The organism is Nocardioidaceae bacterium SCSIO 66511 (assembly GCA_023100825.1).
Classification (GTDB): domain Bacteria; phylum Actinomycetota; class Actinomycetes; order Propionibacteriales; family Nocardioidaceae; genus Solicola.
Window position 1 is genome coordinate 402,365 of sequence record CP095846.1, and the last position, 56,651, is coordinate 459,015.

Sequence of the window (56,651 nt, forward strand, 5' to 3'; positions counted from 1 at the left end):
ATCACCGCACGGTTCTTCAAGTCCATCGCCGATGCCGGCGTCAACATCGAGATGATCTCCACCTCGGAGATCCGCATCTCGGTCGTCGTGAACGAAGACGGTGTCGACGACGCCGTCGCGGCCGCACATGCGGCGTTCGACCTCGACTCCGACGAGGTCGAGGCTGTTGTCTATGGAGGTACGGGCCGATGAGCGGCTTGAATGTAGGAGTCGTCGGTGCCACCGGTCAGGTCGGCGCCGTCATGCGCAAGCTGTTGGACGAGCGCGACTTCCCGGTGGCGTCCATCCGCTACTTCGCCTCGGCCCGCTCTGCCGGGCGTACGCTCCCGTGGCGCGACGAACAGATCACCGTCGAGGACGCCGCTACTGCGGATCTGACCGGGCTCGACGTCGCGTTGTTCTCTGCGGGCGGGGCGACGTCTCGCGAGCAGGCGCCGCGTTTCGCCGCTGCCGGGGCAACGGTCGTCGACAACTCGTCCGCATGGCGGCGTGACCCCGAGGTGCCGTTGATCGTCAGCGAGGTCAACCCCGGCGCTGTCGCCGACGCCGGCAAGGGCATCATCGCCAACCCCAACTGCACGACCATGGCCGCGATGCCCGTGCTCAAGCCGTTGCACGACGAGGCGGGGCTCGTACGCATCGTCGCGTCGACGTACCAAGCGGTCTCCGGTAGCGGGCTCGCCGGCGTCGACGAGCTCGCCGAGCAGGCTGCGAAGGTCGGTGACCGTGCGAGCGAGCTGACCCACGACGGCTCTGCGGTCGAGTTTCCGACGCCGCACAAGTACGTCGCCCCGATCGCGTTCAACGTGCTCCCGATGGCCGGATCGGTCGTCGACGACGGTACGTACGAGACCGACGAGGAAAAGAAGCTGCGCAACGAGAGCCGCAAGATCCTCGACCTCCCCGAGCTTCGGGTGTCGGGCACGTGCGTACGCGTGCCGGTGTTCACCGGGCACTCGCTGTCGCTGAACGTCGAGTTCGAGCGGCCGGTGTCGGTGGATCGGGCGCGCGAGCTGCTGGGTGCCGCACCCGGTGTCGAGCTCACCGACGTGCCGACTCCGCTACGCGCCGCGGGCCAGGATCCCAGCTACGTCGGGCGGATTCGCCAAGACTCGAGCGTCGACGGCGGACGCGGCCTGGTGCTGTTCGTCAGCGCCGACAACCTGCGCAAGGGCGCCGCGCTCAACACCGTACAGATCGCCGAGCTCCTCGCGCAGCGCTGAGCAGCTCAGATTCGGCGGCCACCGCTACCCAGCAAACCGCGCCGCTACCCGGGAAGTTTGCCGGGTAGCGGCGCGGTTTGCTATGGGCCCGTGGTATTCCACGGGGCGTTACGTCAGCCGTTCGCGAGTGCGACCAGCCGATCGTGCGAGCCGTTGAAGTAGTTCTGGTCGAGTGGGTCGGACGTCCACTGGTGGAACGTGTGGAAGCCCCAGCCACCGAACAGTGGGGGCGGATCGTTCTGGTAGTCCGCGGCCCACAGCGGGTTCGTCTGCGAGAAGGCGGTCGTGTCGCCCATGCACGGCACCCACCAGTTGCGTGCCGTGTAGATCACGACGTCACGACCGGTCAGGTCGCGGTACTTGTCGCTGAAGTCCTTCACCCAGGAGCTCAACTGGCTTGGGGACATACCGAAGCAGGTGTCGCCGTACGGGTTGTACTCGATGTCGAGTACGCCCGGCAGCGTCTTGCCGTCGCCGGACCAGCCTCCACCATGGTCGACGAAGTACTGTGCCTGCGCGGCGCCGGAGGAGGTGTTGGGCGTCGCGAAGTGGTAGGCGCCGCGAATGAGTCCGGCGTTGTAGGAGCCGTTGTACTGACTGGTGAAGTAGTCGTTGGTGTAGTTGGTGCTCTCGGTCGCCTTCACGTACGCGAAAGATATGCCTTTGCTCTTCCAACTCGACCAGTCGACGTCGCCCTGCCACCCGGATACGTCGATGCCAGTCACATCTGAGCCCTGCGTACCGACATCTCCCGTACGGCGCAGTGACTGGCTGTCGGTCAGCGGCGGTGCGGGCGTATGACGCCAACCCATGTACGCGTCGCCGTGCGTGTCGATCCCTGCCTTCTCGGCGACGGGCTTCGGCTCGCCGGCGGCGGCGGCCGAGTCATCGGTCGCGCCGACAGGCGATGCGACGAAGGTGAGTGCCGCTGCGGTGAGCGCGGCGAAAACTGCGGTGCGAATCTTGGGACTTCCCATGGCGTGCTCCGGTTCTCGAATGTTGTCGAAGCACAGGTTGCCCGGGCGGGTACGACGTTTAAACCCGCCGGATTCGTGGAAGGCACGCCCCCGTGAGCCGCACGTATCGGCCCCAAAATCGCGAAAATCGGGGCATAAACGTGCGGCCCAGCGAGGCCGGTCGGCCAGGTGCGGGTCTCCCTGCGAGGCCACCGGTTCGTCGGCCGTGGACGCCCCCGCTCATCGAGGCTCCAATGCAAGCAGGGCGTCTAGCCCGAGCTCGAGCGCTTCGGCCTGCTCTCGACGAGACAACCAGCGGCCGGAGCTGACCGCGTGCAGGGCGAGGCCGTCGGCCATCGCGAGGGCGGCGTGCGCTGCGAGCTCGGCACGTACCTCTCCGGGCGCGCTTCCCCACGCGGCGTTGAGCGCATCGGCGAGCGCCTCGTGCATCTCTGCGAGAGCTGCGCGCTGAGTCGTGGCCAGCCCGGGTACGGTCGCCGCACGAGCCGCGAACGCGAGATGGATGCGTACTTCGGCCACGCGGCGCTTGTCGAGCGGTAGCAGCTCGCGGAGTACGACGCTGAGGTTCTGGCGTACGTCCTCGCCGAGCCGCACCGCCGACAACCGTGCGCGGAGTCTGCGTACGACCTCGTCGTACGCACCGGACAGCATCGTGTCCTTGGTCGGGAAGTAGTGCTGCACGGTGCCGATGGAAACACCTGCCTGCGCTGCGACTTCGCGGACGCTCACCCGGTCCAGTCCGTGCCGGTCGACGATGTCGAGAAGCGCTTCGGTGATCTCGGCGGATCTTCGAGACTCGCTTGACTCTGTTCCCACACGTGGCATCATACAGTCGTATGAAATCATACACTCGTATGACGGCACCGCGGGGGTTGCTGGCCGGCACGATTGCGGCAGTCGCCTTCGTATGGGTGCTCTTCTTCATCGGCCTAGGCGGAGGTCTGATTCCTTCCGTCGTGCAGTCGGTCGTGTACGTGGCGCTGCTCGTGCTGACGGTTCGCAGTCGGCGTCTCAAGGTCGTCCTCGTCCGCACCGTCCAGCGATGGACGATCAATCCGCTGATGCGCCTGTTCCTCCGGATCGGCGTCAACCCGCTCGGTCTGGCGATCCTGGAGACCCGCGGGCGGAGGTCCGGCAAAGTCCGGCGAGTGCCGGTCGGCAACGGCAGGCAAGGCGACTCGTTCTGGATCATCGCCGAACACGGCATGCGGGCCGGGTACGTACGCAACATCCGCGCCGACCCGCATGTTCGGGTGCGACTACGTATCGGTCTGCGTTATCGGTGGGTTCGCGGAATCGCAACGGTGCTGCCCGATGATGATCCGCTGGCGAGGCAGCGCAGCATCATCGCATGGCATCCGTTGCGTGCGTACAACGCGATGAACGTGCGCGTACTCGGCGGTGACCTGGTGACGGTGCACGTACGCCTGCTGTCGATGGAGTCTCGCAGCGACCGCGCGTTGACAGAGCGTGACGAGCGGGTCAGGATGAACCATCCGCAACGAATGTTGCTGACGGTCGGAAACGCAATCACAGTGTGATGCTGGCCGCGGTGCAGGCTCGGGCGCTCGATGGGTGGCATCCGACGCGCACCTGGAGGTCCCGTGTCGCTCGACAGACGCAAGTTCCTGCAGACCACCGGCGTTGCTGCCGGCATCGCCGCCTGGCCGGCAGTACCGGCGAACGGTGCGTCCGCCGTCCCGCAAGCGGGCTCCAGGACACCTCCACGCGGGCCGGATGAGGGCGAGGGGCCGTTCAACAAGATGGTCATTCGCGGGGTCAACGTGATCGTCGGGGTCGGCGGCACGCTTCGCGGGCCGGTCGACATCGTGATCGAGCAGAACCGGATCACCGGGATCCTGTCCGCAGGTACGCCGAGGCAGCCGCTGCGCTCCGATCGCGCTCCGCACGACGCCGACCACGAGATCGATGCGACGGGGATGTGGGTGATGCCGGGTCTCGTCGACGAACACACCCACTCCGAAGAGGGCGAAACGCCGCGTACGTACGCGTACAAGCTGTGGCTCGGCCACGGCGTGACGACCGTTCGGGGTGTCAGCCTCACCGACAACGCTTCGGCCGTCGAGGACAGGGAGCGCAGCGAGCGCAACGAGATCGTCGCTCCGCGGATCGTCAACTACCAGACCCCTGGCAGCGGTTGGGGCGACGGGGACGTCGACACGCCGCAGAAGGCCCGGCAGTGGGTCGACTGGGCGGCGGAGAACGGCGTCGATGGCATCAAGTTCTTCGGCACCGGACCGTACGGGCGCCGCGAGATCGCCGCGGCCATCAGGGCGGCGAAACAGAACGCGCTCGGCACCACGATGCACATGTCACCGCCGATCTACAAGCAGCTCAACGCGGTCGAGCTCGGACGCCTCGGTATCGGCACCGTGACCCATTTCTACGGCCACTTCGAGTCGTTGCTCAAGCGAGGCCGGGAACACCCGAAGCCGCCGGACTACGACTACGGGAACGAGGCGTCGCGGTGGCGCGAGGTCGCGAAGGTCATCGGGTACACGTACGAGCCCGGCTCGCGTCAATGGTGGGACTATCTGCAGGAGCAGAAGGCGAACGGTGTCACCTTCGGGCCGACGATGACCGTCTACCAGGCGGGCCGTGACCTGCTTCGCGCGCGCGGCCTGGAGTGGCACACCAGGTTCGTGATGCCGTCGATGTGGAACTTCTGGGAGCCGAGCCCGCGAGCGCACGGGTCGTTCTACTACGACTGGACCACTGCCGACGAGGTGAGCTGGAAGCGGTTCTTCCACCAGTACATGCAGCTGATCAACGACTACAAGTCGATCGGTGGCAGGATCGCCGGTGGCACGGACCCCGGCTTCATCTATAACCTCTACGGGTTCGGCAACATCAGCGAGCTCGAGTTGTTGCAGGAGGCCGGGCTTTCGCCGGTTGAGGCGATCGAGGCGATGAGCCACAACACGGCGACGACGCTCGCCGAGCCGACGGGCAAGGAGCCCGAGTACGGCGCGGTGCGCGTCGGCATGGTCGCCGACCTCGCGGTCGTACCGCAGAACCCGCTCGAGGATCTACGCACGCTGTACGGCACAGGAGCCGGCCGGCTCGATGCGGACACCGGCGACATCGCGCGGGTCGGCGGCGTCCAGTGGACGATCCGCAACGGTGTCGCGTACGACGCCAAGAAGCTGCTCACCGATGTGACCGACATGGTGCGCGCGCAGAAGGACGCCGGCGGTTGTGAGGCGGTCGACCACGACTGGAGCGCTTCCGGTCCGTGCGGCGGTGGTCGAGGCATCGGCGTCGCTCCGCGGGCGAAACCGGCGCGAACGGCCGCTCCGCTCGACGCCGCGCGTACCTGACCCGCAGTCCTCGTGAGCCGCACGTTTATGCCCCAAAATCGCGAAAACCGGGGCACAAACGTGCGGCCCAGCGGGTCGGGTGGGTCAGGTGCGGGCGTACTGAGTGAACGCGTCGAGCGACTCGGGGTTGGCCAGAGCGCCCTTCGCCGCCGCCTGCTCGGCATGGACGCCTTGCAGGATCTTCTTCACCGGCACCTCGAGCTTCTTACCCGACAACGTACGTGGCAGCGCCGGTACCTGATGGATGCGATCGGGTACGTGCCGCGGTGAGAGGTTCGTACGCAAGGTGGAGGCGATGGACCGCGTCAGATCGTCGTCCAACTCCGTGCCTTCAGCCGGTACGACGAACAGAATGAGCTGCCCTGCGCCCCCCTGACCGTCCTCGAGATGGACGACGAGGCTATCGGCCACCTCGGGCAGCGCCTCGACAACGGAGTAGAACTCCGCAGTGCCGAGCCGCACTCCGCCGCGGTTGAGGGTCGCATCGCTGCGTCCGGTCACGACGCATGAGCCGCGCTCGGTGATGGTGATCCAGTCGCCGTGGCGCCACACACCGGGGATGTCCTCGAAGTAGGCGGCACGGTAGCGCGAGCCGTCGGAATCGCCCCAGAACCCGACGGGCATCGACGGCATCGGTGCGGTGATGACGAGCTCGCCGAGTCGACCGATGACCGGCTGGGCGTTCTCGTCGTACGCTTCCAACTTGCAACCCAGATAGCGACATGAGATCTCGCCCGCGTACACGGGCAGCAGCGGCACGCCGCCGATGAAGGCAGTGCACACGTCGGTGCCGCCGGATATCGATGCGAGATGTACGTCGTTGCCGAGAGCCTCGTACACCCACTCGAACCCTTCCGCGGGCAACGGCGCTCCAGTCGAGCCGACGCCGCGCAAGTGTGGCAGATCTGCGATCGAACGCGGCTTGATGCGGCGCTTACGGCAGGTGAGGAGGTACGGCGCGCTGGTGCCGAAGTACGTCGTCTCGGTGCGCTCGACCATCCGCCACAGCTCGCCGAGATCGGGAGAGCCGGGGTTCCCGTCGTACATGACGATTGACGATCCGAGCGCAGGACCCGAGACCATGAGGTTCCACATCATCCAGCCGGTCGTGGAGAACCAGAAGAAGCGGTCGTCCGGGCCGAGGTCGCTGTGCAGGGCAAGGGCTTTCAGATGTTCGAGCAGGATTCCGCCGTGCCCGTGCACGATCGGCTTCGGCAACCCGGTCGTTCCCGAGGAGTAGAGGACGTACAGCGGATGATCGAAGGGCAGACGCTCGTACGCGAGCTCACCCGGCTCGGCGGTCAGGTCGGCCCAGCTCAGGGTGCCATCGGGGCCGGGCCGGTCGGGCTCGAGATACGGCAGCCAGACGACACTGTCGAGGCTCGGCAGCGCTTCGCGGATCGCGGCTACCTCGGCGCTCCGGTCGATCGGCTTGTCGCCGTACGCGTATCCGTCGACGGCAAGGAGCACGGTGGGCTCGATCTGTCGCCACCGATCGACCACGCTACGCGTGCCGAACTCCGGAGCACACGACGAGAACGTCGCTCCGAGGCTGGCCGCGGCGAGCAGCATGATGAACGTCTCCGGGATGTTCGGTGAGTACGCAGCGATGCGATCGCCACGCTGTACGCCGAGGCGCAGTAGCCCTGCCCGCGCACGGCCGACCTGGTCGCGCAGCTCTGCGGCGGTCAGCCGTACCGGACCGCGGGTCTGAGACTCGCCGAGCACCACGATGTCGTCGTCGGTGCGACCGGGCATGCGGAGCACGGCTTCGGCGTAGTTGATAGTGGTGTCCGGAAACCACGTCGCACCGGGCATCGACGCGTCCGTCAGCGCGGCCGAGGGCGTCGAGGTCGAGGACAGGTCGGACAGGCCGAAGTACTCCCACACCGACAGCCAGAACCCGTCGAGGTCGTTCACCGACCACTGCCAGAGGTCGTCGTACGACTGGAATGACAGGCCGTGAACCCGCTCCAGCCATTCGAGGTAGTCGCCGATCCGAGTGGTCGTACGTACGTCTGTTGGCGGTGACCAGAGCGGCACGTCATCGATCGCGGCGGGGTTGTCCATGCGGGTCAGTATGCCGCCCGGTGCTCTACTGGTTGCCGAAGCGTGTGATCAGCAGGTGCGCGACGAGGTACGAGGCGCCGCCCAGAACAGGCGTGACGCCCAGCATCCACGCGGAGAACACGATCGGGAGCAATGCGGCGAGGGTGACGATGACGATGAGCAGAATCGCCAACAACGTGGTCGCGTTCGGGTCGGGGAGACCCTGCCATTTGAGCAGGAAGCGTCCGACCAGCAACGAAACAATCAGGACGACGATCAGGACCACCGCACCGGTGCCGCCGCCGGCGGGAGTGTTGTAGATCGCGTCGAAGGCCTGCATGCCCGCGTACACAAGACCCGTCAGCAGGGCGCCGACGACAATGCCGGTCACGGCCGCCCATACAGGCTGCGGAATGCGGCGGCGCTTGGCGGTCTTGTCGGTCAGCTCCTTGGCCAGAGTCTGTGACTCGGTCTCGGTAGCCGACTCGTCGGGCGCCTGGTCGGTCTCGACAGGCGTTTCGGACGCATCAGAGGTCGTGTCGTCTGCATCGTTCGTCGACGGTCGCTCACCCGCGATACGGCGCCGCTTCGTGGTCTCGTCGTCGCGATCGAGCGTCTCGACGGCACCTGATCCCGCGCCCTTGCGGCGCCGGAGCAGTCCGCTGCGCGTGTTCGGTGCGACCTCGTCGCGCCATCGTTTTGCCATTACGCCAGTGTTGCACGATGGTGCGTGGCCGCCTGCCGGGTCCCGTGTGCGTTCATCCCGTCGGACGCTGCAGGGCGAGCTTGCCGGCTAGACCGACCATGGTGAGCCCGCCGACCGCTTTCAGGGCGTTGACGCGGTGTGCGCTCGCACGAAACCAGGACCGTAGCGACGCTGCTGCGAGTACCCAGGTCGTTTCGATGGAGAACTGCGCGGCGGCGCCCGCCAAGCCGATCAGCATCATCTGCAGCGCCGGAGCCCCGATGCTGGAATCGACGAACTGGGGCAGCAGTGCCATCAACGCGACGACACTCTTCGGGTTGCTCACGCCGACGAGGAAGCCCTCGCGTACCGCTCTGCGCGTGCCCGTCGTGCCGTGGCGCGCTGGTTCGCCGAGGTCGACTGCCGACCCGTTGCGGATGGACAGGAGCGTGCGGATGCCGAGCCACAGCAGGTAGCACGCGCCGAGGACCTTCACCGCGTTGAAGAGCGTCGCGGATGCGACGACGACTGCGCCGAGACCGGCAACGACCAGTACGAGAAGTGCGATGCCGCCCATCACGTTGCCGACGACGATCGGCATCGCCTGCGCACGGCCTTCGGTGATCGCCCGGCCGGTCGAGAGAACCACCGACGGCCCCGGCACGAGGGAGAGTACTGCGGACATGGTGAGGAACCCGAGCAGTAGCGCTGGATCGACGGGCATCGCGGACCTGCTCTCTAGGCATACGGCGTGTAGCTTGCCCCCGCAAGGCTACTTGCCGAGGTAGCCCTGTCGACCTGGTCGCTGTCGGGCGAGCTGTCGCCCGCGAGAAGCGGCCAGCCGGCAACCTACCCCTGGCGTCTAGCCCCGCACGCCGAGCGGCCGCCCACACCGCTGAGCGTTGCTACTTACCGAAGTCGGTCTGGCTTTATTCGAGCAGGGCACTGTCATCCCCTGCGAGCCAGCCCTTCATACCCCTTGATCACTTCAGCATCCGTTAACTAGCGATCCCATAGTTACGCTTGTGACTATGGGATCGCGAGTTCCGGTTGGGGGCTGACAGGAGCCGTCGTCGCGTCCGGCTCGTACCTCGCCGTGCGCTCCTCCTCCCGGCATCCTGTCCCCCGACGACAACGTGAATGGCTCAGGGCTCCGCCCTGGGCCATTCACGTTGTTATGTCGGGCTGACAGGATTTGAACCTGCGACCTCGTCGTCCCGAACGACGCGCGCTACCAACCTGCGCCACAGCCCGCCAGGCGGCTCTAGCGCCGCCAGCGGAGGGAGTCTATCGGAGTGAGGGTGGCGAGGGTCGCCTCGGGTCGGCAGCAGAAGCGGACGGGTGCGAACGGCGACGTTCCGAGGCCCGCGGAGACGTGTAACCACGAGGCCGCGTTGCCCTCCGTCGCATGTCTGCTGAGGCCTCGGGCGCGCTTTCGGTCGAGGTCACAGTTGGTCACCAGTGCCCCCATGTACGGAAGTCGTACCTGCCCGCCATGGGTGTGTCCGGCGAAGATCGCGGGGTAGCCGGCGGCGTTCATCGCGTCGAGCACGCGTACGTACGGGGCGTGCGCAACCCCGATTGCGAGGTCCGCATCGCTCGGTGCGGGCGACTCGATCGAGGCGAGGTCGTCGTACTCCAGATGCGGGTCGTCGACCCCGCTGAACGCGAACTCGAGTTCGCCGACCTTGAGCCGTCCGGAGGCGTTGTCGAGGTCGAGCCAGCCGTGTCCGGTGAACGCATCACGTAGCTCGCGCCAGGGCAGATCGGAAATCCGTCGGGTACGGCCGCCGCTGGTCCGCCACAGGTATCGCAGCGGGTTCTTCAGGATCGGCGAGAAGTAGTCGTTGGAGCCGAACACGAACACGCCCGGTACGTCGAGCAGGTCGCCGTACGCCGACAGCACCGGACGCACCGAATCGAGATGGGCGAGGTTGTCGCCGGTGTTGATGACCAGATCGGGGTCGAGGTCGATCAGTTCGCGAAGCCAGCGCTGTTTCGCCGTTTGACCGGGAGTCAGATGCACATCGGACAGATGCAGCACCTTGACCGGGCGAGCACCCGGCGGCAGCACCGGGATGTCGATGCGGCGTACGACGAACGCCGTGCGCTCGTAGCCCAGCGAGTACGCGAGCGCCCCGGTGCCGACGGCGGCCCCGGCGGCGAAGGTCTTCGTGAGCGGATGCATCACACCCACCCTGTCACATCGGTGTCACAATCCCGGCGGTTGATCGGTCTATATAGGTATGAGCGTCGAAAGCAGCACTGCGCCAAGGGGCGAGCCTGGGCGGATCGAGGAGAGCGGGTTCGGCAGGAAGGCCGCCGGGCCGGTCGGGTGGCTCGACGAGCGGCTCAACCTTGCGACCATCGCCAAGGGACAGCTCCGCAAGATCTTCCCCGACCACTGGTCCTTCCTGCTCGGGGAGATCGCGCTCTGGAGCTTCGTTGTGCTCCTCCTGACCGGTGTCTTCCTGACGCTGTGGTTCGACCCGAGCATGAGTGAGACGGTCTACGACGGCACGTACGCGCCGCTGCGCGGGATCGAGATGTCGGCCGCGTACGAGTCCACGCTGCACATCTCGTTCGACATCCGCGGCGGACTGCTGATGCGCCAGATCCATCACTGGGCGGCGATGCTCTTCCTCGCTTCGATGATGGTGCACATGTTGCGGGTGTTCTTCACCGGTGCGTACCGCAAGCCGCGCGAGGTCAACTGGCTGATCGGAGTCGCGCTGCTCGGCATCGGCCTGCTGGAGGGGTTCGCCGGATACTCGCTTCCCGACGACCTGCTCTCGGGCACCGGCTTACGCATCGCCGACGGGATCGTCCGGTCGATCCCGATCGTCGGGTCGTACCTCGAGTTCTTCCTGTTCGGCGGGGAGTTCCCGAGCTCACCGCTGATTCCGCGGCTCTACGTACTCCATGTGCTGCTACTGCCGGCGCTGCTGCTCGCGCTGGTGGGCGCGCACGTCCTGCTGACCTGGGTCCTCAAGCACACACAGTGGGCGGGGCCGGGTAAGAGCGACAAGAACGTTGTCGGCTACCCGTTCCTCCCGGTGTACGCCGCCAAGTCCGGTGGGTTCTTCTTCATCGTCTTCGGCGTCACCGCGCTGATGGGTGCGCTCATCCAGATCAACCCGATCTGGAACTACGGGCCGTACGACCCGTCGCAGGTCAGCGCCGGGTCGCAGCCCGACTGGTACCTGGGTTGGCTCGAAGGCGCGCTGCGGATCATGCCTGCGGCCGAGACGACGATCTTCGGCTGGACGTTCAGCTGGAACGTGTTCGTACCCGCGGTGATCGTGCCCGGGATCCTGTTCACCCTGCTCGCGCTTTACCCGTTCGTGGAGACCTGGGTGACCAAAGACCGTCGTGAGCATCATGTACTCGAACGTCCGCGCAACAACCCCACTCGTACGGCCTTCGGCGTTGCCGGCATCGTCTGGTTCGGAATCCTCTGGGCTGCGGGCGGCAACGACGTGCTGGCGGTGGTGTTCCATCTCGACATCTTCGCGATCACCTGGGCCGCGCGGGTGCTCGTGTTCGTCGGCCCCGTTGTCGCGTTCCTCGTCACCAAACGAATCTGTATCGCGTTGCAACGCCACGACGCCGAGCGCGTGCTGCACGGGTACGAGACGGGTGTGATCGAGCGTTCGGCCGACGGCGGCTACACCGAGCGGCACGCGGCGCTCCCGGAGGGAGATGCGTACACCCTCATGGCGCACGAACGCCCGGTCGTACAGGAGGCTCGGGGCGAGGTCGACGACAACGGCGTGCGCGCGCCGCGCTCGCGGGCCGAGCGAGTACGCGCGCGGTTGTCCCGATTCGCGTACGGCGACAACCTCCAGAAGCCGACGAGCGACGAGGTGGGCGAGGCAGCTGCGCACCATGCCGAGATCGAGCCCGCCGAAGGCGAGTTCACCGGCGTCAGCGAGACGGGCATCCCGCACCGCGACTGACCCCGTCGGCAGGTGGATACTTGGCCCATGGCTGAGCTGAAGCAACGACTACGCGACGACCTGACCACCGCGATCAAGGCGCGCGACTCGCTGCGCTCGTCCACGATCCGGATGGCGCTGTCGGCGATCACGAATGCCGAGGTGGCCGGCAAGGAGGCCAAGGAGCTGTCCGACGCCGAGGTGCTCGACGTCCTCGGCAAGGAGCAGAAGAAGCGCCGCGAGGCAGCCGAGGCGTTCGACGGTGCCGGTCGCGACGAGCTCGCCGCGAAGGAACGCGACGAGGCTGCGATCCTCGCCGACTACCTACCGCAGCCGTTGAGCGACGACGAGATCGCCTCGATCGTCGCCGACGCCGTTGCGTCGACGGGCGCCGAAAGCGAAGGCATGCGGGCAATGGGCAAGGTCATGGGCGTGGTGCAACCGCAGGTGAAGGGCCGCGCCGACGGAGCGGCCGTCGCAGCCGAGGTCAAGAAGCAGCTGGGCGCTTAGCGCCGGTCTCACCAGAGGCCGGTGAGACCGAACGCGTCGGGACCCTGGCGACGGGTGTCGTTCTGCAGCACTCCGGCGTTGCCGTTGCCGCCGTTGTTCCCGTTGCCGCCGTTGTTCCCGTTGCCACCGTTGTTCCCGTTGTTGTTGTTATTGCCGCCACCGTTGTTGCCGTTGTTGTTGTTATTGCCGCCGTTGTCCTCGGGCGGCGGCGGAGCGTACGGGGTGTCGTCCGGCGCCTGGCCGAGTCCGCCAGGGGCATGGAAGCTCCGGTCCGGAAGCCACTTCTGGATGACGCTCATCGACTTGAACCACATCGGGCCGGCCAGAGAACTACCACCGACCTGGTCGAACGAGATGTACGAGCCGCGGAGCGAAACGCCGGAAAGGGTGTCTTGCGTGCCATCCTTGTTCGCTCCGGCGAGCATCGAGGCGGTCACCAGGTTGGGCGTGTAGCCCATGTACCACACGGCCTGGTTACCCGTGGTGGTTCCCGTCTTCGCCGCCGATGGCTGATTGAGGAGCAGCGAGGAACCAAACCCGCTCGGAGACTGGACGTAACCCAGCATCTGGTTCATCGTGTCGGCGGCCGCCTTGGGCATGACGCGCTTGCAGTTGGGCTTGTAGTCCTTGACCACTTCACCGTCGCGATCAGTGATGCGCGACACCGGGTGCGGCGCACAGTACTTGCCTCGTGCCGGGAACGTGGCGTACGCCGCGGCCATGTCGAGCGGGCTGACATCGACCACGCCCAAGGTGAACGACGGCACCTCCTGCCGCTTTGGGAAGTCGAGGCCAACCGCTCGCGCCATCTTCGTCGTGCGACAAAGTCCGACAAGTTTCTCTAGTTGTGCGAAGTAGGTGTTGACCGATTGCGGAAGTGCGATCGACATCGGGAACCCGCCAGCGCCAGTTGAGTTGCTCACGGGCCAAGATCCAGTGCCATCGCCATCACAAGTCGTATAGGAACCGGCGGGCATGTAGAGGTCTTGTGGCGAGTTGAAGTATGTGCTGGAGGGATAGCCGGCTTTCAGCGCTGCCGCCGACGTGAACGCCTTGAACGTCGAGCCCGCCTGGAAGCCGTTCGCTCCGCCGAGATTCTTCGGCACCGTGTAGTTGATGTACGTCTGCCCGGCCTTGGCGTTGTTGCCCATCGGCCGGGACTGCGACACGGCCCGTACCTCGCCGGTGCCGGGCTCGACGGACGCCTGTGCGCCGATCGCCTCATCGGTTGCACCGACGGTGCTCATGACCGCTCTGTCGGTCGCCTTCTGGAAGCGCGGGTCGAGGTTCGTCTCGATGGTCAGCCCGGAGGTGTCGATCGCGGTGCCGCGCTCCTTCGGCGTGTCACCGAACTCCGGATCCTGCAGCAGGTAGCGGCGTACGTAGTCGCAGTAGAACGGCGCGACCGTGCTGACGCAGCCGTTGCTGTAGTTCGTCGGCTTGAGCAGCAGCGGTTTGCTGATCAGCTTCTCGGCCTTCTTGTCCTCGATCTTGCCGAGCTCGGCCATCCGCGCGAGGACGGTGTTACGCCGGGTCAGCGCGGTCTGCGGGTACTTCGTCGGGTCGTACGCGACTGGGTTCTTGACCAGGCCGGCAAGGGTCGCGGCCTGACGCGCATCCAGATCGGACGGCGCGACCGAGAAGTAGTGCCGGGCGGCCGCGTCGATGCCGTACGCGCCGTCACCGAAGTACGCGATGTTCAGGTAGTTCTCGAGGATTTCCTTCTTGGTGTGGTTCTGCTCGTACGCCATCGCGTACTTGAGCTCGCGCAACTTGCGGCCGTAACTGTCGTCGATCGCAGCGAGGCGCTCCTTCTTGGTGTCCGCCTGCTGCACCAGGATCATCTTGACCAGCTGCTGGGTGATCGAAGAGCCGCCCTGCACGGAGTTGCCGATCGTATTGCTGACGAATGCTCGGAACGTGCCCTGCACATCGATCGGGCCGTGCTCATAGAACCGGTAGTCCTCGATGGACAAGATGGCGTCCTGCATGACCGGAGCGATCTTCTTCAGCGGGACACTCTTGCGGTTCTGTTTGTAGAAGTACGCGATCGTCTTGCCGTGTACGTCCTTGACAACGGTACGCTCCGGCGTCGGCTGCTCACGGAGTGCTAAGGGCAGGCTCTTGAACCCGTCGGCGACGCTGTTCGTACCCATGCCGAGCAGGCTCGCGACCGGGATCAGGAGTCCGGCGACGAGCACGCCGCAGAACACGCTCACGAGCGCCATCACCGATACGGTTCGGAGCGCGCCCATGCCGTTGTCATTACGCGTAGGCATGACTACGAGGGTACGCGACGCCACGATGCGTGTCGCATCCCGCGATCCGTGGCCGGAAATGGCCCGTTCGGACTATGCGAAATGGTCCGCGACGGTCTGCCGTCTGTGGCGCAGACCACGTAAGTTCATCGTCGGCGCGACGATGCGCCACCGGGAGGCCATGGGAGCCGGCCTCAGAGGGGCGATAACACAATGACGTGGACCGATGACTGGGCGCGTTCGGCAGCCTGCCGTTCTCAGGGCCCGGATGCGTTGTTCGTACGCGGGGCTGAGCAGAATCGCGCGAAGCAGGTGTGCCGGGCGTGTCCGGTACGCGCGGAATGCCTGGCCGAGGCGCTTGACAACGAGATCGAATGGGGAGTCTGGGGCGGCATGACCGAGCGGGAGCGCCGGGCGCTGCTCCGTCGCCGTCCGAACGTCACCTCGTGGCGGACTCTGCTTGAAGCGGCCCGTGAGGAGTCCGCCACGGCCCCTTCGGCCGGCGCCAAACGCGCCAGCTAGCTACGAAGCGAGCTGTTCGCCGATACGGCGCAGCCCGTCGAGATCGTGGACGTCGCCGGCCAAAGCCGGCACCGGCGCGATGGGTACGTCCGGATGGGCGCCCGCAAACCGGCGCCGTAACCGTTGCTCTCTTGCCTGCGCGCGTACCCGGTCGGCGTGAATGCGCAGCAGGGCCGCGACCACCGGCCCGTCGGCGGTGTCGGCGTCGTCGAGCCGGCGAGCGACCGACTCTGCTTCGGCGTCGTCGACGGCATCGGTGCTCGGTGTGGTGACGCGGTTGAGTACCAGACCGGCGAGCGGCATCCGCTCCTCTGTCAGGCGTTCGACGAAGTACATGGCCTCGCGTAGCGCGTCGCGCTCCGGTGACGCCACGACCACGAATGCCGTCTCGGGCGCCTGAAGTAGCGCGTACGTTGCCTCCGCTCGCTGGCGAAACCCGCCGAAGAGTGTGTCGAAGGCCGCGACGAAGGTCTGAACGTCGGTCAGGATCTGTGCCCCGAGCACCTTGTTCAGGGCGGCTGTGACCATGCCGAACCCGGCGGTCAGGAACCGCGCCGGTCCGCGCGCCGGCGTCAGCAGCAGTTTGATGAACCGGCCGTCCAGCAGCGACGACAGCCGTTCGGGTGCGTCCAGGAAGTCGAGCGCCGACCGCGACGGGGGCGTGTCGACGACGATGAGATCCCAGCGCCCGTCCTCGACGGCGTCGGCGTGCAGCTGGCCGAGCTTCTCCATCGCCATGTACTCCTGGGTGCCGGCGAAAGAGCTCGACAACGCGACGTAGAACGGGTTCTGCAGGATCTGGCGGGCCTTCTCCTCCGATGCGTGTGCTTCCACGACCTCGTCGAACGTGCGCTTCATGTCGAGCATCATCGCGTCGAGCGAACCGCCGTCCGAGCCCGCGCCGGCAACCGGCCGAGGGACGTTGTCGAGCTCGGTCAAACCCATGGACTGTGCGAGTCGACGTGCCGGGTCGATGGTCAGCACGCATACCTTGCGGCCCTGCTCCGCGGCGCGTAGCGCTAGTGCCGCGGACGTGGTCGTCTTGCCGACGCCGCCCGAGCCGCAGCACACGATGATGCGGGTGTCACGGTCGCTGATCAGCGCATCTGCGTCGAGTTCATCGCCCGAAGAGCTACGGCCCGGACGGCTCCACTCGCCGTACCGATGCCGCTCCCGGGGCGTGCCCGCGCGAGGCGACGTACGTGAACGGGGGCTCATCCGATGCCCTCCTCGCCGAGGATGGCCGCGAGCCGGTAGATGCCGCCGAGGTCCACGTCGTCGGGCAGCTGCGGGAGTTCATGCACCGGGCGGTCGATGGAGGCGAGGGTCGCGCGTTGTTCGTTCTGCAGGTCCTGGCGCTCCACATCGGCGGCACCCTCGGCGAGCAGGGCGTCGGCGACCGGCCCGTCTGCGGGTAGCCCCTCGGTTGCGAGCGCCTTTCGTACTGCCGCGCTGTCGAGCTCGGCGAATCGCGTACGCAGATCCGGGTCGAGTGGCGAGTGGCGTACCTGGTTGACGAAGATCCGGCCGACCGGAAGCTCTGCCTCGCGTAGTTCGGCAATGCCGTCGAGGGTCTCTTGCACCGGCATCTCTTCGAGCACCGTGACGATGTGTACTGCGGTCCGCTTCGCACGCAACAGCGACATGATCGAGTCGGCCTGCCGCCGGATCGGTCCGACCTTCGCCAGCCCGGCGACCTCGCTGTTGACGTTGAGGAAGCGCGCGATGCGCCCGGTCGGCGGGGCGTCGACCACGACGGCGTCGTACACGAATTCGCCGTCGGACTTGCGGCGGCGCACTGCCTCGTAGACCTTGCCGGTGAGCAGTACGTCGCGTACGCCGGGAGCGATCGTGGTGGCGAAGTCGATGATTCCGAAGCGGTCGAGCGCCTTACCCGCACGGCCGAGCCGATAGAACATCGAGAGGTACTCCAGCAGCGCTGCCTCGGCGTCGATCGCCAGCGCGTACACCTGGCCGCCGTCGGGGCTCGAGGCGACGAGACGCTCCTCGTACGGCAGTGGGGGAACGTCGAAGAGCTGCGCGATGCCCTGGCGCCCCTCGACCTCACACAGCAGCACATGCCGGCCCTCTCGCGCGAGTGTCATCGCAAGAGACGCGGCGACCGTCGTCTTGCCGGTGCCGCCCTTGCCGGTGATGATGTGCAAGCGCTTGCGGGGTGCCACGGGTCGAGCCTATGCCTTAGCCGTCGACGCCACTGCGTCGCGGACCACCGGCCAGACGGTTGTCAGAGGATCGATCAGCGCGAAGTGCTCGACCCCCGCAAGCTCGCGCAGTGTCGTGACGCCGAGGCCCCGCGAGTGCTCGATCGGGACACGCTGATCTTCCGTGCCGTGCAAGATGACCGTCGGCGGTTGCAGCGCCCCGAGTCTCTTGGCGAGGTCGGCGTCGGCGAACTCGGCCGGTCGCTCCGCGGGACTTCCGCCGAGCAGTGCTTCGACTGCACCCTCGTCGAGGTCTTCGGCGTACGCGCGGGTGAGGTCGGCTACCGGAGCGAGCGCAACAACCCGCTCGACACTGGTAGGCGCCGTGAGTGCCCACCACAATGCGAGGTGGCCGCCGGCGGAGTGGCCGATCAGCCGGTACGGCCTTGCCGCGACGCGTCCGTTCACGGACTGTGCAATGAGACCCGGCAGCGCGTCGCGTACTGCTTCGATGTCGGCGCGCATGTCGGGCCAACGGGCACCGGGCGTACGCCGGTACTCGGGTGTCGCGACGACGTAGCCCTCGCGGCGCAGCGCGTCGGCGAGCGGGCGGGTGTGTACGCGATCGACCGCGTCACGCCAGAAGCCGCCGTGCACGAGCACGATGAGCTCTTCGGGCTCGTCGCCGGCTGGTAGGTGGATGTCGACGACGTGGTCGGCGCCGTCGCCGTACGCGAGAACGAGGTCGGGGGCCGGCGCAGGGCGAGTGAGTACGGCACGCGGATCGGGTGACGTCATAGGTCCAGGATGACGCAGTTGGCGATGAAGTATCGTCGCCGCATGACCCAGTGGGAATACCTCACCGCCCCTGTGCTGGTGCACTCGACGAAGCAGATTCTGGACAATTTCGGCTCTGAGGGTTGGGAGCTCGTGCAGATCGTGCCGGGCATGAACCCGGAGAACCTCGTCGCCTACTTCAAGCGTCCCAAGGAGGGCTGATGGCAACCCCAGAAGAGCGCCTCGCCGAGCTCGGCCTGTCTGTGCCCGAGGTCGTGCCGCCGGTTGCGGCGTACGTCCCGGCTCTTCGTACCGGCTCATACGTCTACACGGCGGGTCAGGTGCCGCTGCGCGACGGCAAACCGGTCGCGACCGGGAAGGTCGGCGCAGAGGTCACGCCCGAGGTTGCGTACGAGTGCGCACAGCAGTGCGCGCTCAATGCGATCGCAGCGTTGGCGACACAGGTCGACAACCTGTCGCAGGTCGTACGCATCGTCAAGGTGGTGGCCTTCGTGGCGAGCGCACCCGACTTCACCGGTCAGCCGGGTGTCGCGAACGGCGCGAGCGAGTTCTTCGGCAAGGTCTTCGGTGATGCAGGCGTGCACGCGCGTAGCGCCGTCGGCGTAGCCGCGCTTCCGCTCGACGTACCCGTCGAGGTCGAACTCATCGCCGAGGTCCGGTAGCAAGCGCGTCATGCGCGTACCACTGCCTCCGAGGCTGCGCGAGCACGTCACCGGGCGTACGGGCGATCCCGTACACCCGGTCGACGCGGCGACGGTCGTCCTGCTGCGAGATGGCGCGGACGGCGTCGGGGCGTACTTCCTGCGGCGGCAGCGCAGCATGGCGTTCGCAGCGGGCATGTACGTGTTTCCCGGCGGTCGGGTCGATCCCCGCGATGCGGACGTCGACGTCGACTGGGTCGGACCGCCGCCGGCGGAGTGGGCCGAGCGGTTCAGCTGCGACGAGGCAACCGCACGGGCACTCGTGTGCGCGGCGGTGCGGGAGACGTACGAGGAGTCCGACGTACTTCTCGCCGGCGATGCGTCGCAGGTCGTCGCCGACGTGACGGGAGACGGGTGGGAAGCCGACCGCGCGGCACTGGTCGCGCATGAGCTCTCGCTCGCGGAGATGCTGACTCGCCGAGGGCTGGCCGTACGTGCCGACCTGCTCGCGGCGTGGACGCATTGGATCACGCCCGCGTTCGAGCCGCGCCGGTTCGATACGCGGTTCTTCGTTGCCGTGTTGCCGGACGGGCAACGCACGCGCGACGTGAGCACCGAGGCGGACCGAGTCGAGTGGCTGCCGTTGTCCGACGCGCTCCGGAGGGAAGAGCGCGACGAGATCGCGATGATGCCGCCGACCTGGGTGACGTGCCGCGACCTGGCGGCGCTCGGCTCGACCGCCGAGGTACTGAAGGCCGCGCCTGAGCGGCCGATCATTCCCGTCGTGCCTCGCTTGGTCGAGGACGCCGGGGAGTACTTCCTGGAGACGGAGCTGCCATGAGCTGGTCTGGTGGACGGTTCGGTGAGCGCGCCGAGTGCGTACTAGCGCACAACCCGGGGATCATGACGCTCGACGGTACGAACACCTGGGTGTTGCGAGAGCCGGGTGCCGCGCGGTCGGTCGTGGTCGACCCTGGTCCGCCGGAGGCCGCGCATCTCGACGCCGTGGCGGATGCGGCTGGTTCGGTCGCCGTCGTGCTACTGACGCACCGGCACCTCGATCACTCGGAGGCGGCCGCGGCGTTCGCTGCCCGGATGGGGTGCGAGGTGCGGGCGGTCGACGCTTCCTTGCGTACTGCTGGATCCGGGCTCGACGACGGGGAGCGGATCGAGGTCGACGGGCTGGTCATCGAAGTCGTCGCGACTCCGGGGCACACCAGCGACTCGGTGAGCCTGCTGGTCGAGTCCGACGGCGCCTTGCTCACGGGCGACACCGTGCTCGGCCGTGGCACGACCGTTGTGGCCCAGCCCGACGGCGACCTCGGCGCGTACCTCGACTCGCTGCGGCTGCTGCGGCGCCTCGTCGACGAGCGCGGCGTACGTCGGCTGCTACCCGGACACGGGCCGGTTATCGACGACCCCGCCGGCGTACTCGACGGCTACCTTGCGCATCGCGCCGAACGGTTGGAGCAGGTGCGCGCCGCAGTCGCCGCCGGCGCCGTCTCCGCCCGTGATGTGGTCGAGCGGGTGTACGCCGATGTCGACGAATCACTCTGGCCCGCCGCAGAGCAGTCGGTCGCCGCGCAGCTCGCGTACCTCCAGCGCTGATTGCTCAGCCGCCTTCCGATCCGGTGGTTCGCGGGCCGCGTGCCCGTGCGGTGCGCTGCCCTCGTTTCTCCCCCTTTTTTTGTATCTATCGCGCATAGCTCCAATAGGTTTGTACCTGTGCGTGATAGATACAAACGCGCCGGCCGGTAGTCCACAGGGTTATCCACCGTACGACCCGCAGATCGTACGGGCGCGGAGTCGGCGCAGCATGCTGCATGGTGTGCCACGACGAGGAAATTATGACAGCGAAGCAGTCGCGACCCTGATTGCAGCGAATGAGCGGGTTGTGACTCACCGACAGTTGATGGATCTGCGGGTCCCAAGGAGCACGATATGTGCCCGAATGCGCCGCGGGCCATGGCAGTGGATCCTGCCCGGCGTCACGCTTTGCCACACAGGTACGCCCACGCGGCGGGAGAAGCTGCTAGCGGCCCTGAAGTACGGCGGGCCCGGCGCGGTAGTCACCGGGGCCAGTGGTCTGCGTGAGCACGGTGTCCGGGAGCCGCTCGACCCACGTATCCATCTCCTAGTACCGCGAGCGACCAACAGGACGTCGCACCACTTCGTGATTGTGGAGCGTACGAGTTACCTCCCGGAGCCTGTCGTCCGGCGCGGTATCGCGCTTGCGCCACTAGCGAGATGCTGCGTCGACGGGAGTCGCCGTACGCTCCGGCTCTCTTCGGTTCGTGCCGTGGTCGCCGAGACCGTGCAGCGAAAGTTCTGCACGCCCGCTGAGCTACTCGATGCGATCGGGAGCCTCGCGACTCAACGCAGCGGACGCATTCGAGCCGTCATGCATGAGATCGAGGTCGGTATCCGATCTGCTGCAGAAGGGGACGCTCGAATCGCTTTTCGCGGCAGCGACGTACCGATGCCGGAGTGGAACGTCTCGTTGTTCACCCCGGACGGAGTGCTGCTCTGCATCCCCGACGGCTGGTGGGACGATCTGGCCATTGCGCTTCAGATCGACTCGATGGAGTGGCACCTCAGTCCAGAACTGTACAAGCGAACCCAAGCAACGCAGCGCGTTCTGGCCGAGCTGGGGATCCCGTTTCTGCCATGGGCGCCTGGAGATGTCGCGCGCGATCCCGATGCCTTCGTCGCAAGTGCCCGTGAGTTCCGGCGGGGCAATGGTCAGCGACCGCGCCCGAATATCGTTGTTGTGCGCAACCAACGCGATCGCTGATTTTGTATCCCTCGCGCAGGGCTACAAACCTATTGGAGCTATGCGTGATAGATACAAAACGTGGCCAGCCGCCGTCAGCCGCGTAACCGATCGCAACGAGACGAGATCTGGGCGTAACCGATCGCAACGGGGACGGGTACGCAGCTAGCGCGAGCGGCGCTGCAGCCGCTCCAGATCCAGAATCACCACCGACCGCGGCTCGAGCCGCAGCCAGCCGCGCATCGCGAAGTCGGCGAGTGCCTTGTTGACCGTCTCTCGGGAGGCGCCGACCAACTGTGCGAGTTCTTCCTGGGTCAGGTCGTGGTGTACGTGGATGCCGTCGTCGGCTTTGCGGCCGAAGCGCGATGAGAGATCGAGTAGCGCCTTGGCGACGCGGCCGGGTACGTCGGAGAAGACCAGGTCGGCGACGACGTCGTTCGTACGCCGGAGCCGGGCGGCCAGCTGGTGGAGGAGGGCGCGCGCGACGTTCGGGTGATCGGTGAGCCAGACGGTGAGTTCTTCGTGACCGAGGCTCTGCATCGAGCAGTCGGTGACGGCGGTCGCGGTGGTCGAGCGGGGTCCGGGGTCGAACAGTGACAACTCGCCGAACATCTGGCCCGGTCCGAGGATGGCGAGGAGGTTCTCGCGGCCGTCGGCGGATGTACGGCCGAGTTTGATCTTGCCGTCGGTCACGATGTACAGCCGGTCGCCGGAGTCTCCCTCGTGGAACAGGACCTCGCCACGACTCAGATGCGTGTCGGTCATCTGCGCCCCGAGCGAGGCCGCCGCCTCGTCGTCGAGGCCAGAGAAGAGCAAAGCCTGACGGAGCACGTCGTTGTCCACTGGATCTCCTCGCCGTCTTGCACGCCTGCGGATCGGTGTGCCTCGCTTCACATTCTGTCCTATCCTGCACACGAATGGCGAAGAGGACACGTTCCCGCGCCATCACTGGTTCGGCGTGTCGCCGCGCGCCCGTACTCTAGGTGGCGTGCCGACACCGACCCGCGCCAGTGCCGCAGACGTTCCGAAGCCGCCGACATCCCTGGTACGACGGGCGCGCAAGATCAACCGCGTCCTTGCCGAGACCTATCCGGATGCCAAGGCGGAGCTCGACTTCACCAACGCGTTCGAGCTGCTCGTCGTCACGGTGTTGTCGGCGCAGACGACCGATAAGCGGGTCAACGCGATCAGCCCGACGCTGTTCGCCACGTACCCCGACGCCAAGGCGATGGCTGCGGCCGACCGGGAGACGATGGAGGAGCTGCTCAGGCCGGCCGGCTTCTTCCGAGCCAAGACCGAGAGCCTGCTGAAGCTGTCGGCGGCACTGTGCGACGACTTCGGCGGTGAGGTCCCGGGCAAGCTCGAGGATCTCGTCACGCTGCCCGGGGTCGGCCGCAAGACGGCCAACGTCGTGCTCGGCAACGCATTCGATGTGCCCGGTATCACCGTCGATACCCATTTCGGTCGGCTCGCACGAAGGTTCAAATGGACCGACGAGACCGACCCCGTGAAGGTCGAGCACGCCGTCGGCGCGTTGTTCCCCAAGCGAGACTGGACGATGCTGAGCCACCATCTGATCTGGCACGGTCGTCGCTGCTGCCATGCGCGCAAGCCGGCTTGCGGTGCCTGCCCGGTCGCGCACTGGTGTCCGTCGTTCGGTGAGGGGCCGACCGGGCACGACGAGGCGGCGAAGCTGCTTCGTACCGAGGGGCGGGCATGAGATGGGCCCGTACGTCGGCCGCGCTGTTCCTCGGTGCGGCCTTGGCCGCATGCACTCCACCGTCGAGCGACGACGGGGGCGGCGGGTCGCTGCCCGCATCGAACCTCTCTGAGGTCGACGTCGACACTCCCGAGCTCGCCAAGCTCAAGCGAGCGGCAGGCATGGACGACTGCCCACGCGTCGACTCGGTCGACGAGCCGGTCGACAACGGTCTACCCGACCTCACGCTTCCCTGTCTCGGCGGCGGGCCGGACGTCAACCTGTCCGCACTCCGCGGTGAGCCGACGGTGGTCAACGTGTGGGCGAGCTGGTGCGAGCCCTGCCGCAAGGAGCTTCCGGTGATCCAGCGACTACACGAGTCGGGCAAGGTGCGGGTGATCGGCATCGACATCGAAGATCCCCAGCCCGGCACGGCGCTCGAATTGGCGGCCGACAGCGGAGTCACCTATCCCTCGGTCGCCGACCCGGGCGGTGAGTCCGAGGTCCCACTAGAGCTTGTGGGTACGCCGCAGACGATGTTCGTACGCCCCGACGGCTCGATCGCCGGCACTGAGCGCGGCGTCATCACCTCGTACGACAAGCTCGCCGACGACGTACGCGAGCATCTCGGAGTGCAGCTGTGAGATCTGAGGAAGCGGCGAACGCGGAGCAGTCACCGGCCGCGGAGCAACCGGCCGCCGACGTGCCGGCGTGGTTGCGTCCGGTAGCTACCGGCATCAACGGCGTGACGTCCGCGAAGCTGTCGCCGCGCTTCCCCTCGCCGCCGAGCTCAGCGCGTCGGGCGGCAGTGCTCATGCTGTTCGGCGAGGGCGACGGCGGGCCGGACCTGTTGATCACCGAGCGCGCACACACGCTGCGCTCCCACCCTGGTCAGCTTGCGTTTCCCGGTGGTAAAGCCGATCCCGGTGACCGCGATGCGGTCGACACAGCGATGCGCGAGGCGCGCGAGGAGGTCGGTCTCGATCCGTCCTGCGTGGCAGTCGTCGGTACTCTCCCCGACCTCTGGGTGCCGCCGAGCAACTCCGCGGTGACGACGATTGTGGGCTGGTGGCACACTCCGGCGCCGGTTGGGGTCGTCGACGAGGGGGAGGTCGCGAGCGTGCTTCGCGTACCCGTCTCGCATCTGCTCGACCCGGTCAACCGGTTCACCGTCGAGGTGACCGGCGGCTGGAAGGGGCCCGCCTTCGAGGTCGGTGACGGGCTCGTGCTCTGGGGGTTCACGGCCGGCATCGTGAGCAGACTGTTCGAGCACGTGGGCTGGGAGCGGCCGTGGGATCATTCGCGCGTACGCCCGCGGCCGAACCCTCCCGCGCCGGACGGTTCATGAACGTGCTCGATCTCATTCTGCTGCTCGTCATCGTGGTCTACGGCATGGCGGGCTACTGGCAAGGCTTCGTGACCGGTGCGGCGGCGACGATCGGGCTGCTGATCGGCGGCGTGTTCGGCATCGTCGTGGTGCCGCTCGTCCTCGGTGGGCTGGGTGACGGCGTCGGCACCGCCTTGCTCGCGCTCATCCTGGTGCTGATCTGTGCGACGGTCGGCCAGGCATGCGGCACGTTCGTCGGCACGCATCTGCGCGACAAGATCACCTGGCACCCGGCGCGCTCGATCGACGCGGTCGGCGGTGCGGTGCTCTCGGTCGTGGCGGTGCTCGTGATCGCCTGGTGCCTCGGCTACGCGGTCTCCGGCACGCAGATCCCGGCCTTGTCCAACTCCGTGCGCTCCTCGGCCGTTCTGAGCCGCGTCGACGGAGTCATGCCCGACTCTGCCCGGAGCGGGCTGCAGTCGTTCAACTCGCTGATCGACTCGAACCTCTTCCCGCGCTACCTCGAGCCGTTCGTACCCGAGGAGATCAGCCACGTACGAACGCCGAACGACAAGATCCTCGATCGGCCGGTCGTGCGCCGCGCTGCGCCGAGTGTCGTCAAGGTGCTCGGGCAGGCCGAGGAGTGCGATCGCGGTGTCGAGGGCAGCGGCTTCGTCTACGCGCCCGATCGGGTGATGACGAATGCACACGTGGTCGCCGGTGTCGATGATCCGACAGTCGTCGTCGGCGATGAGTCGTACGACGCCAGAACCGTTGTCTACAACGAGAATCTCGATGTCGCGGTGCTGGCGGTCGACGGGTTGGACGTACGCCCGTTGGGGTTCGACACGGGCGGCGGCGCTGGTTCGAACGCCGTCGTGATGGGTTACCCCGACAACGGTCCCTTTGACGCTGTAGCGGCCAGGATCCGCGCCCGGCAGGAGTTGCGTAGCCCCAACATCTACGACGACGGGGTAGTGCGCAGGCAGGTGTTCTCGATCCGAGGGCTGGTTCGTTCGGGCAACTCGGGCGGGCCACTGGTGAGCAGCGGCGGCCAGGTGTACGGCGTTGTGTTCGCGGCGTCGGTGAGCGACGACAACACCGGCTACGTATTGACCGCCGAGCAGGTGCAGGCCGACGCCGAGCGCGGCATCACAGGCGACGAGGAGGTTTCGACCGGCGGATGTACCTGAGCGTCGGTGACCCGGTCAGGACTCGGAGCGTGCGCCCGTCGGCGTAGCGGGCTCTGCAGGCGCCTTCGGCTTGCCGGTCTGCCCCTTGAGCGCGTTCGGGATCTCCTTGGCGGTGTCGATCGTCTTCTCCGGCGCCTTGACCGACTTCAACTTGCGGATGCCGATCAGTACGACGATGACGGCCAGCAGGATGTAGATGCCGGTGACGATCAGGAACGCCCAGGCGAGATCGAGTCCGGGGATCTTTGCGATGAAGTACGCAGCGGTGATCGACGCGAAGATGATGATCAAGACACCGAAGAACGCGGCGACGGCGAGCAGCCCGGCCCCGAGGCCGAGGTTCTTGACGCTCACTCGCAACTCGGACTTCGCGAGCTGGATCTCGTACTGGACCAGCGCGGAAACATCGCGGCTCGCATCGGCGACCAGGCGGCCGATCGTCGGGTCGGCCTGCTCCTGGGCCTCGAGCCGGTGCTGTCCCTGGCTGCTCATGGACTCTCCTGGGTCGATGGGACCGAAATCGGACGTTGCTGCGCGCCTTGAGCCTAGATGACTCGTCGGTACGACGCAGCGGGGGTGGGCCCGTGTCGCTTCGTTCACGCCGTCGGCGCGGGCGTGAACGCCACCTCCTCGTCGCCGGGGAGGATCACGGTGAGAAGCCGGAACACCTCGCTGGGGTCGGTCGGGTCGACGGCGATCAGATCATCGGACAGCGACATGATCGCCATGCCTTGTTGCGAATCGACGATGTGCAGCGAACGCTCGCCCTCGTTGCCGGGCGTGTTCGGCCAGCGCACGCTGAGGGTCCAGTACCACCACGGCCCGCGCGCGAGACCGTCCGCGTACGAGGTCGTGGGCGCGTCGTCGATCGTTGCCGTGATCGTTCCGGCTGCCGTGGCTCGACGTTCGGCGTCGGCGCCGAAGAGGTCATGCACCAGGTGCGGCGGCATCCGCCATGGTTGGAAGGACGTTGTGGGCCGCGGTGAGAGGCCGACCAGTCGCGCGACCGATATCGGGAAGAAGTCTGGTGGGGTGGAGACGAGTCGCAGTTCGCCGTCGGGTTGACCGATCAGGTACGTCGCCGCATCCGTCGATACCCAGAACTCGACGACGACCTGGGAGTTGTTCTCGTTGCGCATCTCCAGCCTGCCGACCGCGATCGGATCGGCCGCGGCCGCGAGGGGCGTACGTAGGGCGGGGTGGATCGATGAGCCGTCCACGAGACCCGCCTCGCGAGTCTTCTCGAGCCCACGCTGTGTCGGGCCCGTGCCCACGGCGAGGGCCAGCAACGCATCGAAGCTGACCCGATCGAGGGTGAGCTGGCCGGACTCGGGTTCGAACGAAACAGTCATTTGGGCGCCTCCGTGAGGTCGGGCCGGAAGCCATTAGCGATGGTGGCGAAGACGCCGGTGAAGTTGTACGCACCGAGGGTCGGCGTCGTTGCGGTCACGGTGTAGCCGCGACGCCCGCGTACTGTCGACCACTGCTCCATGGTCAGGGCCTCGCCGCCGGAGTTGGCGTGGTGGGCAAGCCGGCGGAAAACGGTGTGGCCGTCGACCTCGAGCGTCTCGTTGTCGATCAGGAGGTACTGGTCGAGTACCTGCGCGCTCGTGGTCTCGGTGAACTCCTGCCACGACTCGATTGTGCGGTCGGGCTCCAGCTCGTCGACCGTGACGACGACGTTCGAATGGAAGTCGGCTTCGTGGCCGGGTGCGATGGCCGCGACGGCCACCTGTTCGTGCGGGTCTTCATGGATCGCCCAATCGCTGGGAACGGGCATCGTGAACCTGGCGGTCGCGTGGTGGTAGGTGACGAACGGGTCGTCGCTCATGCGGGGTCCTTCGGTCGGTGGTACGCGAGGTTGTAGTCGGCGTCAGCCGGCGTTCAGCGGCCGCGTCAGAGCGGGACCCTGCTGTTGGGTCGTGAGATTCAACGCGGGCTGCAGGTCGAGCCGCGACTGCTCGTCACCGCCGATCGCTGCCTGGACCGCAGAGCCGAGATCGACCCCCTGCTTCTCGGCGAGCTGCGAAAGTTTCTCGACGCGGGGCTTGACCTCCTCGTAGTACGTCTTGAAGGCGCGCGTGACGACGGAGTCCTTCGACGAGATCGCCGCGTTGTCGAGTGTGTTGGTGGCGCCTGACGCCCAGGTGGCCCAGGTCGGTGCGGTGTTCGCCGTGTTGCGTGCGGCCGATGATGCCGGATCCGGGGTGATGTCGACGTAGTTCATGAGTCCTCCTCGAGCTGTGACAGGTTTCGACAGGTGTGCGGACGACGTCGCATCACCAGAACTTGAGCTTCTTCACGACGTCGCCTGCATCATCGAGACGATCGCCGGTCCAGTCTTTGGCCGTGTCTACGGCGTCGGCGGTGGCGTCGTACGCATCCGTGACGCCTTCGACCACGTAGTCAGCGGCCTCGTCGGCGACGCCGGATCCGATCACTCCGCCGACGATTCCGCCGACCATGCTCCCGGCGACGGTTCCGATTGGGCCGCCAAAACTCCCGAGGTACGCGCCGACGTACGCGCCGGTCTCGATGCCCGCGTACGTTCCGGCCAGCTTGACCGTTCCGCGCGTGGCCGAGCGGGTCACCTTCGCGCCGGTGGAGAGATCGGTACGCTGCGAGTCGCGGCCCCACTGGTCGTACGCGCCGCCGGCGAACGACAGGGCGTAGAAGCCCTTGTCTGCGACCCCGGCGAGCTTGCTCCACTTGGTCACCGGCGCCATCTCGCGGCGGAACGGCAACTTCCACTTGTCGAATCGGCCGCCCCGGAGGTTGTACGGCAACGGCGACCGACTGGTCCACGGCCAGAGTGTGCGCGACCAGCCGTAGCGCGACATGTTGTAGCGCTGCTGCCAGTTGTTCGGGTTGAACCGGCTGTACCAGTTGCCGCCGAGCCCCGGCAGCGGCATGTATCGCTGGGTCGCGAACTTGTTGACGCCGTGGCCGGTCCATGAGCCGATCAGGCCGACGAGCTTGCCGTACCAGACCGCGTAGTCACCGGGGTCCGCCGGTGGCGTCCAGATGCCCATGAAGCCGGCAGCGAAGTCGCCTTTGAAGTCGTCCCAGGAGGTGGCGTAGTCCCAGGTCATCCCGGGCATGGCGCCCGCGTCGATGACAGTCTGCATATGCGCCTTGGTCGGACCGTCGCGCAGCATCGCGGACACTTCGCTCTGACCGGTCTCGATGTAGTTGTAGTAGGCCGTCCACCAGTCGCGTTTGGCTTTGACCCGCGGGCTGTCGCTGTCCGGGTCGTCGTCGCCCTCGCCATCGCTGTTCTTCTCCGCCTCGGCGAGCGTCGAGGTGATGGTGTCGACACGGGAGTTGAAGTCGATCACCTGAGTGGACCAGTACTTCGTGACGACCGCGGCCCAAGCGAGCTCACCCGTGACGGTTTGCGAACCCTGCTGGACCGCGTTGTCCGCGCTCTGGACGAGCGGTGCGCAGTCACCTCGCATGGCGGGGATCGCGGGGCTGTATGCCTTCTTGGTGAGCTTGCCGGTGGTGATTCCGTCGGCGGCCTGGGTGATCAGGTTGGCGCCGCATGCCTCGAGGTCGGCGGTATCCGCCTGGTGCTTGTCGAATGGTTGCAACTGGGTCACGGGCGTACTCCAGGGTCTCGTGCTCTGAGCCTTGCTCGACGGTGAGTCCGAGTACCCTATGCGCCGATTGTTGACAATCTACATTCTCCCAGGGTCACTCTGCGTAGCCCGGGTGGAGATTTACGATAGCAAATACTCTCGATCGTGGCACGCTGCACGACAAAGGTCCGCTGTACCGGTATTTCACCGGTACAGCGGACCTCTACGCGCTGAGCTCGACGACCGCGTCAGTCGTCGCTTGCGGACCCGATCCCGGTCTTGATCGCGTCCATCACGCTGCTGTCGGCGAGCGTGGTGACGTCGCCGACCTGGCGGTTCTCCGCGACGTCGCGCAGCAGCCGACGCATGATCTTGCCCGAACGCGTCTTCGGCAGCTCGGAGACGACCATGATCGAGCGCGGCTTCGCGATCGCCCCGATCTCCTTGGCGACATGTGCGCGCAGCTCGGCGACCACGTCGGGTCCGCCGTCGCCGGCGGCCTCGGTGAGGATCACGAACGCGACAACCGCCTGGCCCGTGGTCGCGTCGGTAGCACCGACGACAGCCGCCTCGGCGACCTTCGAGTGCGACACCAGGGCCGACTCGATCTCGGTCGTCGACAGGCGGTGGCCGGAGACGTTCATGACATCGTCGACGCGCCCGAGCAACCAGATGTCGCCGTCGTCGTCCCGCTTGGCTCCGTCGCCGGCGAAGTAGGTGCCCTCGAAGCGCGACCAGTACGTGTCGATGAACCGCTGGTCGTCGCCCCACAGGGTGCGCAGCATCGCCGGCCACGGCTCCGTGAGTACGAGGTAGCCGCCGGAGCCGTTGGGTACGGAGTTGCCGGCGTCGTCGACGACATCGGCGTTGATGCCTGGGAGGGGCGTCATTGCCGAACCCGGTTTGGCCGAAGTGACACCGGGGAGCGGGCTGATCATGATCGCTCCGGTCTCGGTCTGCCACCAGGTGTCGACGACCGGGCTGGCGTCGCTGCCGATGTGCTTGCGGTACCAGACGTACGCCTCCGGGTTGATCGGCTCGCCGACCGATCCCAGCACTCGTACGCTCGACAGGTCGAACTCGGCCGGGATCTCGTCGCCCCACTTCATGAAGGTACGAATCGCGGTCGGTGCCGTGTAGAAGATGGACACCTTGTAGTCCTGGATGATTTCCCACCAGCGCCCCTTGTGCGGGGTGTCGGGCGTGCCTTCGTACATGACCGAGGTGGCGCCGTTGGCGAGCGGGCCGTAGACGATGTACGAATGGCCGGTGACCCAGCCGATGTCGGCGGAGCACCAGTAGACGTCGGAGTCGGCCTTGAGGTCGAAGACGGACCAGTGGGTCCAGGCCGACTGGACGAGGTATCCGCCAGAGGTGTGCAGGATGCCCTTGGGCTTACCGGTCGTACCCGAGGTGTACATCACGTAGAGCGGGTGCTCGGCGTCGAACGCCTGCGGTGTGTGCTCGGGCGACTGGCGGTCGACGACCTCGTGCCACCAGACGTCCTTATCGGTCCAGGCGACGTCTTGACCGGTGCGGCGCACGACGACCACATTGCGTACGCGCGGCGAGCGGGCGACCGCCTCGTCGACGGCCGGCTTGAGGGCGCTCGGCGCGCCGCGACGGTAGCCGCCGTCGGAGGTGATGACGATGCGGGCGTCGCAGTCGTCGATACGGCTCGCGAGTGCGTCGGCGGAGAACCCACCGAACACGACCGTGTGCGGGGCGCCGATCCGGGCGCAGGCGAGCATCGCGATCACGGTCTCGGGGATCATCGGCATGTAGATGGCCACCCGGTCACCCGTCTCGACGCCGAGCTCGATGAGCGCATTGGCCGCGCGTGAGACGGAGTCCTGCAGATCGGAGTACGTGATCGTACGGGTGTCGTCGGCGGGCTCGCCGACCCAGTGGAACGCCACCTTGTCGCCGTTGCCGGCCTCGACGTGCCGGTCGACGCAGTTGTACGCGACGTTGAGCTCGCCGCCGACGAACCATTTCGCGAACGGAGGGTTCGACCAGTCGAGCACTTCTTCGGGCTGCTTGGCCCAGGTGATCCGCTCGGCCTGCTTCGACCAGAACGCGAGCCGGTCGGCGGACGCCTCTTCGTACGTCGCGGCGGTGGCGTTCGCATCACGGGCCAGGTCAGCCGGCGGATCGAAATGGCGCTCTTCGCTCATCAAGTTGGACAGGCCCTGCTCGCTCACTGCTCTCTCCTCATGCTCTGTGTGCTGCCTCACGACACAACGTACGCCCTGGGCCGACCGCGCGGTGAGCCGGACGTTCGAGCGGTGACACGCGGCGTGTCGACGCTCGAACGTCCGGCCCAGGGCGGGCGTTCGACTACTCGGCGCCGGCTCCTGTGAACGCTCGCGCTTCCAGCTCGGCGAACTTGTCCTCCGCATCGGATTCGCGTGCGGTCATCGCGCCGATGAAGCCGCACAGGAAGCCGATCGGGATCGAGATCAGACCCGGGTTCTCCAGCGGGAACCAGCTGATGTCGATGCTCTTCGGCAACAGCGCGAGGTTCTCCCCGGTTTCCGGGTCGACCTTGCCGGATACGACCGGCGAGAAGATCACCAGTCCGACGGCGGCGATCAGACCGCCGTAGATGCTCCACACCGCACCGCGGGTGTTGAACCTCTTCCAGAACAGGTTGTAGAGCACGGCCGGCAGGTTCGCCGACGCTGCGATCGCAAACGCGAGCGCCACCAGGAACGCGACGTTGAGCGACTGCCCCGGTATCGCGAGGGCGATCGCCACACCGCCGATGATGAACGCCGCGATCCGCGCGACCTTGATCTCGTCCTTGCCGGTCACCTTGCCCTTGCGCCAAACGTTGGCGTACAGGTCGTGTGCCACGGACGACGCAGATGTCAGCGTGAGGCCGGCGACGACGGCCAAGATCGTCGCGAACGCCACGGCGGCGATCACGGCCAACAAGACGGCACCACCGAGACTGCCCGCTCCGCCACCGGCTTCCTCTGCCAGCAGCGGTGATGCCAGGTTGCCGCCGGATTCTGCTACTTGGGTGTACGCGTCATCGCTCAGCATCGCGGCTGCACCGAAGCCCAGCACCAGCGTCATCAGGTAGAACGCGCCGATCAGGCCGATCGCCCACAACACCGACTTGCGGGCTTGCGCCGCGGTCGGCACCGTGTAGAAGCGGATCAGGATATGCGGGAGTCCGGCCGTGCCGAGCACCAGCGCGAGGCTCAGCGAGACGAAGTCGAGCTTGCTGGTCATGTCGGCGCCGTACTTCAGCCCGGGCTCGAGGAACGCCGAGCCGTGCCCGCTGTTGGAGGCGGCCTCGCCGAGCAGATCGGAGAGGTTGAAGTTGAAGTGCGCGAGGACGAGCACCGTGATCACGATCGTGCCGGCCATCAGCAGTACGGCCTTCACGATCTGCACCCAGGTCGTGCCCTTCATGCCGCCGACGACGACGTAGAAGATCATCAGGATGCCGACACCGACGATCGTCAGGTTCTTCAGCGCGTCACCGTCGACGCCGAGCAGCAGCGCGACCAGCGCTCCCGCGCCGACCATCTGCGCGAGCAGGTAGAAGATCGAGACGACCACGGTCGACACCGATGCGGCTGTACGTACGGGGCGTTGCCGCATCCGGTACGCGAGCTGGTCGGCCATCGTGTAGCGACCGGAGTTTCGCAACAGCTCGGCGACCAGGAGCAGTGCGACGAGCCAGGCGACGAGGAATCCGATCGAGTAGAGGAATCCGTCGTACCCGCTCAGCGCGATCGCGCCCGAGATGCCGAGGAACGAGGCCGCGGACATGTAGTCGCCGGCGACTGCGAAGCCGTTCTGTACGCCGCTGAAGGAGCGCCCACCCGCGTAGTAGTCGGTTGTGGTCTTGGTCTGCCGGCTGGCCCAGAAGGTGATGCCGACGGTCAATGCGACGACGGCGAGAAACAGCGTCGTCGTGAGGCCCTGGTGGCCGCCCTCTTCGGCGGCGAGAATCAGCTCCCCGTTCACTGGCTGACCTCCTCATCGAATTGCGCGCGCAGCTTGTTGGCGATCGGGTCGAGTTTCGTACGCGCGTGGCGGGCGTACAGGTAGGCGATCAGGAACGTCGTGACGAACTGCAAGATGCCGAAGACCAAAGCGATGTTGATGTTTCCGGCGACCTTGGTGCTCATGAAGTCGGTCGCCCAGTTCGAGCAGACGACATACAGGAAGTACCAGACGAGGAACGCGATCATCATCGGTACGACGAAGGAGCTGTAGCGCTTTCGGAGCTCTTTGAACTCCGGGTTCTCATAGATACGGGCGTACGCCTCGTGTCTGTTGGTGGATGTTTCGTCGGTCACGGGGAACTCACCTCGGTGGATCGGCTGCCTTCGGGCAGGCGTGACTCGCGTCACGTTCGGCACTGAGGTTAGGGAGGGGCGTACGCCCCTGGGGAGGGGTTGCGCCGCATCGAGCGGCGAACGGTACGTATGGCGCGGCGAGCGGTCGCCCGGAGAGCGTCAGCTGTGCTCGGGCGCCCAGCCGCCGCGGTCGACGTCGAGGTGCTCCGGCGTGTGCAACCGCACCATCGTGCGGTTGACGTTCGGCGGCACAGAGCGCCGTGTCGCAAGGGATACGAAGATCATCAGCGCGAACCCGAGCGGCACCGACCACAACGCGGGCTGATTGAACATCGCGCCGAGCAATCCGTGCGGTGCGATATCGGCCAGGGTGGCGATGACCGATCCGCCGGACGCCAGGCCGCCGCCGAGCAGCCCGGCGACCGCACCGTACGCGGTGAGTCCGCGCCACCAGATGCCGAGTACGAGCAGCGGGCAGAACGTCGACGCGGCAACAGCGAATGCGAGGCCGACCGAGGTTGCGACGTTGATGTCCTGAACCGACAGGGCGAGCAGGATGGGGACCAGCACGGCCACCGCGGTGGCGAGTCTGAACGCTGCGACGGCCGAGAACCGTCGGCTGAGGAGATCCTGGCTCAGGGCGCCCGCGACCGAGACGGCCAGGCCCGACGAGGTCGACAGGAACGCCGCGAAGGCGCCGGCGGTCAGCAGAGCCCCGAGCAGTTCGCCGGTCGTACCGCCGATGACGCGAGCAGGGAGTTCGAGCACGACCGCGTCGGTGCGGCCCGAATCGGCGAGATCGCTCGCGTAGATCCGCCCGAGCACTCCGTACGCGGTTGGCAGGATGTAGAACAACCCGAGCAGGCCGAGAACCAGCAGGGTCGTACGGCGAGCGGCGCGGCCGTCGGGGTTGGTGTAGAAGCGCACCAGTACATGCGGAAGGCCCATCGTGCCGAGGAACGTCGCGGCCATCAGAGAGTACGTGCGGTAGAGGCTGTGATCGCGGCCGGACAACGGAGTGAGCCATTCGGACCAGTCGGCGTGTCCGACGTCGGCGGGTGTCGGAGATCCGTCACCGATCCAGAACCGGACGAGAAGTACGAGGGGCAACAACAGCGCAGTGAGCTTGAGCCAATACTGGAAGGCCTGTACGAACGTGATGCTGCGCATCCCGCCGGCGACCACACTGATGAGGACGACGCCGGCGACGAGCACGCCGCCCGCCCACGCCGGGGCACCCGTCACCGTGCGCAAGGTGAGTCCGGCGCCTTGGAACTGCGGCATCAGGTAGAGCCAGCCGATCACGACGATCAACAGCGTCGAGAGGTAGCGCGTCGGTAGAGATTCCAGCCGTGCCTCTGCGAAGTCGGGGATCGTGTACGCACCAGATCGGCGAAGCGGTGCGGCGACCAGGACCAGCAGGATGAGGTAGCCGGCCGTCCAGCCGACGCCGTACCACAGCATGTCCGCGCCGTACGCCAGGATCAGCCCGGCGAACCCGAGGAACGACGCAGCCGAGAGGTACTCGCCGCCGATGGCCGATGCGTTCCAGAACGGCCCGACCGACCGGGAGGCGACGTAGAAGTCGCTCGTCGTACGACTGATCCGCAGGCCGAACGCGCCGATCACCACCGTCACGAGGGCGACGGTGGTCACCGCGACGATGCTGTACGTCGAGTTCATCGCCGTTCGATCAGGTCGGAGAACGCCCGCTCGTTGCGTTCGGCCTGGCGTACGTACAACCAGCCGGCGCCGACCAGGCACGGATACACGGCGAATCCAAGGAAACCCCAGACGACGGGGATGCCGAACAGCTCGATCTCGGCGGTCGACGGTGCGAGCCAGTGCAGCAGGGGGATACCGCCGATGGCGATGGCGATGGCGAGCAACACCGCGATGGCGACGCGCAGTTGGGAGCGGATGAGCGAGCGCATGTAGACCTCACCGACGGCCGACTGCGCGTCGATCTCCTCGGTGCCCGAGACGTTGCGTGGTCGCCCACCGGTCGTACGAGGGCTGGTGATCCGCACGCGTTCGGTCATGACGAGTCGCCCTGGAGGTGTTGGCGAAGCTCGCGTACGGCTCGCCGCGCAACCTGGAGCTCGACTTCCTCGGGGCCGAGGTCGACGACGACGATGCACGCACCGTTGACCGTACGCAGGGCTCGGATTCGGGGAACGGATACCAGCACGCTGCGGTGGATTCGCAGGAAGCCTGCGTCGGACCAGCGTTCGGCGAGCGTGCTGAGCGGGGTACGGATGAGGTGACTGCCGTGGTCGGTGTGCAGCCGGGCGTAGTCACCGTGTGCCTCGACGTACACGACGTCGGAACGCATGACGAAGCGCGTGACGCCGCCGAGCTCGACTGCGATCTGCTCGTCGGCGTGCGTTGTGGACTCGAGGGCGTCGGCCACCCGGCGTACCGCCTCGTCGAGACGGGTGCGTCGTACCGGCTTGAGCAGGTAGTCGTCGGCGTCGAGCTCGAATGCGTCGACCGCATGGTCGTCGTGTGCGGTCACGAACACGATGCGGGGAGCCTGTGGCCCGCCGCCGATCTCCTGTGCCAGCTCGAGGCCGGACAGTCCGGGCATCGCGATGTCGAGGAACAACGCGTCGATCGGGTGATCGTGGAGTACGGCCAGCGCATCCTGTCCAGTGGTGGCCAGGTGGATCTCGCCGATCCGTTCGCTGCCCGACAGCAGGTACGCGAGCTCATCGAGAATCGGCTGCTCGTCGTCGACCACGAGCACCCGCAGCGATGACTTCATGGGCGCACACTCTAACGGCGCCGGCGGCGACGTACCTTACCCCGCGGAATACCACGGGCCTATAGCAGTTTGTCGCCGCTACCCAGCAAATTTGGTACGTAGCGGCGGGGTTTGCTATGGGCCCGTGGTATTCCGCACCGCCGATTTCTGCTCTGCGACGCCGGCACATCACGACCTGTTAACGCTCTGGCGTTTGGATTGCGCTCGGTCCGGGGAAAGCGGACCATATGCGACGCAGCACACACGCTGTCATCTGTCGCGGTTCGATCGAGGGAGACACCCGTGAGTTCACCGTTCAGCCGGCGCGTCCGCCCGGCCCGACGCGGGGCCGTGGTCACGGCAGCCGCGGCGCTGGTCGCCGGTACGTTCGCCATCGTCAGCTCGCCGGCGCAGGCAGCCGAATCGCTGTCCATCGCCGAGATTCAGGGCACTGGCGATACCACGCCGTACGCCGGTCAATCCGTCACCACAAAGGGCGTCGTCACTGCGGCGTACCCGAAGGGCGGCTTCGACGGCTTCTACCTGCAGACAGCGGGCACCGGCGGCGGTGACCCGGCCGATCAGACGGCATCTGACGCCATCTTCGTGTACGCGGCCGATAATCCGGTCAACGTCGAGGTCGGCGACCATGTCGAGGTCACCGGCGAGGCGACCGAGTACAAGGGCCTGACCGAGATCAACCAGGCTGCAGACGGTGTGACCGTCCTCGACGAGCCCGCAGAGGCCGTCAAACCGGCCGAGATCGCGTACCCCACGACGGAAGAGGCGCGCGAGGCGTACGAAGGGATGCTGCTCGCCCCCCAAGGCGACTTCACCGTCAGCGACAACTACGACACCAACTTCTTCGGCGAGTTCACGCTCGCAGCGGGCACGACCCCGCTGCAGCAGCCGACCGACGGCGCGAAGCCGAGCAGCGACGAGGCCGCGGCGATCGAGGCCGACAACGCCGCCCGGTCGGTCGGGCTCGACGACGGCTCGTCGATCAACTTCAACAACGGCGACAACAAGAACACCCCGTTGCCGTACCTGAAGTCGTCCAAGACCCAGGTACGCACCGGCGCTCCCGTGACCTTCGACGCGCCCGTCGTACTCGACTGGCGCTACGACACGTGGCGTTTCCAGCCGACCACGCAGTTGACCGCGACAAACGACGATGCAGTCAACCCGGTGACGTTCGGCAAGACACGTGAGCCACGACCGGCCGACGTCGGCGGGTCGGTGCGGCTCGCGACGTTCAACGTACTCAACTACTTCACGACCACCGGCGACCGGCTCGACGGCTGCACCTACTACCGCGACCGCGAGGGCAACCCGATCAGCGTGAGTGGCGGCTGCGACGCACGCGGCGCAGCGAACAAGGAGAACCTCGACCGCCAGCAGGTCAAGATCGTCAAGGCCATCGACCGTCTCGACGCCGATATCGTCACGCTCGAGGAGATCGAGAACTCCGCGGCGTTCGGCAAGGACCGTGACGCCGCGCTCGCGCGGCTGACCGATGCGCTCAACGAGGCCGCCGGCGAGAAGCGCTGGACCTTCGTACCCTCGCCCGAGACCATCCCCGCCGACGAGGATGTCATCCGGACCGCGATGATCTACCGCAAGTCCGTCGTCCGGGCGATCGGCGAATCGGCCATCCTCGACGACCCGGCGTTCGCGAATGCCCGGCCGCCCCTCGCACAGACGTTCCGCGAGCGCGGTGGTGCTCGCGACGACACGTTCGTGGTCATCGCCAACCACTTCAAGTCCAAGGGCGGCGACGGCACCGGCGACAACGAGGACACCGGAGACGGGCAGGGCGCGTTCAACGGCGACCGTGTCCGCCAGGCCGAGGCGCTCGTAGCCTTCGCCGATGAGCGGTCCGAAGCCGCGCGTACGTCATCGGTGCTGTTGACCGGCGACTTCAACGCCTACACCCAGGAAGACCCGATGCAGGTCTTCTACGACGCCGGCTACATCGATCTCGCCTCGCGTACGGGCAAGTCGACGTACGTCTACGACGGGCTCGTCGGCTCCCTCGACCACGTGCTCGCTTCGGAGACCGCGGCCGAGGGCGTGGCCGGTGTCGATGTCTGGAACGCCAACTCGGTCGAGCCGGTCGCGTACGAGTACAGCCGCTACAACTACAACGCGACAAAGCTGTACGACGAGAGCCCGTTCCGCTCCAGCGACCACGACCCGATCGTCGTCGGCATCGACCCGGATGCGAAGTTCGTCGATCTCAACCTACTGAACATCAACGACTTCCACGGTCGGATCGAGGAGGACTCGACCGTGCAGTTCGCCGGCACCATCGAGCAGTTGCGCGAGCAGGCCGGCGAGGACAGCACCGTGTTCCTGTCCGCGGGTGACAACATCGGCGCGTCGCTGTTCGCGTCGTCGGTCGCCAAGGACCAGCCGACGATCGACGTGCTCAATGCGCTCGGGCTGAAGTCTTCGGCAGTCGGTAACCACGAGTTCGACAAGGGCTTTGCCGATCTCACCGACCGCGTGATCGGTCCCGATGACGATCCCAATGCCGACTGGTCGTACCTCGGCGCCAACGTGTACGAGAAGGGCACGACGACGCCTGCACTCGACGAGTACGACGTCATCAACGTCAACGGACTCCGGGTGGCAGTCGTCGGCACGGTCACCCAGGAGACGCCTTCGCTCGTGACGCCGGACGGCATCAAGGACCTCACCTTCGGAGATCCGGTCCAGGCGGTCAACCGCGTAGCGAAGGAGATCGAGGCCGACGATGCCGCCGACGTCATCGTCGCCGAGTATCACGAGGGCGCCAGCGAGGGCACACCCGATGGTGCGACGCTCGATGAGGAGCTCGCCAAGGGCGGCGCCTTCGCCAAGATCGTGAACAAGACGTCTCCGGCGGTCGACGCGATCTTCACCGGCCACACGCACAAGCAGTACGCCTGGGATGCCCCGGTGCCTGGTGAGGAAGGCAAGACCCGGCCGATCGTGCAGACCGGTTCGTACGGCGAGAACATCGGCCAGATCGAGCTGACCGTCAACGCGTACAACGGCGACATCGATGCGTACGACGCCGGAAACGTGGCACGCACGACCGAGGATCCCGGCGCGCTGATCGACAAGTACGACCGGGTTGCAGAGGTCGACAAGATCGTCGCGGATGCCCTCGAGAAGGCTGCCGAGGTCGGCGACCAGGAGATCGGCTCGATCACGGCCGACATCACCACGGCGTTCAAAGGCGGCGATCGAGATGACCGCGCGTCCGAGTCGACGCTCGGCGACACGGTTGCCAACATGCTGCGCGACACCCTCGCCGACAAGGATCGTGGCGGTGCGGAGATCGGTGTCACCAACCCCGGTGGTCTTCGCGACGAGTTGCTGTACGCGAAGTCCGGGCCGGAGGGCAAGGACGGAATCATCCGGTATGCCGAGGCGAACTCGGTACTCCCGTTCACCAACAACCTGAACACCATCACGTTGACCGGCAAGCAGTTCACGACGCTGCTCGAGCAGCAGTGGCAGACCAACCCCGGAGGCGACGCACCGGAGCGCCCGTACCTGCAGCTCGGGCTGTCCGACAACGTTTCGTACACCTATAAGAAGAAGGCGAAACAGGGTCAGCACATCACGTCAGTGACGGTCGACGGCAAACCGATCAAGCCGAAGAAGGCTTACCGGATCGGTACGTTCTCGTTCCTCACCGCAGGCGGTGACAACTTCCGGATCTTCACCAAGGGCAAGAACCTCGCGGACTCCGGCCTCGTCGACCGCGACGGCTGGATCGAGTACATCAAGTCGAACTCGCCGCTCAGCCCGAGCTTCGCGCGCCGTTCCGTCCAGGCGCAGGGGCTGCCGAAGACCGTACGTCGGACCAAGAAGGTGACGTTCACCCTCCGCGAGCTGAACCTGACGTCGAAGGGCAGCCCGTCGAACAAGCAGGCGGTCGTGCGGCTCGGCAGCAAGAAGGTCGGCACAGCGAAGGTCACGGCAAAGGGCGTCGCGAAGGTGACGTTCCGCGTGCCGAAGAAGGCGAAGCTCGGCAGCGCTCAGATCCGCGTACAGGTCAAGCCGAGCGGCACGGTCGTACGCATCCCCGTGCGGGTCAAGAAGAAGGGCTAGTACGTACGAGACAAGTGGACCCTTGCCGTGCTGTGCACGGCAAGGGTCCATTGCGTTGTCGCAGCGGTACGTGTGCCCTGCTCGCTGTTGAGTGTCGAGTCGTCAGCGCATCCGGTCTGCGCGCCACTGTGCGGCGACCTCGACGAACCGGGACTTGACCGGGTCGTCGTACTGGCTCCGCCACGCCACAACGAGCGGCATCAGCATGTCGAGGTCGGTGACGTCGCGATAGGTGACCCCGGGTGCGGCTATCTCACGGGATAGCTCCGTGACGAAGCCGACGCCGAGCCCGGCCCCGATCATCGCGAGCTGGGCGCTGACGCTGTCGCATTCGCTGACGACGTGCGGGCCGAACCCACCCACAGCGCGGCACGCAGCGACGAACTCGTCGAAGTGGCGGGTTCCGAGCTTTCTGCTGAACAGCACGAACTCCTCGTTGGTGAGGTCGGTCAACGAAAGCTCGTCCTTCGCCGTGAGCGGGTGATCGTCGGGCAAGGCGATCAGCGCCCGCTCGTCGACCAGGTCGGCCGTCTCCACCCCGGGAGCGTCGACGCCGGTGCGTACGATGCCGACGTCGACGACGCGGGTACTCAGGGCGCTGTAGACCGACACGGTGTCGAGCTCGCGGATGTGCACCTGCACCTGTGGGTACACGCGGTGGAACCGGCGAACGATCGCGGGAGCGATCGAGGCGCACGCGACGGGTACGCAGCCGATGTCGAGAAAGCCGCTGTCACCGACTCCCACTGCCCGTACTCGTGAGCCGACCCGGTCGGCCTCGCCCAACAGCGACGAAGCGCCCTGGACGAGCGCGACGCCGGCAGACGACAGCCGGAGACCGCGGGAGGTGCGCTCGAACAGCGTGCAATCGAGTTCATGCTCGAGCTTACGGATCTGCTGGCTCAACGGCGGTTGCGCCATGTGCAGCCTCCGTGCGGCGCGGGTGACGGACAGCTCCTCGGCGACGACCAGGAAGTACTCGAGGCGGCGAAGGTTGAGCTGAGACATATGAGGATCCTCTATCAGCGACACAAAAGTCGTATTCGACATATATCTTCGCGCACCCCAAGGTGGTCCACAACACACGGCCAGGCGGAGAGGAAACAGCAGATGCGGCTAGCGGGGATCACGACGGCGACAGCCCCGGACGAATCCGGAGCGCCCCACCACCCTTGGTGGCTCGCCGACGTCGAGCCCGAGGCGTCCTGCTCACCCTACGTCGGTGACCAACGCGCCGATGTCGCGATCGTCGGCGGCGGTTTCACCGGCCTGTGGACGGCGCTCGCCCTGAAGGAGCGAGCGCCGAAGACCGATGTCGTGCTGCTCGAGGCCGCGACGTGCGGCTGGGCGGCGAGCGGCCGCAACGGAGGGGCCGTACATGGTTACTGGTCGGCGTGGCCGAAGCTGCCGCTACTGGTCGGTGAGCGGCGCGCCGTCGAGATCGCATCACTCGGAACGGTCGCGCAGGATGCGATTCGCGAGTTCTGCGTCGCAAGCCCGGTCGAGACGGAGTTTGCGGAGGAGGGGTTTGCGATGGTCGCGACCTCCACTGCTCAGGAAGCGGCGCTCGACGGTGTACTGGATGCCGCGCCGACGATGCCGGAAAGCCAACGCCCCCGCGTACTCGAAGCCGATGAGCTCTGGAGGATGACCAGGAATCCGACGACTGCGCGTGGCATCCTGTTTCCCGAAGGCGGTACGGTGCAGCCGGCGCGACTCGTCCGGGCACTCAAGCATGCTTGTCTGGAAGCGGGCGTACGCATCCACGAGACGACCGCAGTCGACTCGATCGACCCCGAGGCAACGACCCTGTACACCTCCGGTGGCCGATTGCGGGCGCGCGACATCGTGCTCGCAACGAATGCCTGGATGTCATCGCTCGCTCCCATCGCCAAGCACACAACGAACCTGAGCAGCCATGTCGTCGTCACCGAGCCAATGCCCGAAATCGCGGCGAAGCTGGATCTCCCGCATGGGCTGATGATCCGAGACAGTCGGATGTTCCTGCACTGGGTTCGTCGCACGCGCGACGACCGGTTCGTCGTCGGCACCGGTGCGGGTCCGCTCAGCTACGGCGGGCGGGTGACCGGTCCGCAGTTCCGCGACCGCCGAAGCACCAACCGGGTGATCAACGCGTTGTCGACCTTCATACCCGAGGCCGCGCAGGCACGGTTCGAAGCATCGTGGGGCGGAGCAATCGACCTTTCGTCCGACAACTGCCCGTACTTCGCGACTCTGTCTGGTACTCGGATCCATTACGGGACTGGCTATTCCGGGCACGGTGTCAACGCGGCGTGGATCGGTGGGCAGTCGCTCGCATCGCTCGCGCTCGGTACGTCGGACCGTTGGACGAAGTCTGCGTTCTGCGTACGGGATCGCCCTCGGCTGCCGCCGGAGCCGGCCCGTTACCTCGGCGGTGCGGCCGTACGCCGACACACCATCGCACTCGAAGACGCGCTCGACGAAGAGCGCACACCATCGGCACCGACGAGAGCCGTCGCGGCACTGCCGCGGCTCCTCGGGATTCGCGTCGGCACCCGCTGATAATGACAGGTTCCAGGTAAAGGCAGGCACATGGGCACAATCGACACGATCGGCGTTGTCGTCTACTTCATCCTCGTCCTTGCGATCGGCATCCAGACGATGCGGAGAATCAAGACACCCGGCGACTTCGCGGTCGCCGGCAACCGGATCGTCTGGCCGGTGTTGTTCGCGACGCTCGCCGCGACGTTTCTCGGGGGCGGCGCGACGATCGGTCGCGCGGGCGAGTCGTACAACGTGGGGTACGCCTTCGCCGTTGCGGCCTGCGCGTTTCCGTTGCAGACGATCTTGGTCGGCGTGTTCATCGCTCCCCGGTTGAAGCGGTACAAGGGTGCGGAGACCGTCGGCGACGTGATGGAGATCCACTACGGCAGACCTGCCCGGCTGCTCACCGGTGTCATCTCGATCGTCTACTGCACGGGTGTTCTGGGGGCTCAGGCCCTCGCACTCGGAACGATCTTCCACACCATCATCGGCACCAGCGTCACGTTGGGCATCGTGATCGGCATGATCTTCATCCTGGTCTACTCGACTGCGGGCGGTATGTGGGCCGACGTACAGACCGACGTACTCCAGTTCGTCATGCTGGGAGTCTTCCTCCCGGTCGCGTTGATCCTCGGTATACGCGAGGCCGGCGGCGTCGACGAGTTGGTTGCGAGCCTGCCGGACGGTCACCTCGAGCTGTTCGGCGCGTATGACGTGATGGCGTTCCTGGGGATCTTCCTCGGGTTCCTGCTCGGAGAGTGCCTGATTCCGCCTTACACCCAGCGTGCGTTCTCGGCACCGGATGCAAGCCATGCCCGAAAGGGGTACGCGCTGGCCGGCGTCTTCGGCTTCTTCTTCTACTTCGTGAGCGCGTCGCTCGGTCTGGTAGCGCTCGTGTTGTTCCCGGACATCGCCTCCGACCAGGCGCTCCCGACGATCGTCAGCGAGGTGCTCCCGATCGGTATCGCCGGTCTGGTCGCCGCGGCGCTGCTCGCGGTGGTCATGTCGACGGCGGACTCGCTGTTGAACTCGGCCACCGTCGTGTTCGCCAACGACATCGTGAAGGCGTTCCTCTGGCCCGACATCGACCGACGCCGGATGCTGTGGCTAGAACGCTGTGTCAACGCCGTCATCGGTCTCGGTGCGCTGTTCTTCGCACTGTCCGCCGAGAGCATCGTCGACGCATTGCTCTACTCGTACGCGCTGTGGGCGCCGACGATCATCGTTCCGTTCCTGTTCGCCGTTCTCACCCGTCGGTCGGCACCGCGGGCGGCCACGTCGGCGATGGTCGTCGGCGGCGTCGCGACCGCGTACTGGACATGGGGTCTCGACGAACCCCACGGCATCACCGGGCTCATGGTCGGGCTCGCCGCGAACATCATCGTATTCGCTCTCGTCTATCTGAGCCTCGACCGTAACCACGGCACCGCAGACCTGGAGGTCGCAGCATGACGTTGTTCGCCCTTGCGCTGTACGTGGTCCCCGTGGTGCTCGCGCTGATCACTGTCCTTATCGGGATCGAGGGATTCAAGTTCTACTGGGCAGAGGTCATCGTCGCCCCACGCGACGACCCCGATGACTCATGACGGCTACTCGGGCGTGTCTCCAAACCCTAGTCGCCGATCCCGCGGGCGGCGAGCGCGTCGCCCGTCGTACGCGCACGGGCGATGGTGCGAAGGGTCAGGGGAATGAGCACGGCGCGGGGGTTGCGCTCGAGGCCGCGAGCCTTCGCCGCCTCGCGCGTCTCCCGCGCCAGGTCATACAGCCCCGGCACCGCCCGCACCATGAGTGCCATCGCCAACCCGATCCGGTCGGGGTTCGCCCCGGATCGTTCCAGCGGGCGGGCGCAGCTTACGAACGTGTCCAGCAAGGCATCCATCGGTGTCGTGGCCGTGACGATGGTCGCGGCAACCACCAGGCTGACCAGATCTCCGACCACCTCGGCTGCGACCGGCCAGCCGCGCTGCCACCACTGGTAGCCGCCGAGTAGTACGAACACGATCAGCAAGGGGCGTAAGGCGCGCAGTGTCGGGCGAACGCCGATGCGGCCGGCGAGCGCGAGCGTCACGGCGACGGCCAGGAACACCAGCGTTGACGCCGGCCCGCGTACGGTCGCGACGGCGAGCCCGAACACGGCAAGGCCGGCGAGCTTGACGCCGACCGGCATCCGGTGCAGGACGGTGTCGCCGGGGCGGTAGAGGCCGAGCAGGCTCATGGCTTGGTCGCCAGCCGTCGGTAGTGCTCCACGGCTTCGGCAGCGGACCCGTCGAAGACAACCCGTGCGTCATCGACCACGATCCCGCGCTCGCAGCGCTCGGCCAATGCAAGATCGTGTGTCACCAAGATCAGCTGTTGGGCGAGCGCGAACAGTAGATCGGCGATACGGCGCGTGTTACGCAGGTCGAGCAGGGTCGTCGGCTCGTCGGCGACGAGCACTGCGGGATCGGTCGCGAGCACGCCGGCGAGCGCGAGCAGCTGCTTCTGCCCTCCCGACAACGAATGGACGCTGACATCGGCGAGATGGCGCAATCCGTACCGGTCGAGTATCTCGAGCACGGCTGTGCGTCGCCGCTCCTTTGCTTGCCCGCGCCCCTTGCTTGCAGGCTTCGAGCGGCGCAAGGACAGCGCGACGTCCTCGGCAACCGTCGGCATCACCAGCTGGGCATCGGGGTCGGTGAACATGAACCCGACTCGGCGGCGTACCGCTGCACCGTCTGACACGGTGTCGAGGCCGTCGACGCTGACGCTTCCGGAGGTCGGCCGCACGAGACCGTTGAGGAGTCGGGCGAACGTCGACTTCCCCGACCCGTTGGCGCCGATCACGGCGATGCGTTGTTCAGCGAGTGTGCAGGTCGTCGGTTCGAGGATGGTGACCGAGCCGTTCGGACCGTCGACCGTGACGGCGGCGGAGCTCAGCGCGATATCGGCCACGTGTCGTTATCGGCGCGGCAGCAGGTCAGGGAACGCGCGATGTGCCGCGGCCGCAACGATGCCGACGCAGGCATTCTTGATCAGGTCACCGGGCCAGAACGTCATATCCGTGGTGAAGGCCTCACGCCAGGAGAAGTCGTCGATCCGCCAGTGCATACCGGCAATGCCCATCGGATGGGTGACCAGGATGCTGCCGACCATTGCGCAGAGGAAGATCAGCGGCGCCCCGTACGAAAGCCTGTGGTGTGGGAGGCGCTCGACCAGTAGACCGCAGACGAAGGCCGCGATCGGGAACGCGAGCAGGTAGCCGATGGACGGCTTGGCGAAGGTGGCGAGGCCGCCGGTCGCATCGGCGAAAACGGGAAGGCCGGCGAAGCCGACGGCGAGGTAAAGCAGCGTGGCGAGTGCCCCGCGGCGGGCGCCGAGACACGCGCCGGCGAGCATCACGCCGAATGTCTGCAGGGTGATCGGGACGGCAAGACCGCCGACGTGGATGCCCGGCATGATCGCGCAGACCGCGATCAATGCGGCAAAGAACGCGATCAGTGAAAGGTCGGCCGTTGGCGACGTACGCCGCGTGGATGGGCTCGGCCGGGTCGGAGCGTCTTGGGGCATGGCGGCAGCCTAAGGGCTACTCGCCATTACCTGTACGTGTTCGTGGCCACAACACGTGTTGTGACCACGGGACTTGACGCAGCGCAGTTTATTGACGTTAGTCGCGTAACATAGTCTACTATCCACTCTGGTTCCATCGATTTGGCTGCGCACTGGCACTTTCGGCACCCCTATGCCGCCGTTAGCGTGAGGTGCCAGCCGCACAGTCACGGGGAACCACAGCGAGTCGTTCCAACCTGACGGGAGCCGGAGCCATGGCGACAATCGAGCGGAGCGAGACATCGTCGTCGGGGTCGCGCCCGGTCAGGCGACAGGCGACCAAGGGCACGTTCGCTCGCATCGAGCGCCCGTTGATCAGCGTCGGGGCAGTGCTTGCCGTCCTGCTGCTGTGGTGGGCCGTGACAGCGCTTGACCTGGTCAAACCGTTGTTCATGCCGGAGCCGGGTGCGGTCTGGGACGCATTCATCAGGACCCTCACCGACGGCTATCGCGGCCACAGCCTGCTTCAGCACCTGTCGATCAGCCTGCAGCGCGTACTGATCGGATTCGCGATCGCGGTCGTCATCGCGGTGCCGCTCGGCGTGCTCGCCGGAGTCAGCCGGCGGCTGGACGCAGTGCTCGATCCGCTGATCACGTTCTACCGAGTGCTGCCGCCGCTCGCGTACTTCTCACTACTGCTGATCGTGCTCGGCATCGGTGAAGCCTCCAAGGTCACGTTGCTGCTGCTCGCCGCCTTCCCGCCGGTCTTCCTCGCCGTCGTGCAGGGCGTGCGGTCAGTGGCGAAGGGCCGAATCGACGCGGCGAGGTCCCTTGGTGCGAACCGTCGACAGGTGATGCGGTACGTGATCCTGCCGTCGATCCTGCCCGAGCTGTTCGTCGGAATGCGCGTCAGCCTCGGCATCACCTACACCACGCTCGTAGCCGCCGAGATGATCGCGGCCCAGATGGGCATCGGCTGGATGGTCTTCGACGCGAAGCGTTATCTGCAGACCGACGTGGTCTACCTCGGCATCATCATCATGGGCATCACGGGCGTCGTCCTGGACGGCATCGCCAAGTACGCGCAACGGCGGATCGTGCCCTGGCAGGGGAAGGTCTGATCTCCATGACTCGAGCGCGGCCACGCAACGTCCCTCTGACGAAGGAACCCCGATGACCAATCGAACCTCGACGCGTTCTCGTCGCTTCGGGCCGGCCGTCGCCTGCGGCGTCGCCGCGGCAGCGCTACTGCTCGCAGCCTGTGGCGGCGAGGGCATTTCCAGCAGCACCGGTGGCGGCGACAAACTACGGATCGCGTACCAAGTCATCCCGAACAGCGCACCGATCGTCAAGCACGAAGGCTGGTTGGAGGACGAGCTCGACATGGACGTCGAGTGGCGCCAGTTCGACGCCGGTGCTGACGTCAACGAGGCGGTCGCCTCGGGTTCGGTCGACGTCGGGCTGGTCGGCAGCACTCTTGTCGCGAACGGCATCGCGACGGGCCTCGACTACAAGGTGCCGTTCGTGTACGACGTGATCGGCGACAACGAGGCGCTCGTCGCGAAAGAGGGCATCTCCTCGATCGAGGACCTCGAGGGCAAGAAGGTCGCCACCCCGCTGGGGTCGACGACGCAGTACAGCTTGGTGGCGGCACTGCAACAGGCGGGCGTTGACCCCGCGGATGTCTCGATCCTCGACATGCAACCGCCGGACGCACTCGCGGGCTGGAAGGACGGCAGCATCGACGCGGCGTACGTATGGCATCCAACGTTGCAGGAGATGATCGACGACGGCGGCAAGGTGCTTGTCAGCAGCGGCGATCTCGCCGACGAGGGCGTCGTCACGGCGGATCTCGGCATCGTCTCGTCGGACTTCGCCGATGAGAATCCCGACGTCGTGGCCAGCTGGCTCGAGGCGGAGAACCGCGGTGCCCAACTGATCCAGGACGACCCGAAGAAGGCGGCGGAGATCGTGGCCGATGAGTTCAGTATCAAACCGGAGCAGGCGGCCGCGCAGATGAAGGACCTCATCATCTTGAACGGTGACGAACAACTGGCGCCGGACTACCTCGGCACCGACGGCTCGCCTGGTGCGCTCAGCGACACACTGCAGAAGACGGCTCAGTTCCTCGCCGACAACGACCTCGTCGACGACGTGCCGGACAAGCAGGCGTTCGACGACGTTGTCGATCCGACGTACCTCCAAGACGCGGTCGGAGGGTGACCGATGAGTACGAATACCGAAGCGCCAGTCGCCGACCCGGTCGAGAGCCAAGACCGGGTACGGATCGCCGATGTCTCGCACTGGTACGAGACCGCGTCCGAGAACGTCCATGCGCTCGACGGGATCGATCTGCAGGTCGACGCCGGCGAGTTCGTCTGCATCGTCGGCGCATCCGGTTGCGGTAAGACGACGCTGCTGCAGATGCTCGCCGGGTTCCTCCAGCCGACGCAAGGCGAGATCACGCTGGGAGACGCACGGATAACCGAACCGAACCCTGCCCGCGGTGTCGTGTTCCAGCAGCCGAACCTCTACCCGTGGCTCGACGTACGCGACAACGTGAGCTTCGGCCCGAGGATGCGTAAAGAGTCGAAGTCAGCGTACGGACCCAGGGTGGATGCTCTCCTCGAGCTCGTCGGCCTCGAGGACTTCGCGAACCGCCCCCCGTACGAGTTGTCCGGAGGTATGCAGCAGCGGGCCGCCATCGCTCGGGCGCTCGTCAACGAGCCCGATGTGCTGCTGATGGATGAACCCTTCGGCGCGCTCGACGCCTTGACTCGCGAGAGGCTGCAGGAGGAGCTCCTGGGCATCTGGCGCCAAACCCACAAGACCGTCTTCTTCATCACTCACAGCGTCGAGGAGGCCGTCTACCTGGGCACGCGGGTGCTGGTGATGAGTCCTCGACCCGGTCGCGTCGTACTCGACCGCGACGTCCGGGTGCCAGAGCTCCATGATGCCGAGCCGCATGAGATCCGCGCCTCCAGCGCGTTCGCAGAGCTGCGCGAGGAGATAGCGCTGACGATCTACCGGGGCTCCGCGGTCTGAGTCGTACGACCTCGGGTTCCTTGCCGACTTTCCCGTTTCGGTGGGCTTCTGCGGGGTCGCTCGGTGGTGGTTTACCAAGTAAACATGGTGAAACTCCACTTCGCATGGCAGGTACGCCGTGCAAAGTGACAGGTTGCCATGCCTACTGGTACGACAGTGGCCACCGGTACGAATGTGACGCCAAAGCTGAACCTTGCCCCGATCCAATATCAAAGTGACGGGAAAGCCGGCAAGCTACCGGACCGAGTGGCGGCTCCCCGCGTCGCCGCGTCCTTGCCCGACCGAACGAGCCGGAAAGTCGACAGCGAAGCCAAGTCGAAGCGGCGAGTGGCCGAATCGAAACGAGACGGCAACAGACCTACTCAGCCAGCGCCGACCGTCGCATGCGGGCGTACGCCGAGGTCTGCGAGTGCAGTTCCGATCTGGCTGGGGATGTCGACGACGGTCACTCCGGCACCGCGAAGTGCGGTGAGCTTGGACTCTGCACTGCCTCGATCGCCCGTCACGATCGCTCCGGCATGACCCATCCGTCGATCGGGGGGAGCGCTTCGTCCGGCGATGAAGGCGACGGCCGGCACTCCCAACTCGGCTATCACCTCGGCGGCGTCCTCCTCCATCGATCCGCCGATCTCACCGACGATCACGATCCCTTCCGTGTGCGGGTGGTCGGCGAGGGCACGGACTGCATCGGCCGTCGTCGTCCCGAGGATCGGATCGCCGCCGACTCCGATGAACGCCGACTGGCCGTATCCGGCGGTGACGAGGTTCATGGAGACGAGCGTGCCGAGGCTGCCGCTTCGGGAGACAACGCCGATGTTGCCTGGACGGAAGATGTTGTCGGCGAAGCCGGGCATGATCCCGACACTCGAATGGCCGGGTACGACGAGACCAGCGGTATTGGGACCGAGCACGATCGAGCCACGCTCACGGGCAACGGCCAGCATCTCCATCACGTCGTGGGAGGGGATGTGTTCGGCAAGGCACACGATCGTACGAATGCCCGCCTCGGCGGCGTCGATGACGGCATCCTTCGCTCGTGCGGGCGGTACGAACAACACAGTGGCGTCGAGCTCGTGGGCTCGCGCCGCGTCGGCCGCGCTGTCGTAGACCGGTACGCCGTGTACCTCGCGACCTGCCCTACCCGGGCTCGCGCCCGCCACGACACGGGTGCCGCACTCCAGCATGCGCTGCGTCCAGTATTGGCCCTGCCTACCCGTGATGCCCTGCACCAGGACTGTGTGCTCCGAGGTGATGATCATGCCGAGACCTCCCGGTTGCGCTGTGCATCGGCGATCGACGTGCGGACGGCATCGTCCATCAGGTCGTATGGCTCCACGCCGAGACGCTCGCGTACCAACGCCACCGCCTCCTCCTCGCCCGTGCCGTGGATGGTGAACGAGATAGGTAGGTCCGGTTTCAGTTCCTCGATGGCCTTGATGACTCCCTCGGTCATCACGTCGGTACGCGCGAACGCGCCGCAGAAGTTGACCAACAGGCTGCGTACGTTGGGATTTGCGAGCACAAGTTGCAATGCCGGGACGGCTTTAGTGTACGCGTCCCCACCGATCTCGAGGAAGTTCGCCGGCCGGCCCCCGAAGTGGTTGATCGCGTCGAGTGTCGTCATGGTCAGACCGGCGCCGTTGGCGAGGACGCCGACATCGCCGTCCAGCTCGATGTAGGTGAGGCCGGCGGCCTTGCCTTGTCGCTCGAGGTCGGTGCCGTCATCCGATGGGAGACCACCGGGCAGGTCGGCGATCCGTTCCTCCTGACGGCCGACCGAGCTCGCGTCGATCGTGACCTTCGCGTCGACTGCCTGCACGGTGCTGTCCTTCGTCAGCACCAGTGGGTTGACCTCGACGAGACTTGCGTCGACGTCGAGGTACAGGCGGTACAGCTCGACGAGCGCATCCGTCACAGCCTCGACGTGCTGCGAGTCGAGATCGCTCCGCTGGAGCACGTCCTTGATCTCGGCGTGGGCGTCGGGTTCGCGTACGTCGAGTGGGAGGCGGTGGACTCGTTCGGGATCGGTCGCGTTGACCTCCTCGATGTCCATGCCGCCGGCAGTGGAGAAGAGCAGCGCCGGACCCTTGCTGGCCGGGTCGTCGAGTACGGCCGCGTACAGCTCGCGCTCGATGTCGACTGCCTCCTCGATCAACACCGCGCGTACACGGTGGCCGTGTACGTCGCTGCCGAGGATCTCGCTGGCCGCCGCCTCTGCCTCAGCGGGCGATCCGACCACGCGTACGCCGCCCGCCTTGCCTCGCTTGCCGCTGGTGATCTGCGCCTTGCACACGACGCGCCCGCCGAGCCGTTCGGCGACCTGTCGCGCTGCTCCGGCATTGTCGACGACGTCGCCACGGGGGACCGTCAGTCCGGCATCGCCGAGCAGTTGCTTGCCTTGGTGTTCGAGCAGATTCACGTAGGTCACATCCCGTAGGTGCTGCGGTAGTGGCCGAACAGGTCGTCCTCGCTCGGCTCTCGGGGTTCGATCACCCGCGCGATACGTGTGGTGTTCAAGAAGTGGCGGTACGAAAGGTTCTCGCTGATGCTGTTGCCCGCCCATGTACCCGCGCCCATCGTGAGCGTGAAGCCGAGGCCGTTGTCGAAGCTGCCCCCGTTACCCATCGCGTGCGCTTGGTTGACGAGTACGCGCGCGACCCGAAGTCGCTCGGCGACATGGCGGGCACGCTCGTCGCTGCGGGTGTGGATTCCGCAGGAGTGTCCGGCGCCTTGGAAGTCGAGGATCCCCTGGACTCGGTCGAGCGCTTCGTCGAGGTCGGACCAGCGGTAGACGGTCAGCACTACCGAGAGCTTCTCTCCACTGAACGGGTGGTTCGGGCCGTACGCGTCCTCCTCCACCAAGAAGAACTCCGTGCCTTCGGGAACCTCGAGTCCGGCGTACTCAGCGATCGTCGCCGGCGACTGGGCGGTCACCCGTTGGCTGAGCCGCCCGTCCGGCCACATCGCCTGCTCGAGCTGAGCGCGCTGGCGCGCGTCGAGCAAGTAACCGCCAACCGACTGGAGGGCTGCGAGCGCGTCGTCGTAGACGGTGTCGTGGATGTGGACGGAGTTCTCGGACGAGCAGCTCGTTGCGTAGTCGAAGGTCTTGCTGAGCGCGATCTTCGCGGCAGCATCGGCCAGATCGGCATCGGCATCGATCAGCACCGGTGCGTTACCGACGCCGACGCCGATCGCAGGTGTGCCCGAGCTGTACGCCGCGCGTACGTTCTTCTGCGAGCCGGTGACAACCACGAAGTCCGCCTGCCGCATCAACTCGTACGTGAGGTCCTTGCTCGGTTGGTCTATCGCCTGCACCAGATCGGCAGGTGCGCCGACCGCCGCGAGCTGCTCGTGGATGTAGCGCAGTAGTAATCGGCAGGTGGATGCGCCCTTGGGCGACGGCGACAGGATCACCGCGTTTCCGGCCTTGAGCGCCATCAGCGTCTTGTTCGCCGGTGTTGCCGCGGGGTTGGTCGACGGGCAGACCGCCGCGACGACACCCATCGGTTTCGCGTACTCGGTGAGTCCGAGGTCGGGTAGCTCGGCGATCGCGCCGACGGACGGTGCGCCCTGCAGATCGCGCAGAGTGCCCATCGTCTTGCGGCGATTCTTCGTGTACTTGTCCGCGACGTTGCCGAGGCCGGTGTCCGCGACCGCGAGCTCGGCGAGCGCTTTCGCGCGGCCGGGCTCGACGATGGCCCAGGCCACGGCGTCGACGACGTCGTCGACGCGACGCTGGTCGTACGTCTCGTACTCACGCTGAGCCGCTCGTGCCCGATCGACGAGCGTGGCGATCTGGTCGGCGACCTGGGAGTCGAACTCGGGTGCCCTGGTAGCGATGCTCACCGCGCCAACCTCCGCTGTCATTATATGGGAAAGACTTCCATATAGAGACTAAAGCGAACGCAGTGACCGCGCAACAGCCGCCGTGTACGAATGGCGAAGTTCGGTGCGAATTGCACGACGAGTCGGTCAGGCAGTGGTGCAATCTGCACCGAACTCCTGAAGCGGATCGCTCAGATCTGGAAGCCGGACGGCAGCATCTCGGCAACCCGGGCCGCCGCCTCGACGACGACGGTGCTCAGCTCATCGAGCCTGTTCTGTGGCATCCGGACCTGTGGGCCCTGTACGGCGAGCGCCGCGAGCAGCGAGCCGTCCGCGGCGAGGACGGGGGCGGCGATGCCGCATACGCCGGGCATGCGCTCGCCGAGATTCGTGCCGTAGCCGGTGTTGCGAACCTGCTCCAGCTCGCGGGTGAGTGCGGCCTTCGAGGTGATCGTGGACGAGGTGAGCTCCTCGAGCTTGCCCAACGCCTTGAGATCCGACGAGGGATCCGCCGAGAACGCAAGGAGTACCTTGCCCGTGCTCGTGCAATGCAAGGGGATCCGGGTACCTGTCGGTTGAGCGAAGCGAAGCGGCTGTGATGACTCGTATCGCAGTACGACGAGCCCCATGTCGCCGTCGCGCACGACGAGGTTCACCGACTCGCCGGTGTCGTCGCGAAGCTGCTCGAGTACGGGGGCGACGGCATCGAACCCGAGGTCGCGCTCGGCCGCGCGACCGAGCAGGAACGATGACCGACCGAGTCGGTAGCGACCGCTATCGGGGCGCTGTGCAACGTATCCGGCACTTGCGAGCGCTCGTAGAACGCGATGAGCGGTGCTGGTGTGCAGCGACAGCGTTCGGGCGATCTCGGTGAGCCCGACGTCGCGATTCGAGGTACGAAGAACGTCGAGGACCTCGAGCGCTCTTGCGATCGTCTGAGCGCCGGCGACGCGCCCTTCGTTGGACGGCGAATCCGCCTCACTCATGTCGACCCCGCTTGCTTCTGCTGACGCGGCTGAATGCTATCAGCAGCGTAGACGACACTCGGTTTCGCACATCCGATCGCCGACGGACAGATGCGCGAAACCGGGCGGCCCCAACTCAGTCCGTCATGCCGTACTTCTCCAGCTGGTCGCCGATCAGCTCGTCCTGCTCATCGAGGAACGCCTGGAAGTCATCGGCGTTCTGGTAGCTGTCGTCGTCCGCGTAGACCTGCTCTTGGAACTTCTCCATATCGGGCGACTCCACGGCGTCCTTGCACGCGTCGGACAAGGCATCGACCACGCCGGAATCGGTATCGGCGTTGACGACGATTCCGCGGAACTGCGGCAGCACGACCTCCTCGGGTAGTCCGATGTCTGCGGCAGTGGGTACATCTTCGTACCCCTCGACCGGGACCGACGAGAACAGGATCACGGGTACGAACTCTCCGGAGTCGAGGTACTCCCGGACGTCGCCGAGCTGCTCGTACATCGCGTCGACCTCGCCGCCGAGCAGCGCTGCGTACCGTTCGCTCGGTTCGGAGAACGGCACCGCGCGGAACTCAGTCTGCTGTGCTTCGTCGAGGGCGGCGAGTACGACGTCGTCGACGCTGCTCGACCCGACAGTCGCGACGGTGAGCTCGCCCGGTTTGGACTTCGCGCCGGCGGCGAGCTCCTTCCAGTCCTTGAACTCGTCCTTACGCACCATCAGGGCCGAAGGCATCGACTGGAGCCGACAGACTGCGGTCAGCTCGTCCATCGAGAAGGCCGCAGCCCCGGCGGGAACCGTGGTCAGGGTGTCCTGGATCAGGATCGACATCGACTCACCCGGACGGCCGGACAGCATCTTCGTGGTGCCGGTGCTCCCCGTGGCGCCGGGTACGTTGACGACCGGCACATCGGTGTCGATCGTCGACTCCATCTCGGCCGCTGCGGCCCGAGCGACCTGGTCGGATCCGCCGCCGGGACCGAACGGCGCGACCATCTCGACCGGCCGGCGGAATGTCGTGGACGAGTCGCCACCGCCCGACGAGGTGTTGGTACTGCAGGCTGCGAGGGCGGCGACGAGGGCGACCGACAACGTCGCCGATGTCGCAACCTTCGATCTGTTTCTGGACATGTGCTCACTCCTTGTTGGCGTACGAGGCGGTCTGTTCGGCGTCGGGTGCTTCGCGTGAAGCCCGCGCATTTCGTACTGCGCGATAGACCAGGAAGGTGAGAAGCAGTACCCAGACCACCGTGAGGACGGCCGAGATCGGTCGATCGATGAACACCATCGGGTCGTTGCCCGACGAGATCATCGCCGTGACGAAGTAGCGTTCCGCCAACGGCCCGAGAATCGCCCCGAGTACCAGCGGTGCAAGTGGGTAACCCCAGCGCTGCATGAAGAATCCGAGCCCCGCGAACATCGTCATGACCCAGACATCCGACATGGAGTTGCGGATCGCGAAGGCGCCGATGTACGCGAACAGCACGATGGCGGCGGCGACGTACACCTCCGGAACGGAGAGCAGCCGCACCATCGGCTTCGTGGCGAGCAGACCGAAGATGAACATCAGGATGACGCTGACCAGGAGTGCAGCGACGATGGTGTACACGAGCTCGGGTTGGGTCTCGAAGATCCGCGGGCCGGGTTGAACGTCATGGAGCATGAGCGCGCCGAGGATGACGGCTGTGGCGGCGCTGCCGGGGATGCCGAGCACGAGGAGCGGGATGAACGCGCCACCGACGGTCGCCGTCGACGCTGACTGGGGGCCGATGATGCCGTTCGGGTCGCCCTTGCCAACCTTCGACCGGAACTTGCCGAACTGCTTCTCCATGCCGTATGAGACGAACGACGCGACGGTCGCACCAGCACCGGGAACCGCCCCGAGGAGCGAGCCGGTCACGACACCGCG

The 56,651-nt window shown here is 66.4% G+C and carries 55 protein-coding genes and 1 tRNA gene (2 of these 56 running past the window's edge); 23 read left to right on the forward strand and 33 right to left on the reverse strand.

Annotated features, from left to right (window positions below):
• Both MU582_01925 and MU582_01930 read left to right on the forward strand, forming a co-directional pair.
• Positions 1-192 carry the end of an aspartate kinase gene (locus MU582_01925; GenBank protein UPK75415.1) on the forward strand. The gene continues 1,077 nt to the left of window position 1, outside the view, so the window shows 192 of its 1,269 coding nt (coding positions 1,078-1,269); its start codon lies beyond the left edge, outside the window; its stop codon occupies positions 190-192.
• Positions 189-1,223 (forward strand): aspartate-semialdehyde dehydrogenase, encoded by a 1,035-nt coding sequence (locus tag MU582_01930; GenBank protein UPK75416.1) that lies wholly within the window; start codon positions 189-191, stop codon positions 1,221-1,223. Before MU582_01925 ends, MU582_01930 begins: the two co-directional genes overlap by 4 nt.
• A 113-nt stretch (positions 1,224-1,336) precedes the next feature.
• Here the strand turns inward: MU582_01930 and MU582_01935 are convergent, their stop codons facing one another.
• Both MU582_01935 and MU582_01940 read right to left on the reverse strand, forming a co-directional pair.
• The gene (locus tag MU582_01935) at positions 1,337-2,200 is read right to left on the reverse strand and encodes a lysozyme (GenBank protein ID UPK75417.1); all 864 of its coding nucleotides are present in this window, start codon (positions 2,198-2,200) and stop codon (positions 1,337-1,339) included.
• A 219-nt stretch (positions 2,201-2,419) separates the two neighbouring features.
• Positions 2,420-3,016 (reverse strand): TetR/AcrR family transcriptional regulator, encoded by a 597-nt coding sequence (locus MU582_01940; protein ID UPK75418.1) that lies wholly within the window; start codon positions 3,014-3,016, stop codon positions 2,420-2,422.
• Positions 3,017-3,054: 38 nt separating this feature from the next.
• Between MU582_01940 and MU582_01945 the strand changes: the two genes are divergently transcribed.
• Both MU582_01945 and MU582_01950 read left to right on the forward strand, forming a co-directional pair.
• On the forward strand, positions 3,055-3,741 hold the full coding sequence (locus tag MU582_01945; GenBank protein UPK75419.1) for a nitroreductase family deazaflavin-dependent oxidoreductase: 687 nt from the start codon (positions 3,055-3,057) through the stop codon (positions 3,739-3,741).
• A gap of 63 nt (positions 3,742-3,804) precedes the next feature.
• The gene (locus MU582_01950; GenBank protein ID UPK75420.1) at positions 3,805-5,541 is read left to right on the forward strand and encodes a hypothetical protein; all 1,737 of its coding nucleotides are present in this window, start codon (positions 3,805-3,807) and stop codon (positions 5,539-5,541) included.
• An 84-nt stretch (positions 5,542-5,625) separates the two neighbouring features.
• Here MU582_01950 and MU582_01955 read toward each other — a convergent pair whose 3' ends face one another.
• The 5 genes from MU582_01955 to MU582_01975 all read right to left on the reverse strand — a co-directional run bounded on the left by MU582_01955 (position 5,626) and on the right by MU582_01975 (position 10,463).
• Positions 5,626-7,611: an acetoacetate--CoA ligase gene (locus tag MU582_01955; GenBank protein ID UPK75421.1), complete on the reverse strand. Its 1,986-nt coding sequence runs from the start codon at positions 7,609-7,611 to the stop codon at positions 5,626-5,628.
• A 25-nt stretch (positions 7,612-7,636) separates the two neighbouring features.
• Positions 7,637-8,296, reverse strand: a complete 660-nt coding sequence (locus MU582_01960; GenBank protein ID UPK75422.1) for a hypothetical protein — start codon at positions 8,294-8,296, stop codon at positions 7,637-7,639.
• A gap of 52 nt (positions 8,297-8,348) precedes the next feature.
• Positions 8,349-8,999: a LysE family translocator gene (locus MU582_01965; GenBank protein UPK75423.1), complete on the reverse strand. Its 651-nt coding sequence runs from the start codon at positions 8,997-8,999 to the stop codon at positions 8,349-8,351.
• Between the two features lie 456 nt (positions 9,000-9,455).
• Positions 9,456-9,529 (reverse strand) — tRNA-Pro (locus tag MU582_01970).
• Between the two features lie 10 nt (positions 9,530-9,539).
• Positions 9,540-10,463 (reverse strand): metallophosphoesterase, encoded by a 924-nt coding sequence (locus MU582_01975; GenBank protein ID UPK75424.1) that lies wholly within the window; start codon positions 10,461-10,463, stop codon positions 9,540-9,542.
• A 58-nt stretch (positions 10,464-10,521) separates the two neighbouring features.
• Between MU582_01975 and MU582_01980 the strand changes: the two genes are divergently transcribed.
• A complete protein-coding gene (locus MU582_01980; GenBank protein UPK75425.1) occupies positions 10,522-12,234 on the forward strand; it encodes a cytochrome bc complex cytochrome b subunit in 1,713 nt (570 codons plus the stop codon).
• A gap of 27 nt (positions 12,235-12,261) precedes the next feature.
• Entirely contained in the window at positions 12,262-12,723 is a 462-nt protein-coding gene (locus MU582_01985; protein ID UPK75426.1) for a GatB/YqeY domain-containing protein, read from the forward strand.
• An 8-nt stretch (positions 12,724-12,731) separates the two neighbouring features.
• Here the strand turns inward: MU582_01985 and MU582_01990 are convergent, their stop codons facing one another.
• Positions 12,732-15,002 carry a penicillin-binding protein gene (locus tag MU582_01990; protein ID UPK75427.1) on the reverse strand — a complete coding sequence of 757 codons (2,271 nt, stop codon included), beginning with the start codon at positions 15,000-15,002 and terminating at the stop codon, positions 12,732-12,734.
• 192 nt (positions 15,003-15,194) lie between these two features.
• Between MU582_01990 and MU582_01995 the strand changes: the two genes are divergently transcribed.
• Positions 15,195-15,503 carry a WhiB family transcriptional regulator gene (locus MU582_01995; GenBank protein ID UPK75428.1) on the forward strand — a complete coding sequence of 103 codons (309 nt, stop codon included), beginning with the start codon at positions 15,195-15,197 and terminating at the stop codon, positions 15,501-15,503.
• On the opposite strand, the gene MU582_02000 is transcribed toward MU582_01995, so the two are convergent.
• Genes MU582_02000 through MU582_02010 form a run of 3 tightly spaced genes read right to left on the reverse strand, consistent with a single transcriptional unit; the run spans position 15,504 to position 18,463 of the window.
• Positions 15,504-16,721 carry an ArsA family ATPase gene (locus tag MU582_02000; GenBank protein UPK75429.1) on the reverse strand — a complete coding sequence of 406 codons (1,218 nt, stop codon included), beginning with the start codon at positions 16,719-16,721 and terminating at the stop codon, positions 15,504-15,506.
• On the reverse strand, positions 16,718-17,686 hold the full coding sequence (locus MU582_02005; GenBank protein ID UPK75430.1) for an AAA family ATPase: 969 nt from the start codon (positions 17,684-17,686) through the stop codon (positions 16,718-16,720). The genes MU582_02000 and MU582_02005 overlap by 4 nt, the downstream gene beginning before the upstream one ends.
• 9 nt (positions 17,687-17,695) lie before the next feature.
• Positions 17,696-18,463 (reverse strand): alpha/beta hydrolase, encoded by a 768-nt coding sequence (locus tag MU582_02010; protein UPK75431.1) that lies wholly within the window; start codon positions 18,461-18,463, stop codon positions 17,696-17,698.
• A 42-nt stretch (positions 18,464-18,505) separates the two neighbouring features.
• Here MU582_02010 and MU582_02015 point away from each other — a divergent pair, with 42 nt between their 5' ends.
• The 5 genes from MU582_02015 to MU582_02035 all read left to right on the forward strand — a co-directional run bounded on the left by MU582_02015 (position 18,506) and on the right by MU582_02035 (position 21,898).
• A complete protein-coding gene (locus MU582_02015; GenBank protein UPK75432.1) occupies positions 18,506-18,664 on the forward strand; it encodes a DUF4177 domain-containing protein in 159 nt (52 codons plus the stop codon).
• Complete coding sequence (locus MU582_02020; GenBank protein UPK75433.1) at positions 18,664-19,125, forward strand: RidA family protein; 462 nt, start codon at positions 18,664-18,666, stop codon at positions 19,123-19,125. Before MU582_02015 ends, MU582_02020 begins: the two co-directional genes overlap by 1 nt.
• Positions 19,126-19,135: 10 nt before the next feature.
• On the forward strand, positions 19,136-19,945 hold the full coding sequence (locus tag MU582_02025) for an NUDIX hydrolase (protein ID UPK75434.1): 810 nt from the start codon (positions 19,136-19,138) through the stop codon (positions 19,943-19,945).
• Entirely contained in the window at positions 19,942-20,712 is a 771-nt protein-coding gene (locus MU582_02030) for an MBL fold metallo-hydrolase (protein UPK75435.1), read from the forward strand. The genes MU582_02025 and MU582_02030 overlap by 4 nt, the downstream gene beginning before the upstream one ends.
• 691 nt (positions 20,713-21,403) lie before the next feature.
• Positions 21,404-21,898 (forward strand): hypothetical protein, encoded by a 495-nt coding sequence (locus MU582_02035; GenBank protein UPK75436.1) that lies wholly within the window; start codon positions 21,404-21,406, stop codon positions 21,896-21,898.
• A gap of 144 nt (positions 21,899-22,042) precedes the next feature.
• Here the strand turns inward: MU582_02035 and MU582_02040 are convergent, their stop codons facing one another.
• Positions 22,043-22,720 (reverse strand): Crp/Fnr family transcriptional regulator, encoded by a 678-nt coding sequence (locus MU582_02040; protein UPK75437.1) that lies wholly within the window; start codon positions 22,718-22,720, stop codon positions 22,043-22,045.
• A gap of 145 nt (positions 22,721-22,865) precedes the next feature.
• On the opposite strand from MU582_02040, the gene nth reads away from it, so the two are divergent.
• The 4 genes from nth to MU582_02060 are packed head-to-tail and all read left to right on the forward strand — an operon-like array spanning position 22,866 to position 26,096.
• A complete protein-coding gene (nth, locus tag MU582_02045) occupies positions 22,866-23,597 on the forward strand; it encodes an endonuclease III (protein UPK75438.1) in 732 nt (243 codons plus the stop codon).
• The gene (locus MU582_02050; protein ID UPK75439.1) at positions 23,594-24,220 is read left to right on the forward strand and encodes a TlpA family protein disulfide reductase; all 627 of its coding nucleotides are present in this window, start codon (positions 23,594-23,596) and stop codon (positions 24,218-24,220) included. The genes nth and MU582_02050 overlap by 4 nt, the downstream gene beginning before the upstream one ends.
• Positions 24,217-24,924, forward strand: coding sequence for a CoA pyrophosphatase (locus tag MU582_02055; GenBank protein ID UPK75440.1), 708 nt, complete (start codon positions 24,217-24,219; stop codon positions 24,922-24,924). Before MU582_02050 ends, MU582_02055 begins: the two co-directional genes overlap by 4 nt.
• Positions 24,867-26,096: a MarP family serine protease gene (locus MU582_02060; GenBank protein ID UPK75441.1), complete on the forward strand. Its 1,230-nt coding sequence runs from the start codon at positions 24,867-24,869 to the stop codon at positions 26,094-26,096. Before MU582_02055 ends, MU582_02060 begins: the two co-directional genes overlap by 58 nt.
• Before the next feature lie 15 nt (positions 26,097-26,111).
• On the opposite strand, the gene MU582_02065 is transcribed toward MU582_02060, so the two are convergent.
• The 11 genes from MU582_02065 to MU582_02115 all read right to left on the reverse strand — a co-directional run bounded on the left by MU582_02065 (position 26,112) and on the right by MU582_02115 (position 36,766).
• Positions 26,112-26,588: a phage holin family protein gene (locus tag MU582_02065; protein ID UPK75442.1), complete on the reverse strand. Its 477-nt coding sequence runs from the start codon at positions 26,586-26,588 to the stop codon at positions 26,112-26,114.
• Between the two features lie 104 nt (positions 26,589-26,692).
• Positions 26,693-27,448 carry a hypothetical protein gene (locus MU582_02070; GenBank protein ID UPK75443.1) on the reverse strand — a complete coding sequence of 252 codons (756 nt, stop codon included), beginning with the start codon at positions 27,446-27,448 and terminating at the stop codon, positions 26,693-26,695.
• Entirely contained in the window at positions 27,445-27,927 is a 483-nt protein-coding gene (locus MU582_02075) for a hypothetical protein (protein UPK75444.1), read from the reverse strand. The genes MU582_02070 and MU582_02075 overlap by 4 nt, the downstream gene beginning before the upstream one ends.
• 42 nt (positions 27,928-27,969) lie before the next feature.
• Entirely contained in the window at positions 27,970-28,323 is a 354-nt protein-coding gene (locus MU582_02080; GenBank protein ID UPK75445.1) for a hypothetical protein, read from the reverse strand.
• A 52-nt stretch (positions 28,324-28,375) separates the two neighbouring features.
• Positions 28,376-29,698, reverse strand: coding sequence for a hypothetical protein (locus MU582_02085; GenBank protein ID UPK75446.1), 1,323 nt, complete (start codon positions 29,696-29,698; stop codon positions 28,376-28,378).
• A gap of 227 nt (positions 29,699-29,925) precedes the next feature.
• Entirely contained in the window at positions 29,926-31,881 is a 1,956-nt protein-coding gene (acs, locus tag MU582_02090; protein ID UPK75447.1) for an acetate--CoA ligase, read from the reverse strand.
• Positions 31,882-32,017: 136 nt separating this feature from the next.
• Positions 32,018-33,664, reverse strand: coding sequence for a cation acetate symporter (locus tag MU582_02095; GenBank protein UPK75448.1), 1,647 nt, complete (start codon positions 33,662-33,664; stop codon positions 32,018-32,020).
• Positions 33,661-33,999 carry a DUF485 domain-containing protein gene (locus MU582_02100; GenBank protein UPK75449.1) on the reverse strand — a complete coding sequence of 113 codons (339 nt, stop codon included), beginning with the start codon at positions 33,997-33,999 and terminating at the stop codon, positions 33,661-33,663. Before MU582_02100 ends, MU582_02095 begins: the two co-directional genes overlap by 4 nt.
• 159 nt (positions 34,000-34,158) lie before the next feature.
• Complete coding sequence (locus MU582_02105; GenBank protein UPK75450.1) at positions 34,159-35,682, reverse strand: cation acetate symporter; 1,524 nt, start codon at positions 35,680-35,682, stop codon at positions 34,159-34,161.
• Positions 35,679-36,041: a hypothetical protein gene (locus MU582_02110; protein UPK75451.1), complete on the reverse strand. Its 363-nt coding sequence runs from the start codon at positions 36,039-36,041 to the stop codon at positions 35,679-35,681. The genes MU582_02105 and MU582_02110 overlap by 4 nt, the downstream gene beginning before the upstream one ends.
• Positions 36,038-36,766 (reverse strand): LytTR family DNA-binding domain-containing protein, encoded by a 729-nt coding sequence (locus tag MU582_02115; GenBank protein ID UPK75452.1) that lies wholly within the window; start codon positions 36,764-36,766, stop codon positions 36,038-36,040. The genes MU582_02110 and MU582_02115 overlap by 4 nt, the downstream gene beginning before the upstream one ends.
• Positions 36,767-37,048: 282 nt before the next feature.
• Here MU582_02115 and MU582_02120 point away from each other — a divergent pair, with 282 nt between their 5' ends.
• Positions 37,049-40,852 (forward strand): ExeM/NucH family extracellular endonuclease, encoded by a 3,804-nt coding sequence (locus MU582_02120; protein ID UPK75453.1) that lies wholly within the window; start codon positions 37,049-37,051, stop codon positions 40,850-40,852.
• 102 nt (positions 40,853-40,954) lie between these two features.
• Here the strand turns inward: MU582_02120 and MU582_02125 are convergent, their stop codons facing one another.
• Positions 40,955-41,860, reverse strand: coding sequence for a LysR substrate-binding domain-containing protein (locus tag MU582_02125; GenBank protein UPK75454.1), 906 nt, complete (start codon positions 41,858-41,860; stop codon positions 40,955-40,957).
• 102 nt (positions 41,861-41,962) lie between these two features.
• On the opposite strand from MU582_02125, the gene MU582_02130 reads away from it, so the two are divergent.
• Genes MU582_02130 through MU582_02140 form a run of 3 tightly spaced genes read left to right on the forward strand, consistent with a single transcriptional unit; the run spans position 41,963 to position 44,964 of the window.
• Entirely contained in the window at positions 41,963-43,396 is a 1,434-nt protein-coding gene (locus tag MU582_02130) for an FAD-binding oxidoreductase (protein UPK75455.1), read from the forward strand.
• A 30-nt stretch (positions 43,397-43,426) separates the two neighbouring features.
• Positions 43,427-44,830, forward strand: a complete 1,404-nt coding sequence (locus MU582_02135; protein ID UPK75456.1) for a sodium:solute symporter family protein — start codon at positions 43,427-43,429, stop codon at positions 44,828-44,830.
• Positions 44,827-44,964 carry a hypothetical protein gene (locus tag MU582_02140; GenBank protein UPK75457.1) on the forward strand — a complete coding sequence of 46 codons (138 nt, stop codon included), beginning with the start codon at positions 44,827-44,829 and terminating at the stop codon, positions 44,962-44,964. The genes MU582_02135 and MU582_02140 overlap by 4 nt, the downstream gene beginning before the upstream one ends.
• A gap of 26 nt (positions 44,965-44,990) precedes the next feature.
• On the opposite strand, the gene MU582_02145 is transcribed toward MU582_02140, so the two are convergent.
• The 3 genes from MU582_02145 to MU582_02155 are packed head-to-tail and all read right to left on the reverse strand — an operon-like array spanning position 44,991 to position 46,924.
• Positions 44,991-45,593, reverse strand: coding sequence for an energy-coupling factor transporter transmembrane protein EcfT (locus MU582_02145; protein ID UPK75458.1), 603 nt, complete (start codon positions 45,591-45,593; stop codon positions 44,991-44,993).
• Positions 45,590-46,309 carry an energy-coupling factor ABC transporter ATP-binding protein gene (locus MU582_02150; GenBank protein UPK75459.1) on the reverse strand — a complete coding sequence of 240 codons (720 nt, stop codon included), beginning with the start codon at positions 46,307-46,309 and terminating at the stop codon, positions 45,590-45,592. Before MU582_02150 ends, MU582_02145 begins: the two co-directional genes overlap by 4 nt.
• A gap of 6 nt (positions 46,310-46,315) precedes the next feature.
• Positions 46,316-46,924: a biotin transporter BioY gene (locus tag MU582_02155; GenBank protein UPK75460.1), complete on the reverse strand. Its 609-nt coding sequence runs from the start codon at positions 46,922-46,924 to the stop codon at positions 46,316-46,318.
• 254 nt (positions 46,925-47,178) lie between these two features.
• Here MU582_02155 and MU582_02160 point away from each other — a divergent pair, with 254 nt between their 5' ends.
• From MU582_02160 to MU582_02170, 3 genes are read left to right on the forward strand one after another with little or no spacing between them, the layout of a single operon-like run.
• Positions 47,179-48,024: an ABC transporter permease gene (locus tag MU582_02160; GenBank protein UPK75461.1), complete on the forward strand. Its 846-nt coding sequence runs from the start codon at positions 47,179-47,181 to the stop codon at positions 48,022-48,024.
• A gap of 52 nt (positions 48,025-48,076) precedes the next feature.
• On the forward strand, positions 48,077-49,126 hold the full coding sequence (locus tag MU582_02165; protein UPK75462.1) for an ABC transporter substrate-binding protein: 1,050 nt from the start codon (positions 48,077-48,079) through the stop codon (positions 49,124-49,126).
• A gap of 3 nt (positions 49,127-49,129) precedes the next feature.
• On the forward strand, positions 49,130-49,948 hold the full coding sequence (locus tag MU582_02170) for an ABC transporter ATP-binding protein (protein UPK75463.1): 819 nt from the start codon (positions 49,130-49,132) through the stop codon (positions 49,946-49,948).
• A 362-nt stretch (positions 49,949-50,310) separates the two neighbouring features.
• Here the strand turns inward: MU582_02170 and MU582_02175 are convergent, their stop codons facing one another.
• The 6 genes from MU582_02175 to MU582_02200 all read right to left on the reverse strand — a co-directional run.
• Entirely contained in the window at positions 50,311-51,207 is an 897-nt protein-coding gene (locus MU582_02175; protein ID UPK75464.1) for a CoA-binding protein, read from the reverse strand.
• Complete coding sequence (locus MU582_02180) at positions 51,204-52,376, reverse strand: acetate--CoA ligase family protein (protein UPK75465.1); 1,173 nt, start codon at positions 52,374-52,376, stop codon at positions 51,204-51,206. Before MU582_02180 ends, MU582_02175 begins: the two co-directional genes overlap by 4 nt.
• Positions 52,373-53,794: an aldehyde dehydrogenase family protein gene (locus tag MU582_02185; GenBank protein UPK75466.1), complete on the reverse strand. Its 1,422-nt coding sequence runs from the start codon at positions 53,792-53,794 to the stop codon at positions 52,373-52,375. The genes MU582_02180 and MU582_02185 overlap by 4 nt, the downstream gene beginning before the upstream one ends.
• 170 nt (positions 53,795-53,964) lie before the next feature.
• On the reverse strand, positions 53,965-54,759 hold the full coding sequence (locus MU582_02190) for an IclR family transcriptional regulator (protein UPK75467.1): 795 nt from the start codon (positions 54,757-54,759) through the stop codon (positions 53,965-53,967).
• Positions 54,760-54,874: 115 nt separating this feature from the next.
• On the reverse strand, positions 54,875-55,873 hold the full coding sequence (locus tag MU582_02195; protein UPK75468.1) for a tripartite tricarboxylate transporter substrate binding protein: 999 nt from the start codon (positions 55,871-55,873) through the stop codon (positions 54,875-54,877).
• 4 nt (positions 55,874-55,877) lie between these two features.
• On the reverse strand, positions 55,878-56,651 hold the 3' portion of the coding sequence (locus tag MU582_02200) for a tripartite tricarboxylate transporter permease (GenBank protein ID UPK75469.1). 765 nt of this gene lie beyond the right edge of the window; the window shows 774 of its 1,539 coding nt (coding positions 766-1,539); the start codon falls outside the window, past its right edge — the gene reads right to left on this strand; it ends in the stop codon at positions 55,878-55,880.

What these genes read in the sequence shown, in the direction of transcription:
- MU582_02155 (UPK75460.1), bottom strand. Translation starts at nt 46,924, where the DNA reads ATGCCCCAAGACGCTCCGACCCGGCCGAGCCCATCCACGCGGCGTACG.
- MU582_01965 (UPK75423.1), bottom strand. Translation starts at nt 8,999, where the DNA reads ATGCCCGTCGATCCAGCGCTACTGCTCGGGTTCCTCACCATGTCCGCA.
- MU582_02140 (UPK75457.1), top strand. Translation starts at nt 44,827, where the DNA reads ATGACGTTGTTCGCCCTTGCGCTGTACGTGGTCCCCGTGGTGCTCGCG.
- MU582_01935 (UPK75417.1), bottom strand. Translation starts at nt 2,200, where the DNA reads ATGGGAAGTCCCAAGATTCGCACCGCAGTTTTCGCCGCGCTCACCGCA.
- MU582_02115 (UPK75452.1), bottom strand. Translation starts at nt 36,766, where the DNA reads ATGAAGTCATCGCTGCGGGTGCTCGTGGTCGACGACGAGCAGCCGATT.
- MU582_01960 (UPK75422.1), bottom strand. Translation starts at nt 8,296, where the DNA reads ATGGCAAAACGATGGCGCGACGAGGTCGCACCGAACACGCGCAGCGGA.
- MU582_02050 (UPK75439.1), top strand. Translation starts at nt 23,594, where the DNA reads ATGAGATGGGCCCGTACGTCGGCCGCGCTGTTCCTCGGTGCGGCCTTG.
- MU582_02025 (UPK75434.1), top strand. Translation starts at nt 19,136, where the DNA reads ATGCGCGTACCACTGCCTCCGAGGCTGCGCGAGCACGTCACCGGGCGT.
- MU582_01980 (UPK75425.1), top strand. Translation starts at nt 10,522, where the DNA reads ATGAGCGTCGAAAGCAGCACTGCGCCAAGGGGCGAGCCTGGGCGGATC.
- MU582_02080 (UPK75445.1), bottom strand. Translation starts at nt 28,323, where the DNA reads ATGAACTACGTCGACATCACCCCGGATCCGGCATCATCGGCCGCACGC.
- MU582_02010 (UPK75431.1), bottom strand. Translation starts at nt 18,463, where the DNA reads ATGACGTCACCCGATCCGCGTGCCGTACTCACTCGCCCTGCGCCGGCC.
- MU582_02065 (UPK75442.1), bottom strand. Translation starts at nt 26,588, where the DNA reads ATGAGCAGCCAGGGACAGCACCGGCTCGAGGCCCAGGAGCAGGCCGAC.
- MU582_02160 (UPK75461.1), top strand. Translation starts at nt 47,179, where the DNA reads ATGGCGACAATCGAGCGGAGCGAGACATCGTCGTCGGGGTCGCGCCCG.
- MU582_01930 (UPK75416.1), top strand. Translation starts at nt 189, where the DNA reads ATGAGCGGCTTGAATGTAGGAGTCGTCGGTGCCACCGGTCAGGTCGGC.
- MU582_02130 (UPK75455.1), top strand. Translation starts at nt 41,963, where the DNA reads ATGCGGCTAGCGGGGATCACGACGGCGACAGCCCCGGACGAATCCGGA.
- MU582_02075 (UPK75444.1), bottom strand. Translation starts at nt 27,927, where the DNA reads ATGAGCGACGACCCGTTCGTCACCTACCACCACGCGACCGCCAGGTTC.
- MU582_02125 (UPK75454.1), bottom strand. Translation starts at nt 41,860, where the DNA reads ATGTCTCAGCTCAACCTTCGCCGCCTCGAGTACTTCCTGGTCGTCGCC.
- MU582_02110 (UPK75451.1), bottom strand. Translation starts at nt 36,041, where the DNA reads ATGACCGAACGCGTGCGGATCACCAGCCCTCGTACGACCGGTGGGCGA.
- MU582_02105 (UPK75450.1), bottom strand. Translation starts at nt 35,682, where the DNA reads ATGAACTCGACGTACAGCATCGTCGCGGTGACCACCGTCGCCCTCGTG.
- MU582_02000 (UPK75429.1), bottom strand. Translation starts at nt 16,721, where the DNA reads ATGAGCCCCCGTTCACGTACGTCGCCTCGCGCGGGCACGCCCCGGGAG.
- MU582_01995 (UPK75428.1), top strand. Translation starts at nt 15,195, where the DNA reads ATGACGTGGACCGATGACTGGGCGCGTTCGGCAGCCTGCCGTTCTCAG.
- MU582_02030 (UPK75435.1), top strand. Translation starts at nt 19,942, where the DNA reads ATGAGCTGGTCTGGTGGACGGTTCGGTGAGCGCGCCGAGTGCGTACTA.
- MU582_01955 (UPK75421.1), bottom strand. Translation starts at nt 7,611, where the DNA reads ATGGACAACCCCGCCGCGATCGATGACGTGCCGCTCTGGTCACCGCCA.
- MU582_02135 (UPK75456.1), top strand. Translation starts at nt 43,427, where the DNA reads ATGGGCACAATCGACACGATCGGCGTTGTCGTCTACTTCATCCTCGTC.
- MU582_02170 (UPK75463.1), top strand. Translation starts at nt 49,130, where the DNA reads ATGAGTACGAATACCGAAGCGCCAGTCGCCGACCCGGTCGAGAGCCAA.
- MU582_02175 (UPK75464.1), bottom strand. Translation starts at nt 51,207, where the DNA reads ATGATCATCACCTCGGAGCACACAGTCCTGGTGCAGGGCATCACGGGT.
- MU582_02020 (UPK75433.1), top strand. Translation starts at nt 18,664, where the DNA reads ATGGCAACCCCAGAAGAGCGCCTCGCCGAGCTCGGCCTGTCTGTGCCC.
- MU582_01990 (UPK75427.1), bottom strand. Translation starts at nt 15,002, where the DNA reads ATGCCTACGCGTAATGACAACGGCATGGGCGCGCTCCGAACCGTATCG.
- MU582_02190 (UPK75467.1), bottom strand. Translation starts at nt 54,759, where the DNA reads ATGAGTGAGGCGGATTCGCCGTCCAACGAAGGGCGCGTCGCCGGCGCT.
- MU582_02070 (UPK75443.1), bottom strand. Translation starts at nt 27,448, where the DNA reads ATGACTGTTTCGTTCGAACCCGAGTCCGGCCAGCTCACCCTCGATCGG.
- MU582_02195 (UPK75468.1), bottom strand. Translation starts at nt 55,873, where the DNA reads ATGTCCAGAAACAGATCGAAGGTTGCGACATCGGCGACGTTGTCGGTC.
- MU582_02015 (UPK75432.1), top strand. Translation starts at nt 18,506, where the DNA reads ATGACCCAGTGGGAATACCTCACCGCCCCTGTGCTGGTGCACTCGACG.
- MU582_02145 (UPK75458.1), bottom strand. Translation starts at nt 45,593, where the DNA reads ATGAGCCTGCTCGGCCTCTACCGCCCCGGCGACACCGTCCTGCACCGG.
- MU582_02165 (UPK75462.1), top strand. Translation starts at nt 48,077, where the DNA reads ATGACCAATCGAACCTCGACGCGTTCTCGTCGCTTCGGGCCGGCCGTC.
- MU582_01985 (UPK75426.1), top strand. Translation starts at nt 12,262, where the DNA reads ATGGCTGAGCTGAAGCAACGACTACGCGACGACCTGACCACCGCGATC.
- MU582_01945 (UPK75419.1), top strand. Translation starts at nt 3,055, where the DNA reads ATGACGGCACCGCGGGGGTTGCTGGCCGGCACGATTGCGGCAGTCGCC.
- MU582_01975 (UPK75424.1), bottom strand. Translation starts at nt 10,463, where the DNA reads ATGCATCCGCTCACGAAGACCTTCGCCGCCGGGGCCGCCGTCGGCACC.